The sequence below is a fragment of the Tissierella carlieri genome, assembly GCF_018917285.1.
In the GTDB taxonomy this organism is placed as follows: Bacteria; Bacillota; Clostridia; order Tissierellales; family Tissierellaceae; genus Tissierella; species Tissierella carlieri.
This window is the reverse complement of the sequence record NZ_JAHLOH010000047.1, coordinates 1-57671: the sequence shown is the minus strand read 5'-3', so window position 1 is coordinate 57671 and position 57671 is coordinate 1. Positions and strand designations below refer to the sequence as shown.

General features: G+C 31.5%; 54 protein-coding genes and 1 riboswitch (1 of these 55 running past the window's edge). Of the genes, 13 read left to right on the top strand and 41 right to left on the bottom strand.

Translation table 11 applies throughout. The features are described from left to right. Positions 1–345, bottom strand: partial view of an SDR family NAD(P)-dependent oxidoreductase gene (locus KQI38_RS16765; RefSeq protein ID WP_216561416.1) — the start only. Its footprint begins 432 nt before the window's first position; 345 of the gene's 777 nt are visible here — the first part of the coding sequence; the start codon lies at positions 343–345; its stop codon lies beyond the left edge, outside the window. Positions 346–562: 217 nt separating this feature from the next. Here KQI38_RS16765 and KQI38_RS16760 point away from each other — a divergent pair, with 217 nt between their 5' ends. From KQI38_RS16760 to KQI38_RS16740, 5 genes are all read left to right on the top strand, one after another. Next, a complete protein-coding gene (locus KQI38_RS16760) occupies positions 563–2275 on the top strand; it encodes a sigma-54 interaction domain-containing protein (RefSeq protein ID WP_216561414.1) in 1713 nt (570 codons plus the stop codon). Positions 2276–2394: 119 nt separating this feature from the next. Next, positions 2395–2619, top strand: coding sequence for a FeoA family protein (locus KQI38_RS16755; RefSeq protein WP_094898811.1), 225 nt, complete (start codon positions 2395–2397; stop codon positions 2617–2619). 51 nt (positions 2620–2670) lie between these two features. Further along, the gene (gene feoB, locus KQI38_RS16750; protein WP_216561412.1) at positions 2671–4665 is read left to right on the top strand and encodes a ferrous iron transport protein B; all 1995 of its coding nucleotides are present in this window, start codon (positions 2671–2673) and stop codon (positions 4663–4665) included. Between the two features lie 10 nt (positions 4666–4675). After that, on the top strand, positions 4676–4939 hold the full coding sequence (locus tag KQI38_RS16745) for a hypothetical protein (protein ID WP_216561410.1): 264 nt from the start codon (positions 4676–4678) through the stop codon (positions 4937–4939). A gap of 655 nt (positions 4940–5594) precedes the next feature. Then, entirely contained in the window at positions 5595–7049 is a 1455-nt protein-coding gene (locus tag KQI38_RS16740) for a nicotinate phosphoribosyltransferase (RefSeq protein WP_094898809.1), read from the top strand. 62 nt (positions 7050–7111) lie between these two features. Here KQI38_RS16740 and KQI38_RS16735 read toward each other — a convergent pair whose 3' ends face one another. From KQI38_RS16735 to KQI38_RS16710, 7 genes are all read right to left on the bottom strand, one after another. Continuing rightward, complete coding sequence (locus KQI38_RS16735; protein ID WP_094898808.1) at positions 7112–7984, bottom strand: hypothetical protein; 873 nt, start codon at positions 7982–7984, stop codon at positions 7112–7114. A 250-nt stretch (positions 7985–8234) separates the two neighbouring features. Continuing rightward, on the bottom strand, positions 8235–9440 hold the full coding sequence (locus KQI38_RS16730) for a hypothetical protein (protein WP_216561408.1): 1206 nt from the start codon (positions 9438–9440) through the stop codon (positions 8235–8237). Continuing rightward, positions 9441–10517 carry a DUF58 domain-containing protein gene (locus KQI38_RS16725; protein WP_216561405.1) on the bottom strand — a complete coding sequence of 359 codons (1077 nt, stop codon included), beginning with the start codon at positions 10515–10517 and terminating at the stop codon, positions 9441–9443. Between the two features lie 8 nt (positions 10518–10525). After that, a complete protein-coding gene (locus tag KQI38_RS16720) occupies positions 10526–11467 on the bottom strand; it encodes an AAA family ATPase (RefSeq protein WP_216561403.1) in 942 nt (313 codons plus the stop codon). Positions 11468–11782: 315 nt separating this feature from the next. Next, on the bottom strand, positions 11783–11905 hold the full coding sequence (locus KQI38_RS22450; RefSeq protein WP_276515600.1) for a hypothetical protein: 123 nt from the start codon (positions 11903–11905) through the stop codon (positions 11783–11785). A 92-nt stretch (positions 11906–11997) separates the two neighbouring features. Then, positions 11998–12453: a V-type ATP synthase subunit D gene (locus KQI38_RS16715; RefSeq protein WP_308525285.1), complete on the bottom strand. Its 456-nt coding sequence runs from the start codon at positions 12451–12453 to the stop codon at positions 11998–12000. A 50-nt stretch (positions 12454–12503) separates the two neighbouring features. Then, the gene (locus KQI38_RS16710; protein ID WP_216561402.1) at positions 12504–13067 is read right to left on the bottom strand and encodes an accessory gene regulator B family protein; all 564 of its coding nucleotides are present in this window, start codon (positions 13065–13067) and stop codon (positions 12504–12506) included. Between the two features lie 114 nt (positions 13068–13181). Here KQI38_RS16710 and KQI38_RS16705 point away from each other — a divergent pair, with 114 nt between their 5' ends. Further along, entirely contained in the window at positions 13182–13343 is a 162-nt protein-coding gene (locus KQI38_RS16705; protein ID WP_216561400.1) for a hypothetical protein, read from the top strand. 2156 nt (positions 13344–15499) lie between these two features. Here KQI38_RS16705 and KQI38_RS22875 read toward each other — a convergent pair. Both KQI38_RS22875 and KQI38_RS16695 read right to left on the bottom strand, forming a co-directional pair. Continuing rightward, positions 15500–15589, bottom strand: a complete 90-nt coding sequence (locus tag KQI38_RS22875; protein ID WP_374041668.1) for a hypothetical protein — start codon at positions 15587–15589, stop codon at positions 15500–15502. A 346-nt stretch (positions 15590–15935) separates the two neighbouring features. Beyond that, positions 15936–16169 carry an IS3 family transposase gene (locus KQI38_RS16695; protein WP_216561398.1) on the bottom strand — a complete coding sequence of 78 codons (234 nt, stop codon included), beginning with the start codon at positions 16167–16169 and terminating at the stop codon, positions 15936–15938. Positions 16170–16492: 323 nt separating this feature from the next. On the opposite strand from KQI38_RS16695, the gene KQI38_RS22440 reads away from it, so the two are divergent. Beyond that, positions 16493–16627 (top strand): hypothetical protein, encoded by a 135-nt coding sequence (locus KQI38_RS22440; protein ID WP_276515598.1) that lies wholly within the window; start codon positions 16493–16495, stop codon positions 16625–16627. A gap of 183 nt (positions 16628–16810) precedes the next feature. Here the strand turns inward: KQI38_RS22440 and KQI38_RS16690 are convergent, their stop codons facing one another. From KQI38_RS16690 to KQI38_RS16680, 3 genes are all read right to left on the bottom strand, one after another. Beyond that, positions 16811–17572 (bottom strand): hypothetical protein, encoded by a 762-nt coding sequence (locus KQI38_RS16690; protein WP_216561395.1) that lies wholly within the window; start codon positions 17570–17572, stop codon positions 16811–16813. 288 nt (positions 17573–17860) lie between these two features. Continuing rightward, complete coding sequence (locus KQI38_RS16685) at positions 17861–18205, bottom strand: hypothetical protein (protein WP_216561394.1); 345 nt, start codon at positions 18203–18205, stop codon at positions 17861–17863. Further along, positions 18154–18435: an accessory gene regulator B family protein gene (locus tag KQI38_RS16680; protein WP_308524216.1), complete on the bottom strand. Its 282-nt coding sequence runs from the start codon at positions 18433–18435 to the stop codon at positions 18154–18156. Before KQI38_RS16680 ends, KQI38_RS16685 begins: the two co-directional genes overlap by 52 nt. A gap of 115 nt (positions 18436–18550) precedes the next feature. Between KQI38_RS16680 and KQI38_RS16675 the strand changes: the two genes are divergently transcribed. Both KQI38_RS16675 and KQI38_RS16670 read left to right on the top strand, forming a co-directional pair. Then, positions 18551–19276: a LytR/AlgR family response regulator transcription factor gene (locus KQI38_RS16675; protein WP_216561390.1), complete on the top strand. Its 726-nt coding sequence runs from the start codon at positions 18551–18553 to the stop codon at positions 19274–19276. A 2-nt stretch (positions 19277–19278) separates the two neighbouring features. Next, a complete protein-coding gene (locus KQI38_RS16670) occupies positions 19279–20604 on the top strand; it encodes a sensor histidine kinase (protein WP_216561388.1) in 1326 nt (441 codons plus the stop codon). A 369-nt stretch (positions 20605–20973) separates the two neighbouring features. Here KQI38_RS16670 and KQI38_RS16665 read toward each other — a convergent pair whose 3' ends face one another. From KQI38_RS16665 to KQI38_RS16570, 20 genes are all read right to left on the bottom strand, one after another. After that, positions 20974–21585, bottom strand: coding sequence for a V-type ATP synthase subunit D (locus KQI38_RS16665; protein WP_216561386.1), 612 nt, complete (start codon positions 21583–21585; stop codon positions 20974–20976). A gap of 9 nt (positions 21586–21594) precedes the next feature. Continuing rightward, positions 21595–22971, bottom strand: coding sequence for a V-type ATP synthase subunit B (locus KQI38_RS16660; RefSeq protein WP_216561384.1), 1377 nt, complete (start codon positions 22969–22971; stop codon positions 21595–21597). Between the two features lie 11 nt (positions 22972–22982). Then, a complete protein-coding gene (locus KQI38_RS16655) occupies positions 22983–24755 on the bottom strand; it encodes a V-type ATP synthase subunit A (protein ID WP_216561383.1) in 1773 nt (590 codons plus the stop codon). Continuing rightward, on the bottom strand, positions 24748–25377 hold the full coding sequence (locus KQI38_RS16650; protein WP_216561381.1) for a V-type ATP synthase subunit E: 630 nt from the start codon (positions 25375–25377) through the stop codon (positions 24748–24750). Before KQI38_RS16650 ends, KQI38_RS16655 begins: the two co-directional genes overlap by 8 nt. 11 nt (positions 25378–25388) lie before the next feature. Next, a complete protein-coding gene (locus tag KQI38_RS16645) occupies positions 25389–25694 on the bottom strand; it encodes a V-type ATP synthase subunit F (RefSeq protein ID WP_094898799.1) in 306 nt (101 codons plus the stop codon). Position 25695: 1 nt separating this feature from the next. Continuing rightward, the gene (locus KQI38_RS16640) at positions 25696–26118 is read right to left on the bottom strand and encodes an ATP synthase subunit C (protein WP_216561379.1); all 423 of its coding nucleotides are present in this window, start codon (positions 26116–26118) and stop codon (positions 25696–25698) included. Positions 26119–26133: 15 nt separating this feature from the next. Beyond that, a complete protein-coding gene (locus KQI38_RS16635) occupies positions 26134–28071 on the bottom strand; it encodes a V-type ATP synthase subunit I (protein ID WP_216561377.1) in 1938 nt (645 codons plus the stop codon). Further along, entirely contained in the window at positions 28071–29126 is a 1056-nt protein-coding gene (locus tag KQI38_RS16630; protein ID WP_216561375.1) for a V-type ATPase subunit, read from the bottom strand. The genes KQI38_RS16635 and KQI38_RS16630 overlap by 1 nt, the downstream gene beginning before the upstream one ends. 10 nt (positions 29127–29136) lie before the next feature. Beyond that, the gene (locus KQI38_RS16625) at positions 29137–29454 is read right to left on the bottom strand and encodes a hypothetical protein (protein WP_216561373.1); all 318 of its coding nucleotides are present in this window, start codon (positions 29452–29454) and stop codon (positions 29137–29139) included. A gap of 250 nt (positions 29455–29704) precedes the next feature. Beyond that, the gene (locus KQI38_RS16620) at positions 29705–30274 is read right to left on the bottom strand and encodes an indolepyruvate oxidoreductase subunit beta (protein WP_094898794.1); all 570 of its coding nucleotides are present in this window, start codon (positions 30272–30274) and stop codon (positions 29705–29707) included. Next, the gene (gene iorA, locus KQI38_RS16615) at positions 30275–32050 is read right to left on the bottom strand and encodes an indolepyruvate ferredoxin oxidoreductase subunit alpha (RefSeq protein ID WP_216561371.1); all 1776 of its coding nucleotides are present in this window, start codon (positions 32048–32050) and stop codon (positions 30275–30277) included. Between the two features lie 87 nt (positions 32051–32137). Then, on the bottom strand, positions 32138–33046 hold the full coding sequence (locus tag KQI38_RS16610; protein WP_216561369.1) for a nucleoside hydrolase: 909 nt from the start codon (positions 33044–33046) through the stop codon (positions 32138–32140). Between the two features lie 54 nt (positions 33047–33100). Next, positions 33101–33445, bottom strand: coding sequence for a DUF1622 domain-containing protein (locus KQI38_RS16605; protein WP_094898792.1), 345 nt, complete (start codon positions 33443–33445; stop codon positions 33101–33103). A gap of 197 nt (positions 33446–33642) precedes the next feature. Next, positions 33643–34203 carry a hypothetical protein gene (locus KQI38_RS16600; protein ID WP_216561367.1) on the bottom strand — a complete coding sequence of 187 codons (561 nt, stop codon included), beginning with the start codon at positions 34201–34203 and terminating at the stop codon, positions 33643–33645. Positions 34204–34349: 146 nt separating this feature from the next. After that, positions 34350–36272, bottom strand: a complete 1923-nt coding sequence (locus tag KQI38_RS16595) for a magnesium chelatase subunit D family protein (protein ID WP_216561365.1) — start codon at positions 36270–36272, stop codon at positions 34350–34352. After that, the gene (locus tag KQI38_RS16590; protein ID WP_216561363.1) at positions 36232–37266 is read right to left on the bottom strand and encodes a magnesium chelatase ATPase subunit I; all 1035 of its coding nucleotides are present in this window, start codon (positions 37264–37266) and stop codon (positions 36232–36234) included. The genes KQI38_RS16595 and KQI38_RS16590 overlap by 41 nt, the downstream gene beginning before the upstream one ends. Before the next feature lie 14 nt (positions 37267–37280). Further along, on the bottom strand, positions 37281–40994 hold the full coding sequence (gene bchH, locus KQI38_RS16585) for a magnesium chelatase subunit H (RefSeq protein WP_216561361.1): 3714 nt from the start codon (positions 40992–40994) through the stop codon (positions 37281–37283). A gap of 22 nt (positions 40995–41016) precedes the next feature. Further along, positions 41017–41808: an ABC transporter ATP-binding protein gene (locus KQI38_RS16580; RefSeq protein ID WP_216561359.1), complete on the bottom strand. Its 792-nt coding sequence runs from the start codon at positions 41806–41808 to the stop codon at positions 41017–41019. Positions 41809–41812: 4 nt separating this feature from the next. After that, positions 41813–42811 (bottom strand): FecCD family ABC transporter permease, encoded by a 999-nt coding sequence (locus KQI38_RS16575; RefSeq protein ID WP_216561357.1) that lies wholly within the window; start codon positions 42809–42811, stop codon positions 41813–41815. Then, positions 42801–43856: an ABC transporter substrate-binding protein gene (locus KQI38_RS16570; protein WP_216561355.1), complete on the bottom strand. Its 1056-nt coding sequence runs from the start codon at positions 43854–43856 to the stop codon at positions 42801–42803. The genes KQI38_RS16575 and KQI38_RS16570 overlap by 11 nt, the downstream gene beginning before the upstream one ends. 212 nt (positions 43857–44068) lie before the next feature. Then, a riboswitch (cobalamin riboswitch) is annotated at positions 44069–44253 on the bottom strand. 174 nt (positions 44254–44427) lie between these two features. On the opposite strand from KQI38_RS16570, the gene KQI38_RS16565 reads away from it, so the two are divergent. After that, positions 44428–44748 (top strand): CGGC domain-containing protein, encoded by a 321-nt coding sequence (locus KQI38_RS16565; RefSeq protein WP_216561353.1) that lies wholly within the window; start codon positions 44428–44430, stop codon positions 44746–44748. Between the two features lie 215 nt (positions 44749–44963). Here the strand turns inward: KQI38_RS16565 and KQI38_RS16560 are convergent, their stop codons facing one another. The 3 genes from KQI38_RS16560 to KQI38_RS16550 all read right to left on the bottom strand — a co-directional run bounded on the left by KQI38_RS16560 (position 44964) and on the right by KQI38_RS16550 (position 48938). Beyond that, positions 44964–46214, bottom strand: coding sequence for a nucleotide sugar dehydrogenase (locus KQI38_RS16560; protein ID WP_216561351.1), 1251 nt, complete (start codon positions 46212–46214; stop codon positions 44964–44966). Positions 46215–46638: 424 nt separating this feature from the next. Beyond that, on the bottom strand, positions 46639–48582 hold the full coding sequence (locus KQI38_RS16555; protein ID WP_216561349.1) for a DUF5301 domain-containing protein: 1944 nt from the start codon (positions 48580–48582) through the stop codon (positions 46639–46641). After that, positions 48579–48938 carry a BlaI/MecI/CopY family transcriptional regulator gene (locus KQI38_RS16550; RefSeq protein ID WP_216561347.1) on the bottom strand — a complete coding sequence of 120 codons (360 nt, stop codon included), beginning with the start codon at positions 48936–48938 and terminating at the stop codon, positions 48579–48581. Before KQI38_RS16550 ends, KQI38_RS16555 begins: the two co-directional genes overlap by 4 nt. A gap of 210 nt (positions 48939–49148) precedes the next feature. On the opposite strand from KQI38_RS16550, the gene KQI38_RS16545 reads away from it, so the two are divergent. Both KQI38_RS16545 and KQI38_RS16540 read left to right on the top strand, forming a co-directional pair. Beyond that, complete coding sequence (locus KQI38_RS16545; protein ID WP_216561345.1) at positions 49149–49784, top strand: TetR/AcrR family transcriptional regulator; 636 nt, start codon at positions 49149–49151, stop codon at positions 49782–49784. Positions 49785–49899: 115 nt separating this feature from the next. Further along, positions 49900–50724, top strand: a complete 825-nt coding sequence (locus KQI38_RS16540; protein WP_216561343.1) for an alpha/beta fold hydrolase — start codon at positions 49900–49902, stop codon at positions 50722–50724. A 205-nt stretch (positions 50725–50929) separates the two neighbouring features. On the opposite strand, the gene KQI38_RS16535 is transcribed toward KQI38_RS16540, so the two are convergent. The 5 genes from KQI38_RS16535 to KQI38_RS16515 all read right to left on the bottom strand — a co-directional run bounded on the left by KQI38_RS16535 (position 50930) and on the right by KQI38_RS16515 (position 57055). Then, entirely contained in the window at positions 50930–52660 is a 1731-nt protein-coding gene (locus KQI38_RS16535; RefSeq protein ID WP_216561341.1) for an ABC transporter ATP-binding protein, read from the bottom strand. Then, positions 52657–54474, bottom strand: a complete 1818-nt coding sequence (locus KQI38_RS16530) for an ABC transporter ATP-binding protein (protein ID WP_216561339.1) — start codon at positions 54472–54474, stop codon at positions 52657–52659. The genes KQI38_RS16535 and KQI38_RS16530 overlap by 4 nt, the downstream gene beginning before the upstream one ends. 120 nt (positions 54475–54594) lie before the next feature. Beyond that, positions 54595–56214 carry a nickel ABC transporter substrate-binding protein gene (locus KQI38_RS16525; RefSeq protein ID WP_216561337.1) on the bottom strand — a complete coding sequence of 540 codons (1620 nt, stop codon included), beginning with the start codon at positions 56212–56214 and terminating at the stop codon, positions 54595–54597. Further along, the gene (locus KQI38_RS16520) at positions 56211–56933 is read right to left on the bottom strand and encodes an ATP-binding cassette domain-containing protein (RefSeq protein ID WP_246565897.1); all 723 of its coding nucleotides are present in this window, start codon (positions 56931–56933) and stop codon (positions 56211–56213) included. The genes KQI38_RS16525 and KQI38_RS16520 overlap by 4 nt, the downstream gene beginning before the upstream one ends. After that, positions 56918–57055 (bottom strand): hypothetical protein, encoded by a 138-nt coding sequence (locus KQI38_RS16515; protein WP_216561333.1) that lies wholly within the window; start codon positions 57053–57055, stop codon positions 56918–56920. The genes KQI38_RS16520 and KQI38_RS16515 overlap by 16 nt, the downstream gene beginning before the upstream one ends. A gap of 224 nt (positions 57056–57279) precedes the next feature. On the opposite strand from KQI38_RS16515, the gene KQI38_RS16510 reads away from it, so the two are divergent. Next, a partial coding sequence (locus KQI38_RS16510) for an IS110 family transposase (protein ID WP_216561331.1) occupies positions 57280–57671 on the top strand: 392 nt, incomplete at its 3' end.

Here is a 57671-nt window from a genome sequence, read left to right as displayed (position 1 = left end):
ATCAATGACAAAATCCCACTCTTTTTCTGTTAAGTCTACAACCGTCTTTCTAACTGTGACCCCTGCATTGTTAAATAATATGTCAATTCTACCCAGTTCTTTTTCTACAAATTCAATAGTGCTTTTGCAGTCTTCATTATTAGTCACATCGCATTTCTTGAAAATAGCAAAATTGCCCCCATTAGTAATTTCCTCAACTGCCATATCTCCTTTTTCTTGATTAATATCAAGTAGTACAACTTTTGCTCCATATTCAGCTAATAATTTACCCGTCCCTAATCCAATACCAGAAGCTCCACCAGAAACAATCGCTACTTTGCCCTCTAAGTTTAATGGATTTTTCATAATTATCCCCTTTCTAATTGATTTTGGATATATTCTAATATTCTTTGTTGCATAAATTGTGCCAAGATATTAAGTAGGAAGTATATTATACTGGATTCTCATTTTTTCAGACTTCTCATAATTTTATAATTACTTTATCAAGGTAATATGATATAATTAGTTTGTCTTGATTGACAAATACGGCAATTTATTTGCCAAACATGGCAGGTGATTTAATTTGATTAACTTAAAGAATTTAAAACCTAACTTAGGAAATATAGTATCCACAATGGCTAATTTAACTAATATGGAATATGCTATATTTAATACTAATGCCGAATTAGTAAGCAGCACAAAAGTTTATTTACAAAGAAAAGGTAGAAATGTTCATTCTGCTTCAATAGAAGAAGTTTTAAATCAAGGGAACGTAATTGTCAACAAACCGGGATCAATGATGTCCTGTCTAGGATGCAGATTTGTCAATAATTGTCCTTCAACTATAGAAATTCTATCTTGTATAAAGTTAGATGGAGAGCCTATAGGAGTAATAAGCCTCACTTCCTTCTCTCAAGAAGGACATAATATGATTGAAGAAAACATTCGTGATTATATGGATATATTAGAATATATATCTAATTTAATATCAATGTTTGCCTTTAACGAAAGTTCAAAAAAAGATACTCAAATTTTACATAAGGTAATTGATGAAATCGTCAAAGAAATAGAATATAACTATCTTATAATAGATAACAGAGGCCTATTGATTTATTGGGATAAAGGCATTCAAGATTTATTTTCCTATTGTGACCTTTATACTCAAACTATAGCTCTTATGTTTCCCAAAGATATTACTAATTGGATATTTACTGGAGTTAGACAGGGCAAAAAACATTGTGTTATGGAAGGCTTTCAAGGAATTTTACATTCAACTCCTTTGAAGATTGAAGGTGAAATAGTAGCTTATATTTTAAAATTAGAAAGAGATAAAAATAATTCTAAGATTTCTATGCATGAAAATTATCTCGACTCTATCCTTTCTAAGGATTATGAAATGAAAAATATAAAAGAAAAGATAAAGAAAATTGCCAATTCATCTTCTTCAGTTTTAATAACTGGTGACACTGGCACAGGGAAAGAAATAGTAGCAAAAGCTATCCACTATACAAGCAATAGATCTAATAATCCCTTTATTCCAATAAACTGTGCCAATATACCAGAATCCCTCTTTGAATCTGAACTCTTTGGTTATGAAGAAGGGGCTTTTACTGGTGCTAAGAAAGGCGGTAAATTAGGTATATTTGAAATGGCCAATGGGGGAACCATATTTTTAGATGAGATTGGTGAACTTCCTTTACATTTGCAAGCAAAGTTACTTAGAGTCCTTCAAGAAAATTCTATACAAAGATTAGGTAGTATTATGCCCATTCCGGTAGATGTCAGAGTAATAGCCGCTACCAATCAAGATTTAGAATCTATGATGGATGAAAATACCTTTAGAGCTGATTTATTCTATAGATTAAATGTAATACCAATTCATTTACCTTCATTAAAGGAACGATTAGCAGACATAGACATACTTATAGACCATTTTATAGATAAATATAATGGAAGGCTAATGAAAAATATCAATAATATTTCCAAAGAAGCTATAGATATTATGAGATTATATCAATGGCCTGGAAATGTAAGAGAACTAGAAAATGCCATAGAATATGCAATGAATATAGAGGACACAGAAACCATTCAACTCAGTAATCTCCCCAATAAAATAATAAAGTCGGTAAATAAAAAAATTGATTTAAAAGAATCAATAGCACTAGAAGAAGCAAATTTAATTACAAATACTTTAGATAAGTATGGTTGGGATTTAAAGGGAAAGGAAAAAGCATCAAAGGAATTAGGCATTAGTGTTAGAACTCTATACAGAAAGTTAAAAGAATTAGAGCTTTAAAACTTACTTCCCATAATAAAGTTATTGCATTTATCAAGAAAATACATTATACTATTAATGTTGATGTTGATAATGATTATCATTATAATTTATTTTACATAATTGGAAGGATGATATTTATGGGTACTTTATCTTTAGTTTCTTTAAAGCCTAATGAATGCGGAAGAGTTAAAGAAATTTCAGGATGCTGCAAAGCCAAAAAAAGGTTATATGAACTTGGTCTTCATAAAAACGCATGTGTTAGGGTTATTAAAAATGATTTTGGCCCTCTTATTATCAATTTATCTGGTAACAAATTGGCTCTAGGCCGTGGATTAGCTTGTCATGTTATAGTCGAGCGTTAATTTTTTATCGTTTATTGATAATGATTATCATTATTTAAAGGGGGAATTTTTTTGAATACTATTGCTCTTGTAGGTAATCCAAATAGTGGAAAAACTACACTTTTTAATGCTCTAACTGGTTCCAATCAACATGTTGGTAACTGGCCTGGAGTTACTGTTGAAAAGAAAGAAGGAAAATTTAAATATAAAGGCAATCAATATAATGTTGTTGATTTACCCGGCACTTATAGTCTTGGGGCTTATTCAGAAGATGAAGTTGTTGCTCGTGATTATATACTTAAGGGAAATCCAGATGTTGTAATCAATGTAGTTGATGCCACTAATATCGAAAGAAATCTATATTTAACAACACAATTGATTGAAATGGGTACTAAAGTTGTTATAGCTCTTAATATGATGGACGAGGCTAAACAGAAAAATATTGAAATAGACTTGAAGAAACTATCACAAGAATTAGGAGTTCCAGTGATTCCCACCGTTGCCTCTAAGAACAAAGGTCTAGATACCTTAATTGAAGAATCTATTCAATATATTAATGAAAATGAAGATTCTAGATTGACATTTAGCTATGGTGAGGATATTGATAAAGAAATTGAGGACATAAGATCTATACTTGAAAGTTCAAGCTTAGAATATCCTACTAAGTGGATAGCTGTAAAACTTTTAGAAGGAGATCAAGAGATTTACAGGCTTATAGAGAATAAGGCTCCAGATCCAATTAAAGAAAGACTCATTTCTTTAGGAGAAAAGGCCACAGAGTATGAGTTAGAAATTGTAGATAAAAGATATGATTTTATTGGTAAAATCGTAAATAAATCTGTAAAAAAACCTTCTGGGATAATAGAGACTAGGACTGATAAAATAGATAAAATCATTACCCACAAATATTTAGGGCTTCCTATATTTGCTTTGATTATGTTTGTAATATTCCAGTTGACATTTGTCATTGGTGGTGATATCTTTGGTGGCTATGTAGCAACTATTATAGAAACTATTGGAGAATATGCAGTCAACCTATTAGCTATGATAGGCACTCCCGAGTGGTTACAATCCTTCTTTTCTGAAGGTATCTTTGGCGGAGTAGGTGCTGTCTTTGAATTTATACCTCTTATTACCGTATTATATTTCTTTATAGGTATATTAGAGGATACAGGTTATATGGCAAGAGCTGCCTATGTAATGGATGGCTTAATGAGATCACTTGGACTTCATGGTAAAACCTTTATTTCCATGATAGTAGGTTTTGGTTGTAATGTTCCTGGAGTCATGTCTACTAGAACTTTGGATAACAAAAAGGATAGGATGATTGCTCTACTCATTAACCCATTTATGTCTTGTGGAGCAAGGTTGCCCATTTATTTAGTATTTATTGCTGCATTCTTTCCTGAACATGGAGGAATTGTACTATTTTCTCTTTATGCTTTAGGTATAGTAGTGGCATTATTAGTAGGTAAGTTATTTTCAAAAACATTATTTAAAGGTGAATCTTCTCACTTTATTATGGAACTACCTCCTTATAGATTACCTATATTTAAATATGTTATAAGAGACATGTGGGATAAAGTATGGGATTTCTTGCATAGAGCTGGAACTATCATATTTGTAGTAGTTTCTCTTCTTTGGGTTCTATCGGTTTTACCTTTTGGAGTAGAGCCTTATAGCCAAGAAAGTATATTAGGTAAAATAGGTACTATTTTAGCACCAATATTTATACCTGCAGGATTTGGTACTTGGCAAGCTACGGTTAGTTTATTTGCTGGTATAGCAGCAAAGGAAGCTGTAGTAGCTATCTTAGGTATGGTTTATGCTGGTGTATCTGAGGGTTCTCAGTTAGTAGGTGCTTTACAAAATGTATTTACACCTCTTACTGCTATTTCATTTATGGTTATGACTCTTTTATACACTCCTTGTGCAGCAGTAATAGGTACTGTAAAACAGGAAACTAAATCTAATAAATGGGCTATATTTATGGCGATTTATCCTTTTGTTATAGGTTGGATAGCTGCTGTTATTATTTATCAGGTTGGTAGGTTATTAGGTTTTTAGGAGGAACTTTATGCTTAAAAATGTTTTGAAGGAAATATCTAGTTCTAAAGTGTTTTCTATTCCTCTAATTGCAAAAAATTTAAATATAACAGAAGCTTTAGTTGAGGAGACAGTGAAAGAATTATCTAGAATGGAATATATTATTGAAGATATGGGATCCCCTACCTGCGAAACAAAATGCAGCGGTTGTTCAATGAAATCTTTCTGTAATATAGTCCCAATAAAGACCATTAGTATAACAGATAAGGGGAAAAAGATATTAGAAAATATGTAGCTATTTAACTTCAATGAAATTATATAAATTTCATTGAAGTTTTTTATCTTTTATGTTTAAAATCAAATATCTGGGTATAATATTAATACATATATCACTAAAATATTTTATCAAATCACTTGACTAAAGTGCTGAAGTGGTATATAATTAAAATAAATAAAGCTTTAGTTACTTCCAGCCTAACTATTTAGAAGTTTGTTAGTAACAGCAGTAACGATTTAGTATTTGATTAGTATAGTATTAATGGTAAAAATTTGAGGATAATCGAATAAGTAATCCTTTAGTAAATGCAGAAAAAATATTCTGTATATTATCCAACCTTCAAAGATTGGAAGTGTAGAAGCGTAAAGAAGCTCCTACAAGAAAAACATTTAAATCTCATAAAGATTTTAGTAGTAGAAGTATAGTAAATGTTGTGGTAAGTTTTTTAACCCCTCATTAGTCCAAAGTTAAGGAGTGTATCAAAAGATTGAATTTAGCAATTGAACCAAATTGTTTAGGTTGGAGTAGCTGCAAAAAGCTTTATTTTAAATGATGGGTAGTTTCTAAAAATAAAAGAAATTACCCATCTATTATTTTTTGTTAATTTCCTTTATTGAATTTTTTCTGTTATAGGACTATAATTAGGGTAATATATACAAAAAGGAGACTACAAATGATAAGTTTGGATTGGAAAGAGAGAAAAAATCTTACTATGTTGGCAGATTTCTATGAATTCACTATGGCCAATGGATATCTAGAAAATGGTATGGAAAATCAGATTGCATATTTTGATATGTTCTTTAGAACTATACCAGATGATGGTGGATTTGCTATTATGGCTGGCGTTGAGCAACTAATAGAATATCTAAGAAATCTTAAATTTGATGAAGAAGATATTGCCTATTTTGAATCTAAAAAAATCTTCTCCGAAAATTTTATAAGCTATTTAAAAAATTTTAAGTTTGAATGCGATGTATGGGCTATTCCTGAAGGAACACCTATATTTCCTCAAGAACCTATAGTAGTTGTCAGAGGTCCAGTAGTGCAAGCTCAACTAATAGAAACTATGGTTCTCCTAACTATAAACCATCAGAGTTTAATTGCTACAAAGGCTAATAGAATAGTTAGGGCTGCTGATGGTAGAACTGTTATGGAATTTGGTTCTAGACGTGCTCAAGGTTATGAAGGGGCAATTTTAGGTGCTAGGGCTGCATATATTGGGGGCTGTATTGGAACTGCTAATACCATAGTAGATAGGGATTTTGATATCCCTGCATTAGGAACCATGGCTCATAGCTGGGTACAAATGTTTCCTACAGAATTAGATGCATTTAGGGCATATGCTAAGATTTATCCAAATAACTGTACTCTTCTAGTAGATACTTACAACACTTTAAAAGAAGGTATCCCTAATGCAATAAAGGTATTCAATGAAGAAATTTTACCATTGGGATTTAGACCAAAAGGCATTAGAATTGATAGTGGTGATATTGCTTATTTATCTAAAGAAGCTCGTAAAATGCTTGATGAAGCAGGATTTTCTGACTGCAATATTGTAGCATCTAGCTCTTTAGACGAGTATGTTATAAGAGATTTATTGATCCAAGGTGCAAAAATTGATTCCTTTGGAGTTGGTGAAAGACTTATAACAGCAAAATCTCAGCCAGTCTTTGGTGGTGTCTATAAACTAACCACAATAGAAAAAGACGGGAAGCTTATACCTAAGATAAAAGTTAGTGAAAATGTAGGTAAAATAACTACTCCAGGATTTAAACAAGTTTACAGATTGTTTGATAAGGCTACAAATAAAGCTATCGCTGATGTAATTACTTTACACAATGAAATCATCGATGAGACTAAACCTTATGAAATCTTCCATCCTCTATATACATGGAAGAGAAAAACATTGGAGAATTTTTATGTTAAGAAACTCTTAGTACAGATATTTGAAAATGGTCATTGCATTTATGAAAATCCAAATATTCATGATATAAGAACATATTGTAAAGAACAATTAGATTTGATGTGGGATGAAGTTAAAAGATTTGAAAGACCTCATAGATATTTTGTAGACTTATCTCAATCATTATGGGATATTAAAGATGAGTTACTAAAAAAACATAGGTAATGAAACATTAAGAGGGGACTCTTCTGCTGCAAATTTTGCCGCAATAGGATCTCCCTCTTATCTTATTCCTTACTATGCTTATCAGCAAGTAATGCATATAATGTTATCCATTTATTAGGCCTGCCAATTTTCCCAATCTTGAAATACGGTTTTGATAATGATTTATCGAGAAGATACCTGCCCTCATCATCCCTTTTACTTTCTAAGATTTTTCTAGCCTTTATATAACCTGCTCTATTTCCAGCTCCAAGAATTGCAAGTGCATATAGACTACTTTGTAATCCAATTTTTATAGGATCAAGGGGATAAAAAGTTCCTGCCATTTCGTTGACAACAAATCTTGTATTATCATCATGACGATATACTACATTACGATCTATAAAATAATCAACTAATTGACTATTCTGTGGTAAAATAACATCAATTTTTTTCAGCTCTGCTGCAAGTAAAAGATAGGACGCTGTAATTCGTATACAGCTTTTATGAGGTAGCTTAGGATCATTTATTTTTTTACTTTTACTTATACATCCAAAACCTCCATCAGATTTTTGCACAGAAAATGCTTTTGGAATTTCCTCTTTAACCATGGGATTATCATAATAGCCAAGGGCTACTAGATTGCGAAGGAGAAACCCTTCCCCGCATAGCATTTTAAAGCCTGTATTAGCTATAATACGCTCAACGTATTCATCAATTTTAACATCATATCTTGTTAACCCAAATTCTGCAAGTGCTGAAAAGGCATTATAGTCCTCCCATTTTTTATCAAGCTCAAACTTCATCATGATATTTGCAACAGCATCGGAGTTCATAAGTTTATCATATGCTGTTTTTACACATATATCATCCTTAGGCATATCCAATAACTCAACCATGGTACGATATTTTATTTCAGGTGTATCATCTTCGAGAAGCCAGCTAATAACATCATTCATTATAAATCCTCCTTGACATATAAAACATGTATATAATGATTATAATCTATAATACTTGACAACAGTATGTCATCTTTACTGAAACTAATTATAGTTATCTCAGGCTTAAATAAATACAGGACCAGAGTTATTAATTCATTTTATAGTATCGCAGATTCTTTGAAATAAAAAGTATCATTTTTGGTGCAACTTTCGCTTTCTTACATATAAGCTAGCTAAAACGGCCACCGCAAATGATACTTATTCCTTGTTATAGATTCTTATATAAGCTTTCCATTTCTTCTACAATATTTTTATCTGCATCTTTATTACCATAGCGACTGTCTATATATATCTTTCTAATTCCTTCAATTTTATCTTCAAATATCTCCTCAGCCTTTTCATTTATATCTAGAGAAGTGTCAGATTTCAATATTTGAATCTTCTTCTTATCTAGCTTTTCCAGATATCTTCTATAGTAATACCTTATTTGCTCATTTAATTCCCTTGGATACTTTTCTCTAGAAAATCTTTTTTTCTTTTTCCTAGGTTCTTTTATATATTCTCTTTCCTCTGTATATTCTAGGCCTTTGTAGCTTCTCTCTCCTACTTTGATGATCAGTTTATAAATTATATAGATTGTAGTTATAATCAGCAGGATGCCTATTACTTTTTGAACTAATGTATTACCCCATCTAACTGCATTCTTTTTTAAAGTCCGAGATGATTCATTAGTAGACTCTCCTAATAATTGTTCTAATACATCATTCCCATTCTCCATCATTTTTCCTTTTATATATTCCATGACTTTATTTAATATAGTTACCATAATGGTGATAGGATAATATAATATCTTCATTATTATCTCAATTAAAAATAAATATATTCCCTTAATTATAAGGAATATGGCGTTCCTTAACTTATCTAATGTAACTATGAAAGATGTAACAGATATCATCACTATATACCTTAAATTTACTTGATTTATTTTTTGCATATCCATACCAGTTGATATATGTCTAATTGACCTTACCAGTATAATTGTAGTCATCAAATATATTATAGCAAAAGGTATACTAATATTAATAAAATTGTAATATCCTTCATTTATCGTTAATATCAAAATACACGTTACTCCATATACTATATAAGTCTTTTTTAATTTATCTACATATTCACTATAACTGCCCTTCATAAATGATTTTGTTATGTAGGTATGAATAAGAAAAGCTGCTATAACTACAAAATAGATAGACTCCATATTATTATAGAATATCAACGGTGCTAATAAAAGCAAAGCAATAATTTGATATGTCTTTGACCGTCTATAAGTATAGGCAAATATAGTAGATACTGTAATTGACCAAATAAAGATTATAAATATTTCACTAATAGAGGCAAAGGGAAAAAATATTGTCAGTAAAGAGTATATAAACGACACTACGGACATTATTTCAAGCAAAATTATTCCTGTCATCTAATCACCCCTAAACCTAATTATATTCTTATTTAAATCTTCTAAATACCTATCATCCACAGATATGACCACTGTTTTATTTACAGTTTTCCCTAAGAAATTTATAGGCTCTATATAGGATTCTAGTATCTTTGGTGTAATAACTGCAACTGTAGTGTAATTTCCTTGTCTTCTGCTAATATTCTTTAAGGTCTCTTCAAAGGTAAATGATACTGTATAACTCATACTCCCTAGTATTTCAAGAAAATGATAAAGATGGTTAGCACCCAATCCTGGATGATAGAAATGACCTTTTATATAGTTAGAGCCAGCATTACATGCATTAGATGCCAATCCATAAGGAATCCTTAACTTTTCAAATTCTTCCATTACTGCCCTTGTAATAGATATGGCTTTCTCTATTCTATCATCATCTATTCCACGCCAATAGGGCTTCGCACTCTCAATATTTAAAACTATGAGAACACTGTTATCCGTAGTAAAATCAAAATTCTTAACCATCAGATTATTATACTTTGCAGATGATGGCCAGTGAATAAGTTTTTGTGGTTCATTTCCAGTATATTCTCTTATGCCAATGGTCATAAGAGGATCATCTATTATCCATCTCTTTACTGAAATATCGCCATTTAGAGATCCTATTGGAGAAATGCTTTCATTAATATCTATTTTTTTAGGAAATATTATTAGCTCTCTTTTTATTTCTATATCCTCATAGGATTTATTAAATCCAACAAAATCTCCTAACTCTAAATTCACATCCTTTATTCTATATAATCCTCTCTTTTCTCCAGATATCTTATAGGTTCTTTTCACCCTTTGATAAGGCATGATAAATAATGTGTATATATTTCCATCTATATTAAAGCCTTTTGGGAATTTTTCTTCTACACTAAGAAAGGAAATTGTTAGAGGTTTTTTATTTTCAATTATGGAAACAATTTCAATTTCTTCTCCTATTTCAAAAGTATTTTTCCCTACTTCCATTTTATACGTTAAATTCCTAAAACCATAGTATAAGGTTGCCTTATTAATTAAATAGGTAACACCAATTAGACCTATTAGAAACCAAATCATGGCTATACCTATATATTTTCTAAGGGAACTTCTACTGTTTCAACTATTCCCTTAACTAGTTCTAATGAATCTTCTATACTATTTATACCACGAGCAATTATCCTATGGTTTAATACACATGGAGCCATTGTCTTTATGTCTTCAGGTACTATATAGTCTCTTCCATTGATAGCAGCATAAGCTCTCGAAGCTTTAAATAAGGCTATCGAGCCTCTTGGGCTTACTCCTAGCTCAATCTCTTTCTTGTTTCTAGTTTCATTAACTATGTTTACTAGATAATCCATAACTTCATCTTGAATAGATACTTTAGATATCTCTGATAATATGTGATTTAATTCTTCATGATTAATTATTGGATCTATATTATCTAGGGGATCCCCTATGTTTTTCCTTATTATGATTTTTTCTTCTTCTTTTGTAGGATAACCTAATTTAATACGCATAAAAAATCTATCTAGTTGTGCCTCAGGAAGCGGAAATGTTCCAAAGGATTCTACAGGGTTTTGAGTAGCCAGCACCATAAATGGCATATGTAACTTTCGAGTCTCCCCATCAGCTGTAATTTGCTTTTCCTCCATAGCTTCTAGAAGAGATGATTGAGTCCTAGGTGTTGCTCTATTTATTTCATCTGTAAGGACTATATTGGAGAATAAAGGTCCTTCTCTAAACTCAAAATCTCCAGTTTTTTGATTGTAAAAATTAATTCCTGTGATGTCTGATGGCAACAAATCTGGTGTAAATTGGATTCTTTTAAAGGGTAAATCTAATGTCTTTGAGAATGCCTTTATCATCATAGTCTTTCCCATGCCTGGTATATCCTCTAAAAGAACATGTCCCCCTGAAAGAAATGATACTATAATCAGCTCTATCTCTTTTTCTTTGCCGATTATCACTTTTGATACATTATCTACTATTTTCTCTTTAAAATCAGTAAATCTTTGTAAGTTCATAAGCCTTCCCCCTTTTTTCTGAAAATTGTTTTTATACTATATATTTAGATTATACCTTATATTATAAAGATAAAACAAGGAAGAAAAAAGAACTCTTATGAGTTCTGATGTGCCCCCTATAAGTTAGACTTTGTAGCGTAGTAGTTTTGTGAACTGCTACGCTATTTTTTGTGCAGCCGAAAGCGCTAAATCCTGATAGGAAACCTCTGTAGTTAGATGCAACTCTACCACATGAAGCTTAAATTCGAAAGAGTAAGTTTGATTTTTTCGTTTTCTCATTAAGCCATCAGAACCAAATTCATTGTATGCAGAAACCTATTTTTGTAAGTCCCTCGTAGAAGAGATATTATATTTTTCAGATAGAAAAGCGAATCCGCCCTTTACAGCTAAATATTCTTGCACAACTTTCATCTTAAATTCATAACTATATTTTGACATTTAAAAACCGACCTCCCATCAGTTAGATTCCTAGATCTAACTTTTGGGGGTCGGTTCAGAACTTTCTATCCTTCTGGTAGTTTTATATTATCCTACTTACCCTTAACCCTCTTAAGTCTAAAGAAGTCTTCTCTTTCCTTTTCTTCCAATACTTCTTCAATATACTTAATCGTAGTAGTATATTTAGGGATTTGGATTTTATCTAGAGCGTTAGCTCTTTTTTGAGTCTTTTTTATTTCCATTGCTAATTTATATACCGAATTTTCTATTTCTGCTAAATCGTAAATAAGTTTTCTTATATCTGAAAAGTTTAATACTGCTTTGTCAAAAGCTGGATTTGTTCTGAAAAATCCATATTCCGTTGTAAGCTTAGTATCTTCCCTCTTTATCATGGGAACTTCTACTCCCATTACAGATTTAAATAATATATGGAAATCTTGTTCCTTCTCAATGGAGCCTGCTATCTCCTCTACAGATTCAGTACCCATGGTTATATTAGCTAATTTTAGAGCCTCATAGGCCTCTTTAAATTCAGTATCTATTTTCACTAGCTTTATCTATCAGAGACATCATTTCTCTTATGAGAACCGTTCTCTTTCTATCTAGTTTTAATGCTTAATGCCACTACCATTAAAGAACTGCTAATGGCAAAGAAGTAATTAATCTCATTTAATAAACCTAGTGCTATTAATGCATGGCATGTTGTTACTAAGGCTAATATAATATTTAACCATTTGTCTTCTTTTATATTGCTTTTATTTATAATCTCTTCATTTGCTATTCCATTTTTATGTACCATAGGTTTAGCAATATAGATTCTTATAGTAGAATAAATAATAAATAATATCCCTATAACTTCTTTCAGATTCTGGCTCAACAATTTTTCTAGTATTACTATTATTATGAAATTCAAACTAGTAATAAACAAACATCCTAGGTATGTCTTACTATGATATCCACTTATATTTCTCCTAAATAAAATCAATACACTTAAATAGATAATAACAGATACAGTTTGTCCCATAATCATTCCAATTAAAATTATAACTAAAGATGTTAGAATGCTAGTTTCTATTATTTTAATTCCATAAGAGATTACTTCAATCTCATCTTTATCTATTGTAGACTGAAAAATACAACTTCTAACAAATTGACTTACCACTTTAAATTCTAACCCTTTTCCTTTATAATGATTATAACAGATAAAATTTGAAATAGCTTGAATTTGAAATAAGTGGTCTTTTTTGAACTGAATGGTTATTTAGGGGGGATACCTATGTTCAGAATTGCCATTTGTGAGGATAATAGAGATTTTTCATTGGAGTTAGAATCAATTATTCAAAGAAAATTTTTTCACTATAATATAAAATGCCATATAGGCTGCTTTTACTCAGAAGAAGATATTCTTGATAATATGTTAAATTATGAGGGGAAATAGGGCATTATCTTTTTCGATGTAAAACTATCTAAATTAAATGAAATAGAAATCACACGTAAAATTAGAAAGTTAGACAATGATATCATTTTTATATTCATTACATGTTTTAATAAAAAGATATGTAAAGATTTATACTTGATAATATTTCATTTAATTAGAATAAGCCATTTCCAGAAAAAAATAGATTCCGTCCTTGATTCATTGATCAAAGGGATTAAATATTTAGCTGAAAAATACTTACTTCCTATAGATGATAACAATATTTATCTAACGTCCATCATATTATGCTTTTTAAGTATCGGGCAGACATGTGGTTATATGCATTATAAATACTACCTATATCTCAAACTATCATATTTTAGAAGATATTCCATATATTTTATCAGAAGAGAATTTTTTAAGATATATAAAGGAATTACGGTATTATATCCATATTAGCTTAGTTTAGAATTACTTCCTAAATTGAATTTCAATTTTACTGTTTTTAGCAATATTCTTATATAATATCAAGCTTTTTCAACGTATTATAACAATTATAATATATTAATCGTATCTGAATTATTGGTCCTTTTATTTGTATTAGAATTTTAGTTAATTCTACGGAAAACTCACATTTAGAATATTATTACTTCTTTTTAGTCCTGATTATTAAGTTTTTATCTACAAGGCCTTGTATTTGTAATGAAAAGATATAGACGACAAATCAAAAATATACTATCAATTAATAAGATTACCCAAAATCTAAACAGTACTTTTATTCCTATTATTTAAATAAATTAATTAATTATTTTTAATACTATAGGCAAAAAAGAAGGAGAAAATTTATCTATGTAGAATATATAATATAGGTAACAAGAATTTTATAATTAGAAATGAAGACGGGCAAGTAAACGAAAATTTGATAGATGAGGAGGTTAAAGAAAGTTAAAGAAGATTAAAAGAAATGATATAAATTATATGATTGAAAGATATGAGTAGAAGGTTGAATATAATAATATTTAGAAATTTAATTATAGGAGGGAGATTATTGTTAGGAAGAATAGGAATAGTTGAATATATAATAATATTAATTTCATTATGTATACTTATAGGGTTTGGCCTTTATCGTCTTATAATATTTAAAAAAAATAAAAATAAATAGAGAATGAAATGATTCCTGCTAAGTAGACAGTAGAAAAAATAAGGCTATGTAAATAATTTTGTGTATTATCATTCTTTGGCTAATAACTGGTTAAAAGATACAAATCGATAAAATATAGAGTTAAGTTGACTTTTTATTTATTAAATATCCTTTATACTATATTATTTCTAATGCTTTATAATAATATAGTTAATCTTATTCAATAGCACGATAAGGAGATGCTGGAGAAGCAACCTGAGTAGCTATTGGATTTGCCACAAGAACGGATAGTTATTGATTGTCCGTCTTCTTTTATCCGTTCCTAATAAAATCAATGTGATAAACCTTAGGAGTCCAGAAATCTAGCGTTCATTCTATACTACTTTACCTAATATTTTTTCAAAATAATACCTTCAACTAACTTACTACTAAATCACAGTTAGTATATGCTCTGTTCTATTTATTATTAACCTTCTCTGTTTCTAAGTATAGAATTTTTAAGGTAATTTTATCATTTAGAAATATTAATCTTGTTTTGATTACTTTTCTAAATTGACTGTGCAAGCTTTCTATTATATTTCATGTACAAGTTATCTTTCTGATATAGTATAGAAATGCCAAGATTATCCTATTTATCTTCCCAATCATTAATTACATTAGAATATTTATTTTCCACCTCTCCCCTATATTCTACAAGTTTTAATATGCTTTTCAATTTCATTTAAAGCTCGTCATACCTTATTCAAGTTAGCTACAGATTACTTCCTATCCTTGTATGAGATATATTTCATACTTACTCCCGTTTGGTAAATTATAAATCTTTTTATCTTAACAAATGGGTATGCTATGTCTATTGCTTCTTTGGGCCTATTAAATATTTGTACATAGAATACCAATACATCTTAAGCGCTTTTATCTTTTAAGTCATTTAATACTAATAGTAAAAATTTGCTATTTTCATTTGATCTAATCTATATCCCAAGAACTTATTTTTCTTTATCTATGCTTACATCCGATATCCCATAAGCCGCCTTTACTACAATTTGTTTATCTCCACATACCTTGTATCTATGAAAACAAATAAGTGGATACTCTGAATAGGTCTGTTCTGCCATTCTGTAACAATCGGGATAATCCTATTTGTTATATTAGATATAGCCTTAGTTGATATATCATCATATATCTTTTTATCTATTCAGATATATCCCTAGTAGCCATTCCTACAACATACCAAGTAGTGACAATAGCGTTGATATTTCTTTGATGTTTTGATACTCTTTTGAATTCGAATTCACCATTTCTACTTCTAATTCTTCCTTAGAAATTTTCAACATTAAATTACTCTACCTTATAATTTAATTGATTATTTGTCTCTTCCAATTATTAACCAAGAAGAATATGTATTGATTACACAATTTTTTTACAAACTCAAGTCTTATGTAGCAAATCATATCTTATGGTTGACGATATTTCTATATAGCTATAATTTTCAAGTATTCTCTGTATTCCAAAAGTATCATACAGTTCAGTAGTTTTTGATATCTATGACTATTGTAATAATCTATATAATTGATGGTTACTTGTTCTAGTTCGTCATGTGAGTTAAATTTCTTAAGGCAATACAGTTCAGATTTCAATATCCTCCAGAATTCTTCATTCGGATCATTATCTACACATTTTGATATCCTAAACATGTTTTGTATCATTCTTACATCATCCAGTTTCTTTTTAAATGCTTTTGGTGTGCGTTGAAATCCCCTATCACTATGGAAACATGGGCTGATGATATAACATATATTCCTACTAAAGAAGGCTCTCTATATCTTATGGCTTATATGTATGTATATACTAGTAAAGTTGTAGGCTAATGAATAAAAACATGAGAGAGTCATTAGTTATATATACCTTAGGATCAGCTCTATGGAATGAGTCAACTAATGCAGGTCTTATTATACATACAGATAGATTGTCTTAATTTATTAGTAAAAAATATCAGGCTAAGATTGGAAAACGTGGTATCATCTCCAGTATGAGCAATACTAGTAATCTTCATGATAATGCCATTATAGAACCCTTCAATAAATCATTAGAGACAGAAATGATGGACGATAACAAAGTTCTTACTATACGAGAAGAAGGTAAAAGGCTATATTTGAATATATAGAATTATTTTTTAATAGAAGGAGAAGGCATTCTAATCTTGGATATTTATCTCATTGAGAATATGAAAAACTGAACTTGATTAGGTAGACTATTTATCAAGTCTACCTAATCAAGTTCAGTCTAAAGCTTTTATTACTTTAACCATCTTTCACAACAGGATCATATCAGAATATTCTATTTGTTTTTAAATTCCATCATCTGTAAATACTATACTGGCAGTTCCAGGATATAATTCTACTCCTATTTCAGGATATGCATTGGCACCCCCTAATGTAGATCTTTTAAAATGAGCTTGAAAATCATGTGCATAAACTTCTTCTCCCCACGGTTCTGTTCTATAATATCCTCTACTAAACACTGTTTTTGCATATGACCATAAAACATCATGTGATTCTCCGCTAGTTCTAATATTTCTGACATTGTAAACTCTAGCGACCTCCCATGACCATGTAGCTTGTAATGTTATGGAAAACAGCCTAAGTCCTAAATATGAGTATACGGTATGAGTGAATGATTGTGTTTTTGAACCACTTAAACTAGCGGACTCCAGCTCTTCTATTTTGAATTCTTTTTTAATTAAATTATTTGATTTAATTTCTGCATAAACATGTGGAAATTCTTCTTTTATCTTACTTTCTAAGATATTGTCATTCCAAACTATCCTAGCACCATTTTTTTGCTGTAGTATTACTTCTCTCAAATTGTTTTCAGCAATCTTATATAATTCTTCATCGGATAATTTTCTAGTTTCTTTAATTGATATAGTTTTAATATTCTTTGTGTTAAAATTGTTTTGATCATCAATTTCTAAAACTGAATAAGCTGGCTCATGCATTAATCTATCTAATAATGTTAATTCCTTTTCCTCATACTCTGTCGCAACTCCAATAGTTGGTATTAAAATTAATATTGCTGATAGTATACTTAACATTTTTATTCTTTTCAAGAATAAAACCTCCTTTAATTATACAATTTGATTAACAAACAGATAAAATACTTTTTCAAATACCTAATCTTGATAAAAAGTAAAGCTTTATATTTATATTATGTGTTTATCTTAGAAAGATATTAACCAAGAAGTATAGTTGATATATTGATCACTTTAAAGGAACGTCTTCGGTGCCTTAGTCTCATAATACAAAATGTAGAAACCGTACTTGATGATTACTCTTCAATTTTCTTTGCTATCTTACTTATTTCCTCCTCTATCCCCCTAGTTAAAACCTTCTTCACTTCACCTCTCTTCCTCCTCTCTAGTTTTATTATTAATACTTAATACCATTACCATTAAAAAACTGCTAATGGCAAAGAAGTAATTAATTTCATTTAATAAACCTAATACTGTTAGTATATGACATATTGTTGCTAAAGCTAAAATAATACTTAACCACTTGTGCCTTTTTATATTACCCTCATTTATAATCTCATCCTTTACAATTCTATTTTTATGTACTGTAGGTTTAGCAATATATGTTTTTATTATAGAATAAATATCATCTCTATAATTTCTTTTAAATCCTGCTACAATCATTTTTCTAGAAATATTATTATGAAATTTAAATTTGTGATAAGTAAGCATTCCAAGTATGTCTTACTATGATATCCACTTATATTTCTCCTAAATAAAATCAATACACTTAAATAGATAATGGCAGATACAGTTTGTCCCATAATCATTCCAATTAAAATTATAACTAAAGATGTTAGAATGCTAGTTTCTATTATTTTAATTCCATAAGAGATTACTTCAATCTCATCTTTATCCATTGTAGACTGCAAAATACAACTTCTAATAAATTGACCTGCCACTTTCAATCCTAACCTCTTTCCTTTATAATAATTATAACAGATAAAATTTGGAATAGTTTGAATTTGGAGTAAGTGGTCTTTTTTTGGACTGAACGATTATTTAGGGGGGATACCTATGTTCAGAATTGCCATTTGTGAGGATAATAGAGATTTTTCATTGGAGTTAGAATCAATTATTCAAAGAAAATTTTTTCACTATAATATAAAATGCCATATAGGCTGCTTTTACTCAGGAGAAGATATTCTTGATAATATGTTAAATTATAAGGAGAAATATGATATCATTTTCTTCGATATAGAGTTACCAGGGTTAAGTGGAATAGAAACAGCACGAAAAATTAGGAAACTAGATGAAAGTATCATATTTATATTCATCACATATTTAAATGAAAAAGTATATGAAGCTTTAGACTTAACAATATTTCATTTTATTAGAAAAAGTCATTTCCATAAAGAAGTAGATTTAATCCTTGATTCATTGATTAAAAAGTTGGAATATTTAACCCAAAAATACTCATTTCCTATAGGAGATAATAATATTTATCTCAAGCTCTATGATATCATATATTTTGAAGTGTTAGACAGACGTGTGATTATACATACTACAGATAATACTCATATTTCGAATTATCGTTCTTTAAAGGATATGCCTTATAATCTAACAGAAAAAAATTTTTATGAAATATATAGGGGAATTATGATTAATCTTAACCATATAAAAGATCTTATAGATGATAAGATCATACTTTCTAATGATGATACTCTATATATTGCAAGAAGAAGATTCAATGATTTTAAAAAGGAATTCTATAGATACATTTCATCTAAAAGAGAGGGGTAATCATGAAAAATCTTGATATTACACTAAGCTTTTTGTTTTCTATAATGGATGGAATACTTTTTATAAGCATATTGTCTAAATTTAGAAATTACAAGAAGAATTATAAACTTATTGATACTATTGTAATTGTTATAGTATCTATTGTTGCATCTTTGTTGACTCAATTTGAAATAACTCCATATATTAAAATAATTGTCATAGCTATATTACTATTATCTTTAACAACTCTCTTATATGATCTTAAATCTTATCAACTAATATTAATCATTGTAATGTATTATTTTATACTCATTATATCTGAACTATTAGTTACTTTATTAGCCTCAAGGATTTTAGATAAATCTGTAGAAAACTTACAATTAAAATATACTTACTTCTTTTTAGCAATAATTAGTAAATTCTTATATATACTAATCTCTACACTAATTAATAGAAAATTTTTAAACACAAAGATTATTCTTCCAAAGATTTTAAACTACATAATTATATCAATATTATTTTTATCTACGGTTTCAATGCTCTTAATATTTTATGCTAGTTTGGATTTATCTTCAAAAAGTATTATATTCATCTTATTTATTATATGTCTATTGACATTATTCATTAGCCTAGGCTCTTTGACAATGTATTTCAATGCAAATGATTTTTATATCAATTTACAGAAAGAGACTAATAAAAGAATTTATAATAAATCATATGAAAAGTTTATAGCTAATGCTGAATTAAGAAATGATACTTTATCTAAGATATGGCATGATATGGGAAATCATGTTAAAGTCTTGGAAGAAATGAATAAGATGGAAAATGATACTCATATTGAATATATTAATTCAATAAAAGATAAACTTAAGTCAATTCCTAATACAATAAATACCGGAAATAAATTAATAGATATAGTATTAAATGATAAATATGCAGAAGGTATTATGCAGGGTATAGATTTTGATATAAAGGCAATAGCTCCTCCTAAAGTAAGTATCGATGATATGGACTTAAGCTCTATATTGTTTAATACCATAGACAATGCAATAGAGGCTTGTCTAAATTGTAATGAAAAAAATAGATATATCTATATAGAGCTATATCCTGATGAAAATTTCTTATGTTATAAGATTAAAAATAGTTATAATCCGGCTAAAGATAATTCCACTAAAAAAATATACTTTAATAAAAAGCAGTATATCTCCTCTGGATATGGCCTTAGTATAATAAAAGATATTGTAGATAAATATGATGGTTATATAGATATAAAGAAAGATGATAAGGAATACTCAGTTACTATTATTCTTCATTTGAATAACCACTCAGTCCAAGAAACGACCACTTAATCTAAATTTCAACTATTTTTAGTTTGATTTATTATAATAATTATAAATAAAGAATGATATTTGAATATAAGTAATAAGGTAAAGCTAATTTAAACTCTTAGGCTTCTAGAGAGTATACAAAATATAATCCTCAGGGGTGATTACAATAAAAGAAGCAATTATACACTCACTAATAGTTATTATAGGTTATATACTTCTTTCTTTAATATTCAAAAAGAGCTTTTATGAAATTGACTGGTTTTCAATAGTAGTCTTTACATTGGCATATAATAGTGTATATTTATTTAAATGGCTTATAAAGAAACTAAAAAAGTAAAGTGCTCATATGAGCACTTTCAGAAGGCTGTTAAACCTTTTATTTATAATTCTTTATTTCCCTTTAACCCTCTTAAGTCTAAAGAAGTCCTCCCTTTCCTTTTCTTCTAATACTTCTTCAATATACTTAATAGTTGTAGTATATTTAGGGATTTGGATTTTATCTAGAGCGTTAGCTCTTTTTTGAGTCTTTTTTATTTCCATTGCTAATTTATATACTGAATTTTCTATTTCTGCTAAATCGTAAATAAGTTTTCTTATATCTGAAAAGTTTAATACTGCTTTGTCAAAAGCTGGATTTGTTCTGAAAAATCCATATTCCGTTGTAAGCTTAGTATCTTCCCTCTTTATCATGGGAACTTCTACTCCCATTACAGATTTAAATAATATATTAAATTCTCCTTCTTTCTCAATGGAACCTGCTATCTCCTCTACAGATTCAGTACCCATGGTTATATTAGCTAATTTTAGAGCCTCATAGGCCTCTTTAAATTCAGTATCTATTCTTTCTTGTAATTCACTTGCTTTATCTATTAGAGACATCATTTCTCTTATGAGAACTGTTCTCTTTCTATCTAATAGCTCATAGCCTTTTTTTGCAAACTGGAGGGAATTCTTGGATTTTATCAAGTTTGCCTTTGTAGGCGTCAATTTATATACTGCCATTTAATCACCTTATTTCATATACCTTTCTATTAAGGCTGGTTTCAATCTATCTAATTCTTCTTGAGGTAATAAGGAAAGAGTTTTCCAAGATAGCTCCAATGTATTCTCTATATCTCTGTTTTCCACGTAGCTTTGGGTAACAAAGTTTTCTTCAAAGGCTTCTCCAAATTTCATGTATTTCTTATCCTTATCAGATAAATCGTCTTCTCCAACTATTTGTGCCAATGCTCTAACTTCTTGAACCTTGGAGTAGGCAGAGAACAATTGATTAGATACATCTGGATGATCTTCCCTTGTATATCCTTCACCTATACCATCCTTCATAAGTCTTGATAGTGAAGGAAGTACATTTATAGGAGGATAGATATTTTTTTGATGTAATTCCCTTGACAATACAATCTGTCCCTCTGTTATATATCCAGTTAAATCTGGTATAGGGTGAGTTATATCATCATTTGGCATTGTGAGTATTGGTATTAGTGTTACAGAGCCTTCTCTATCCTTTAACATACCTGCCCTTTCATAAAGAGATGCTAAGTCAGAATAAAGGTATCCTGGATAGCCCCTTCTACTAGGTACTTCTTCTCTCAAAGATGAAACTTCTCTAAGTGCTTCACCGTAACTAGTTATATCTGTCATTATAACTAATACGTGTTGATTTTCTTCGAATGCCAGATATTCTGCTGCTGTAAGAGCAGCTCTTGGTGCTATTATTCTTTCCATTATAGGGTCATCTGCATAGTTAATATACATAACTACCTTATTCTGAACTCCTGCTTTTTTAAAGGCTTCTTTAAAGAAAAATGCCTCATCATGTTTTACACCTATTGCTGCAAAGACTATGGAGAAATTATCTCTTTCCTCTCCCTTTACCTTAATCTTTGCCTGCCTAACTATTTGAGCAGCTAGTTCATTATGAGGTAAACCTGAGCCTGAAAATATAGGTAACTTTTGTCCTCTGATTAAGGTTATAAGCCCATCTATAGACGATATCCCTGTTTGAATATAGTCCCTTGGATATTCTCTGGAAACTGGGTTTATAGGTCTACCATTTACATTATAGAACTTATCAGCATATATATCTCCACCATTATCTATAGGCATACCTACACCATTGAAAGTTCTTCCTAGTATATCCTTAGATAATGGAATTTCAAAGGGTCTTCCTTCAAAGCTTACCTTAGTATTCTCCACTGAATGACCTAAGGTAGAACCAAAAACCTGCACTACTACTTTGTCTCCATCTATTTTAATAACTCTGCCTAGTTTCTTTTCGCCTAAATTGTTTTCTACCTGTACTATTTCTCCATATCCAACTGCATGAACCTTTGATAGCTCTATAAGAGCTCCTTCAACTTTATCTAATACTAAATATTCCTTTTTCACTTCATCACCTACTATTTAGAATAGTCTAATTCTAATTTATTATAAAAATCGTTTATCATATTTTTAAGCTCTTCTATTTTATCTATATCTTCGTTGGGTATAGAATATTTCATCTTTATGATCTCACCATAAAGTTCTCCGTTTCTAACCTGAGAAATTGGGATATCTTTCTTTATGGCTTGTAGACCTCTTTCATATAGTAAATCTATAGTCTTTAACATTTCTAGCTGCTTTCTTAAAGGTACATAAGTATCTTCTTTATGGAAAGCATTTTGTTGTAAAAATCCTATTTTAATTACCCTAGCAATCTCTAGAATCAATCTTTGATCATCTGGTAAAACATCTTCTCCAACTAAAAGAACTATTTCAAGAAGCCTGCTTTCCTCAAATAAAAGTCTTAGCATCTTTCCACGAAGCTCTCCTACTTCTTCATTTAGTTCCATTTCATAGTAGGTCTTTAACATTTCCATATATCCACTATAACTATTTAACCAATTAATAGCTGGATAATGTCTTGAATACGCTAATTCTCTATCTAATCCTAAGAATACATTGACAAATCTCTTAGTATTTTCCGTAACTGGCTCAGAGAAATCTCCTCCTGCCGGAGAAACTGCTCCTATTATAGTTACAGAACCTTCTTTTCCAGATAGAGTGCTTACATATCCTGCCCTTTCGTAGAATTGAGCAAGTCTTGAAGGTAGATATGCTGGATATCCTTCCTCAGCAGGCATTTCTTCCAACCTTCCTGATATCTCTCTCAGGGCTTCTGCCCAACGAGAAGTAGAGTCTGCCATTATAGCCACATGGTATCCCATATCTCTAAAATACTCTGCCATGGTAATTCCTGTATATATGCTGGCTTCCCTTGCAGCTACAGGCATATTAGATGTATTAGCTATAAGAACAGTTCTTTCCATTATAGGTTTGCCTGTCTTAGGATCTATAAGTTCTGGAAAATCCTCTAGTACCTCTGTCATTTCGTTTCCTCTTTCACCACAGCCAATATAAACGATAATATCTGCATCTGACCATTTTGCCAATTGGTGCTGAGTCATAGTCTTTCCCGTACCAAAGCCACCAGGTATTGCTGCTGTTCCGCCCTTAGCTATAGGAAAAAATATATCTAATACTCTTTGTCCTGTAACCAATAGCTTATCTATAGGCAATCTCTCTTTAGCAGGTCTCGAAATTCTAACGGGCCATTCTTGATACATTTTAAGGAAATGTCTATTTCCTCTATTATCTTCTATTTCAACCAACTTTTCTTCAATATTGTATCTTCCATTTTTGACTACCTTAAGGACTTTACCCTCTAATCCTACAGGAACTAAAAGCTTGTGAGTAATCAAAGAAGTTTCTTGTACAGTTCCAAATATTTCTCCTTCTCTCAGATAGTCCCCAAGATTTACATTTAAGTTTACTTCCCAAAGTTTTTCTTCATCTATTGATATAAGTCCTATACCTTCTGGGATAAAGCTGCCAAAGTCATCTCTTATTTTCTTAAGTGGTCTTTGAATACCATCAAACATATTACCAAGCATACCTGGTCCTAGCTTTAGAGAAAGTGGCTTACCAGTTGATACTATTACTTCTCCTCTTTTTAGGCCCTCTGTTTCTTCATATACCTGCACTGTACCACTATCACCATCTATGGATATGATTTCACCGATTAGCTTCTTTTCTCCTACTAATACCATTTCTCTCATCTTAAATCCAGTCATGTTCTCTCCAAGTATTACTGGACCATTTATCATAGCTATTTTTCCTGTTAAATTATCCATTTAAACCACCTGTCTTTTCTAGAGATGAATATAATCTCTTACCTATTAGGTATCTATTTTCTTCAATAATAGTCTTAAAGCTATTGTCTAGATTATAACTCATATCTTTATCTGACAATATAAATCCTCCAATTATATCTGACACAACAATATTAAAGGATATGTCTTTATTATTCTCTTTACCTAACTTGAGAATCGAATCTTCTAGATTTACTTTATCTTTTTCCTTCAATCCAATTATTATCTCTTTTTCATCTATTTCTCTAATTAAATCTTCAATTTTGCTAAGAACATAATCATTATAATCATGAGATAATACAAATTCTCTGGCTCTATCTTCTAAAGAAGAAATCAAATCCCTTAAAATCTCTTCCCTTTTTTCAAGAATTTTTCCTCTGTTTTCTTGAGTAGCCTTAGAAAGTATCTCATTTTTTTGAGTTTCTGCTAGGATTCTTCTTCTGTTTATTATTTCTTCCTTTCTCTTTGTCAGTTCTATTTTTTTCTCTTCTAATATGGATCTGTTTTTCTCTTCTAATTCTTCTAATGCTTTTTTACATTTTTCCTCTTCTTCTTTAAATACTACCTTATAGAAAATATCTAGTTTATCATCAAGAGTAATCATCGAATCACCACCTAAATTTTTATACCTATGGATTCTTTTATATATCTCATTATAAAGTTTTTATCCCTTAGGCCAGTTCTATCTGGAATAGTAGCTATAAGCTGGGAGTTTCCACTTCTCTTAAGCTCTAATACCTTTTCCTTCATCTCTTCAAATATTTTTTCTGTTATGATGATAATCCCAATATTAGGATCTTCAACGGCCTTAGAAAAATAGAATTCAACTTCTTCCTTTGTCTCTGCTAAAATCCCTTCTATTCCTGCCAACCTTAGGCCTATGATTGTATCCTTATTATGGCTGATTAAAAAGGATTTCATATTATAACCTTCCTAGGATTAGAATAGATACTATAAGACCATAGATGGCAATACCTTCTGCAAGACCTACGAATATTAAAGTCTTACCTAATATGCTTGAGTCTTCAGAAACAGCTCCAAGAGCTGAAGAACCTACTACGGCAACTGCATATCCAGCACCTACAGTTGCTAAACCTGTTGACAATGCTGCTGCAAGAAATCCAAGTCCTGATGGTGCTGCTGGACCAGTAGTTTCAGCATTGATTGCTCCTGGTACTAAAGTAATTATAGCTGCAACAAGTATTGGTAAAAACACATATAGATTTGTTCTCAAAATCTTTTTAAGAGTTTTTCTATTACCTTCTACATTCTTGTAAATCATAAAAATTCCAGTTCCTATAGTTAATAAAACCATTAAAGTTGTTGATACTAATATAAATTGCATTTCAATTCCTCCTAATTATTTAATATTTACAGGTTTAAATTCCCTGCCTTCACCCTTGTAATATCTGCTGAATAGCTCATAATATTGAAGTCTTAGACCTTGAATAAATACTATAAGTCCCTCCATACCTATGATTACAATGTTACCTATAATCAGTACTATGATATTACCTGCCGTAGTTCCTATCATATGACCTATGGTCTCAAAGGCTATAAATAAGCCAACATGAGTTAAAGCAAAGGCTCCTACCCTAATGAAAGATACTGTACCACTTAGCATACTGAGTAAAGTCTCTATAATAGAAAATACAGATTCTATATAGTATCCAGTAATATCTTCACCGTGAAGAGGACGTTTACCCTTTATTAAGTGAGTCAATGGTTGTTTAAATACCATGACAGCTATACATAGTATAATAATTACTACACCTACCTCCATAGAGAGTATAGGTTTCTTTAAAAGATTTCCACCTATTAAAATAAGCAAGCATAAATAAAATAAAAATCCTGCTAAGCCTTCTTTTCCAAATAATCCATCTTCCATGTCTTTTCTTTTGACACTATTTATCATTCCATAGATATAGGATATAAGTATAAGTGCTATACCTATAAATATAGCTGATACTAAAACGGTATTAATATTTTCAAAGGGCTTAATTAAAAGTGCTGGCAAAATAGTTTCTATGCCAAATACTGCCCCGTATAAAGTTCCAAATACCATGGAACTAAGTCCTAGACGCCCTAATAATCCACCAAACATTTTGTTTTTACGACCTAGGAGCATTCCTCCTAAAAGTAATATAAATCCTTGCCCCAAATCACCAAACATAGCTCCAAATAAAAACATATAGGAAAGAGACAAAAATGGAGTAGGGTCTAGTTCGTTATAAGATGGCATTCCATACATCTTAACTAAAGATTCAAAGGGTTTAAAAAGCCAGATATTTCTAAGTTTAGTAGGAGGCGTAAGGTCTGTTTCATCCTTAAACATCACTAGCATATCCTTATATCCTTTTAGGATTTCTCCAAGCTTTTCTTTATCCTTCTTAGACACCCATCCTGAAAGATAGAAGAACTTATTAGATCTAGCTAATTCTTCTTTAATATCTTCTATTTTTTCCTTTGTTTTTAATTGATTCACTGCTGATATAATTGCATCTTGATGAATTTCTCTTAAATTAGATAATTTTCTTTCTAAGGCATCTATATCTTTTTGTAATTTTTCTTTCTTAGCCTTTAGGTACTTAACCATCTCTATTGGAGTTCCCTTGTACTCCTCTGGAACTTGGATTTCTTTGAAATTCAAGGATCTTAGAATTCTATTCATTTCTTCTCTTATGTTTGAAGGATATATAGTTAAATAAACTTCTCCTTCCTTTCCAGTTCCAGTATGAAGGATAATCGCTAGGATATTCTCATAGTTTTTCTTAAGCTTTATTCTATCTTCTTTAGATAAGATTCCAAATCTAAAATCAAAATGTGAAAGCCCCCTTAGATTCTCTATGGGAATATTGATATCTCTAATATTAGAAAAACTTTTATAGAAATCTTCAATTTCTCCTAGTTCTTCTTGAGCTTTCTCTAACTCTTCACTAGGTATCTTTACTTCTTCATATATACTGCTCAATTCATCAGATGCCTTGAGTATATCTATATCCACCTTTAGATTAGATTCCATATAATTAGATTTCATATTTAAAATTGATTCTAATTCTTCCCCTTTTTTAAGAAGTTCTTCATAGTTTTTATCCTTTGAAAAGGATGTAATATAGTTTAAATCTATAACTTTCTCTAGATTTTCATCCTTTACATTAAAAACGAAACTATTATCTTCTATTTGTGATAATGCAGATACTAAATCTACTTTACCTGATAGAATTATATCTTTTAACACATTATCTACATCTGAAATATTCCCGATGACATTCATCATGGTCATCTTTTCAACAGACATTACTCATCACTTCCTTCGACTTTCCTTACTAAGTAATTTTTTGTTTCTTGTAAAGTTAATCCATATTTTTTAGCTTCCAACATAGAAATAATATCTCTTATTTCATACTCTAAAAGATGAATATAAGCAATGGATAAAGTTATATCTAATTTTGCTTTTTTAAAGGCATTTAAAAATCTATAATACAAATATCTTTGAATTCTTCTTTCCATGTATAAATCTACATCTTTTTCAGTATCAAATAAGAAATCATACTCTGTCTCTAATACTATTTCTTTTAATTCTTCCTCTGTTGAGTAACACATTTTTTTTAATTTCTTATAATTAAATTCATATCCATGGGGTAATGTAAAGTTTATTAACTCCTCTGGAAGTAAGTTATAGAATTTAATACCTCTATAAATCCACTCAATATTTAATAAATCTTCGTTTATTCCAAGGATTTTTTCGAATATTATTCTATCTTCCTTCTTTAGATTCTTAGATTCAGATTTTAAAGAATTAAAATATAGTCTATCTAAATTCATCTCCATATAAAATATAATCTTTGCATGTTCTTCTTCTTTGTAAGTGTTTAAGGCATCATAGTAAATAGTTCCCTTCAAGTTTTCGATAAACTCTTCTATACTATGAGAAGATTTCAATTTTTTTAGATTAAAACTATAATATTTTTCCTTTAGTAAGCTTAAGCCTTCTATTTTATTAAGGTCCTCTTTTCTCTCTAATGCTCTTAGATATAGTTTTAGGTCTTCAATCTCATACCTTAACATTAAAGCTCTGAATAGTTTTCTATAGCCGTCAGTAAAATATCTTATTATTTTTTCAAATTGGTTTATTAAGTGACGCTCTAGCTCTATTTCCACTTGTTGAATATTATCTAATTCCTCTATTTTACTTAATTCTTCCTTATAGATAGTATTCTCTTTCAGATAGGCAATTTGTTCTTTTACGTTTTTCTTTTCTATCAGATTTATATAATCTTTTCTATCTAATGATTTTGATCGTAAAACCCTTATTTTAGTGTTTATAGCTGCAAATCTTCTTTCATTGCTCATGATTCTACCTCTATTCTTTGCCTCTAAATAAACTATTCCATAGGCCCTCTATTAATTTATCCTTACTTCCCTTATATACCTTATCTATTCTTTCTAAGGTTTCAACATCCTGAGATTTCAACCTTTCGATTTCTAATTCTCCATTTCTTATGATTTCATTGTAAGTTTTTTCCCCTTCTAATCTACCTTCTTCCACATATTTTTTTTCTAATTCCTGAAGAGTTTCTTTTAATTCCTTTTCCTTATCCCCTATAATCTCTTCAGTCTTTAGCTTCATCCTTACAGTTTCCTTATCAATGTTTATTATCTTGTTGATAATTTCATCCATAACTCATCACTCCTTGACTAAACTATTATACTCCTCCTATATCTTATGTAAACTCAAATAATGTCTCCTATGACCCATAGGAGTGAAAATAAATAATATATTGACTATCAATAATAAATTTCTCTTTATTTATCTTTGATTCTCTATCTTATTCTTCGTTTTTCTCATATTTAAATATTTGTTACAAATATTTAATAAATTTTATTCCATAAAAATAGTGGATACACCTATATAGGTGTATCCACTATTTTTATGAATTTATTCCTCTTTCAAATGCTTTAATATTTACTTCATGTACTCTTTCTGGAAGAAACTTCTTGATTTTACTCTTCCAATCTATATTTTCTAAGCCTAATGCTTTAACTATAAGACCTAACATTACAATATTTTGAGATCTTGGCTCACCAAGTTCCTCAGCTATACTTCTTGCATTTATAGATATCACATTATTTATTTTAGATTTTAGTTCTTCCATTATCCCTTCAGGATATTTTTCAAATCCCGCTAATACTGGTAATGGCCACATTTCTTCTTCGTTAACTATTAATGTTCCATCTTTCTTTAATTGAGGTACGTATCTTGCTGCTTCTAGTTTTTCGAAGGATACTAGTACATCTGCTTCTCCTAGATTTATAGTTGGTGAATATACCTTATCTCCAAATCTAATTTGAGTAGTAACGCTACCACCTCTTTGAGCCATACCATGGATTTCTGACATTTTTACATCATAGCCTTCTTCTAAGAGTCCTTCTGATAATATTTTAGATACTAAAATAGTACCTTGCCCTCCTACACCTACTAAAAGTAAAGATTTAGTCAATTAAATCACCTCTTCCCCAAAAGATTCTATAGCCTTAAATGGACATACTTGTAGACATACTGTACAGCCATTACACATTGCAGTATCCATACTAACTACATTATCCTTCATAGATATAGCTGGACAGCCTATTCTTAAACAGGTCTTACATTTTCTACATTTTTCTTGATTTACTTGACAATATAAATTTGCTCTTCTTTTTTGTACATCTTTAATAAGTGCGCAAGGTTGCTTTGTAATGATTACAAATGGCTCTGTAGCTTCCAATGCATCCTTTACTGCATTTGTATTTGCATCCATATTATATGGATCTATAACTCTTATATTTTCTTCCTTTACTCCTATTGCTTTTACTAAGCCTTCTATATCGATCATTGGTGATTCTACGCCAGATATATTCTTTCCTGTACCTGGATTTTCCTGATGTCCTGTCATGGCAGTGATTCTATTATCAAGAATTACAACAACCATATTACTCTTATTATATACTGCATTAACTAACCCTGTCATTCCAGAATGGAAGAATGTAGAATCTCCTACAAAACCAAATACTTTCTTTCCTCTATCTGCCATTTGGTTAACCTTATCAAAACCAATACCTGCAGTGATTCCAGCACCCATACATATTACTGTATCTCCCATACCCAGTGGCGGCATAGCTCCTAAGGTATAGCAGCCTATATCGGATGTAACCACTACCTTATTTTTATGTTTAGATAATGCATAGAATATACCTCTATGTGGACATCCTGCACATAGTGCTGGTGGTCTTGAGGATACTTCCAAATCTAATTTATGTTCAACTTCTACTTTTTCACCTAACATTACTTCCCTTATAATTTGTGGGTTTATTTCTCCACATACTGAGAATATTTCTTTTCCAATACATTCTATTCCCATAGCCTTAATAAATTGTTCCATATAAGGTTCATTTTCTTCTATTACATATAGTTTGTCCACACCATCACTAAACTCTTTAAATAATTTATCTGGTAGTGGCCAACTAAATCCTACCTTTAAGTAAGAAACCGTATCTCCAAATACTTCCTTTGCATGAAGATATGATGCACCGGATGTTATAATACCTATTTTTCTATCGTTCCATTCGATTTTATTTAATGGACTATTATTTGAGTATTCCCTAAGCTTTGGAATTCTATCTGCTTCCATTTCTATATGTTTTGCCTTGGAATTTGCTGGTACCATTATGTATTTCTTAGGGTCCTTCACATACTCCTTTATCCCTACTGGGACTCTTTCTCCTAATTCTACTACACCCTTACTATGACAAACCCTAGTAGTTACTTTAAATAACACTGGAGTATCATAAGTTTCGGATATTTCAAAAGCATGTTTTATAAAATCTTTACATTCTTGACTATCTGATGGTTCTACCATAGCTACTTTTGCATGAGGTGCAAATAGTCTATTGTCTTGTTCATTCTGTGAACTATGCATACCTGGCTCATCAGCAGTGATTACTATAAGTCCTCCATTTACTCCTTCATATGCAATGGTAAATAATGGGTCTGCTGCCACGTTTAACCCTACATGTTTCATTGCAACTAAGGATCTAGCTCCTGCTATGGATGCCCCTGCTCCAACCTCTAAAGCAACCTTTTCATTGGTGGACCATTCTGAATATATTTCTTCGTACTGTGAGATGTTTTCAAGAATTTCAGTGCTTGGTGTACCTGGATACGCTGCTGCCACTAAACATCCTGCTTCATAAGCTCCTCTTGCAATAGCTTCATTACCTGTTAAAAGCTTTTTCATGGAATCCCTCCTATCAAATATAGTACAATAATATTATATCAAATATATTATTAATTGTATTAAGTTTTTTGATTTTAGGGTCAATTTTTAACAATTCAACCCTTTTAACCAATTTTTAAACTTATCAACATCTATATCTATTGCTATATCTATATTCTTTTCTTCATCAGAAATATTCCTATAATCCAATAACAACATGCCTAAGCTTTGTTTATTGTTTATTTCTATTGATACACCGAATTTTTTCTTTTTCGCTAGTTCCGGCAGAACCATGACTGCAAGAGCTACTGCATCATGGATTTCAATAGCCTTTTCTCCACATAGACATTCTCTATTATGTATAGCCATAAGAAATTCAGCAATTAATTGACTATGGGGATTGTTAAATGATTTAAAGTAATCTATATCTTCTAATTGCAAATACGCTTTTTTAGTTACATCCAATCCTACCATAGTAAGTGGTATTCCAGATTTAAACACTATATCTACTGCATGAGGATCTATATACATATTAAATTCGGCTGATGGTGTGATATTACCTGCCCTAGTTGTTCCACCCATAAAAGTTATAGACTTAATCAATGGTTTTATATCTGGATATCTTATTAGTGTTTTTGCAATATTGGTCATGGGAGCTAAAGCAAGAATCTCTAGGTTGCCGTCATACTTTTTAGCTTCTTCATATATAAAATCCGTTACATCTATTTTATAAAATTCTCTATTAGATTCTTGTAATACTACCTCTCCTATACCAGTTTTTTTATTTGATAAATTCCGCTCTCTAATTAAAGGATGTTCTGATCCAATTATAACTGGTAACTCCCATCCTATTGTATGTAATAAATTTAATGCATTTTTGCTAGTATTTTCTAAACTAGCATTTCCAGCTACAGTTGTTATTCCAACTACTTCTGTATCCTGTACTTTATGAGCAGCTATCAATGCTATTGAGTCATCTAATCCTGGATCGCAATCTATAATAATTGGTCTAATCATAATATCCCCCCAGCTGTTAATGTTTCTCTCTAGATAATATAAAATTTTATAATTTTATTTCTCTGCATGTTCTATAGTCTTTGCTCCACTCTTTAACTCCCAATGTAATACAAATGTCAGTACTACTCTAAGTATTGCTACCGCCGCAAGTATAATAAATTCATCTATTGTTCTTATTACTACTGTCTTTATAATTTCCGCTGCTAGCTTAAACTCTAAACTAAGTGCCATCGCCTTGGCAAAATCAATAGCTACATCATCATCTCTAAAATCAAATCCATTTTTAATAAATTGAAAAATTCCTCTTAATGCTGCTATTGTGATGATGAACACCCCAATGGACTCTAAGGAACCAGTAATATAAGGAATTATCTTTTCCAAAAAATGCTCAATTATCACTTAACTCTCTCCTCTTTTGTAAAATATTGCCAGGGGGACGGTTCTGTTGGCAAGATTTTTACTTTCCTGCACATTATATTTTAACATAAAACAATGAATTGTGTTAGTATATAATTTATGCTAAATTTTATACTGAAAATACCTTTAGTCTGAAATCTAACACAAACTAAAGGTATTTGTCATTTATCTATATATGTTTATTTTCCTAGAACTGCTTCTTTTATTGTTATACTATATTGTTCCTTAAAATAATCTTCGAGAATACTTACTTCTTCTTTTGTTTTTTCAGCAGCACTATCCCATCTACCAGAACTTTTCATTTTCTCAGTATTATCATTATGATCCCCATCTTCTACTTTATCCAATTCATTTTTTTCTAAATCATAATAATAATAAAATGCTGTTCCCATTGCTGAAACATAATAATATTTCTCTACATTATTGGCTGAATAATCAAATTTATAATAATCTACTGTTTCATTTCCTTCTAAATCTGTTTTTATAAATTCAACATAACCATCGTCACCTTTTTTAATTGATATTTTTAATCCTGATTCCTCAAAAGGTCCATTCTCCACATCTGTATATACTAAAATACCATCTTTTTCTTCAAACTTTGATTTTTCTTGATTATTATTCTCATCTTGAATATTATTTGCTGGTAAGTTCTCTTCTCCCTTTTTATCTTTCCCTGTACATCCTACAACCATTCCCATTGTTAACATAAGTACTAATAATAATGATACTATCTTTTTCATATGACTTCTCTCCTTTTGTTATTAATTTATCTGATGGCTTACAATTCCACGCTTTCACTTCTATAAGTGAAAAATGAGAATTGCATAGCCCCTAGATAACACGACTTAGCGTTCAGTTGAAGTTAAAACTCCCTCTGAACTGAGTCTTAGTTTATATTAAGCAAGCTTTTTACACTTGTCTCAACATCATTCTTTGATAATTGACTGATTTTTATATATTCGCCATTCATCTTCTTAGCCAGTTCTTTTGCAAATCCATATTCAATATAATTTTTTTCGGTATCAATTACCATGGTTTTAATTCCCTCATTTCTTATCTTTTCCCCTAAGATAAATGCATCTTCTAAAGGATTTTCTGTTTTAAATGGAACATTTGCCTTTCCATCAGAAACTATAATAAGGTATTGCAAGGAATCTGGATTTTTTATTTTATCTGCCTTAAGAATTTGATAGGAGGTGTAAAGCCCTGCTGCTAAGGGGGTTTTTCCTCCTGTAGGTAGTTTCCTAAGACATTTCTCAGCTAAGTCTACACTTCTAGTAATATTTAATAATATTTCAGCCCTATCTTTTCTAAAAGCAATAATTCCAATACTATCTCTCTTTTGATAGGCATCTTTCAATAATGAAAGTACTGCTCCTTTCACAGCTCCCATTCGCCTTCTTGCACCCATTGAACCACTTGCATCTACTGCAAATAGAATTGTAGCTCCCGTATGTTTTTCTCTAACCTTCTCTCTTATATCTTGAGGTTTTATGCATACAGTTAGTTCCATTTTATTTCTATTTTTTTGATTAAAGGCAGCTATCCTAAAGGTAGCATCAAAAGCTATATCATTAGCCTTTCCTTTAGGAAGCTTGTATCTTACATATCTTCCCTTATGGCTATCTGTCTTTACCTTACTTCTTTTTCCCGATCCTTTGTTACTGTTTTTTTTGCCAAATTCCATATTTATGGAAATATCTTGAGCAATCGGTATTATATCCTCTATACTTTCTTTTAATATCTCTTCTTTAGTCCCTGTATTTATAGTTTCTTCAAGTGACCCTTTGTTTGGATCATAGTCATCTCTATATTCCTCATAATCTTCTTTTCTAGCATTGTTGTTTTCCATCATATTTTCATCTAAAAATTCTTCCATTTCTTCAACTGTTATAGGCTCTTTTATTCTATGTGGCAATACATAAGATGCTGCATCCCTGATATCTTCTTGAGTTACATAATATCTTTGATTAAATGCTGCAATAGCCTTAGCAGTTTCAATTAATATTATCTCTGCTCTATTACCTGAGCAATTTCCTTGTCTAGATAAATCTACAGCAAAGTTGTAGTCTTCATCTTTTACTTTAATATCTTTAATTATTGTTCTTCCTCTATATATTAAGCTTTGTACTGCTCTATTTTCTTTCTCCCATTTCAAATAAAATTCCGATGGATTTCTTTCATAATCAAGAAACCTTTTAATGATTTCTATTCTGTTATCTATATCTGTCTCTCCTTTAGCTTCCACATATAAACCAAACTTGTCCAATAATTGAGGTCTTAAAATACCCTCTTCTGGATTCATAGAGCCTACTAATATGAAATCTGATGGGTGGCTATAGGATATACCCTCCCTTTCTACTATATTAGTACCAGTTGATAGTACCTCTAAAAGTATGTTTACAATATGTTCACTTAATAAATTTATTTCATCCACATATAGAATTTGTTTATGAGCCTTATATAAGATTCCTTCTTCAAATTTCTTTTCCCCGTCTCTTATGGCTTTTTTTATATCAATACTTCCTACAAGTCTATCTTCAGTAACATTTAACGGCAATTCCACTACCTCAACATAATCAACTACAGCTGAGAGCCCTCTTATCAATGTAGATTTAGCAGTTCCCTTTTCACCACTTATAAGAACTCCTCCTATATAGGGATTAATCAGATTTAGTATTAAAGCCATTTTTATCCTTTCCTGTCCCAGTACAGCTGAAAAAGGGAAACAATTATCAAACATAGTTAAATCACAAACCTTTCTATATTTACAATATTGCTTTTTCGATAAGATTATTGATCTGTTCAAAATCAATAACCCCTTCTTCAAAGGGTTGTCTTCTCATTCTATGTGGAAGGGACAGTTTTGCTGCTACAAAAAGGTCCTCTTTATCTACCTTTATTTGTCCTCTATAAGCAGCATGGGTTACGGCTGTTTTTATAAGCGTTATATCTGCCCTATGTCCATCTACACTTATTTTTATGGCTATTTCTGCCGCTAGCCTTAAATATTCCTCTGAATATACTACTTTATCCAGTAGCTCTTTAGCATTTTCTATCTGTTCTGCTAATTTTTTCTGCTCTTCTTCATATTCTTTTACGAACTTTTCAGGATTATTTTCAAAGCTAAGTCTTCGTTTAATCACTTCAACTCTCGAGTTCGTATCTCTTTCACCATATACATCTACAACTAGCCCAAATCTATCTATTAACTGAGGACGCAAATCCCCTTCCTCTGGATTCATAGTTCCTATTAACACAAACCTTGATGGGTGAGTATAAGATATTCCTTCTCTCTCAATTGAATTAACTCCCATAGCAGCAGCATCTAAAAGTACATCCACCACATGGTCATCTAGGAGATTTACTTCATCTACATATAAAATATTCCTATTAGCCTCTGCTAAAATTCCAGATTCAAACTTCTTTTCTCCTTCTTTTATTGCATGCTCTATATCTAATGTTCCAACTACCCTATCCTCAGTTGCACCAACAGGTAAGTTAATTACACGCATCCTTTCGTTTTTTATTTTTCCGTTTTCTTTCTTATAAGTATCTTTACATGTTTCACACCAATTTCTATTATCTCTGGGGTCACAGGAAAAAATACAGTCTGCTATTTGCTCTCTAATAGGAAGGATATCTACCAAGGCTCTTACTGCAGTAGACTTTGCTGTACCCTTTTCTCCTCTTATTAGAACCCCATTTAGGCGAGGGTTTATGATATTTAATATTAATGCTTTTTTCATATCTTCCTGACCTACTATGGCGGTAAAAGGATATATTAATCTATGACTTTCCATATTTTCACACCTCCTTATAAGTTTTCTTCTATATTGCCTTCAAGTTCCAAATATAACTCTTTAATCTTATCTATCTTTTCTTTATCAGCATCCCAATAGCCCCTGTTATAATACTCAGTCATCTGCTCCAATATATCCATGTATGCATAAGGATTATTTTCAACAAGCCTTTGTCTAAGTTCTTCATCCTCTACATAGGAGTTATACACATCATCATATATCCATTCTTCTACACTATTTGTGGTGGCTGCAAGACCCATGATATTTTCAAATCTATCTGCAATTTTTTGAACTCCGTGATATTTATGCTCTAACATTCCATCAATCCATTTAGGATTCAATACTCTTGTTCTTATACCTCTTGCTATAGACTTTTCTATACTTTCACTAAGAATCCTATCTCCAGTTGTATCTGTTATATACATTTTTGCCTTTTTACCTTTTACCATCTCCACAGACTTGGATAATCCGCCGAAGTACTCATAATAATGGTCTAAATCTGTAATTTCATACTCATGATTGCTTCTTATCTGAGATATAATTTCTACAGCTTTTAAATTTTCCTCATAGAGTCCCTCTACTTTTTTTCCGCGGACTTTTCCATTATATACATGCTGGAGATTATCTATATATACCTTGCCTAGCTGTTCTTCCTCTTCCCAATTTTTAGTTTCAATTATTCCGGTTATTCCTGTACCATAACTGCCCTCTTTAGGTCCAAATATCCTAGAGATAGCTAATTGCTCTGCCTCTTTTTCGTCGTATCCTTCATCAATAAGTTTTTTATATAATCTTTTTGAATTTCTCTTAAAATAATTCTCTTTATCATCCTCATCTAGATTCCAAAGTCTTTCAAAGATTTCATTAAGACTTGTTATTAGGTTTGGAAACATATCTCTGAAGAATCCACATATATTTATTGTTACATCTATTCTAGGTCTTCCTAATTCTTTAACTGGGATAATATCGTATTTTGGATCCCATTCACTTCCATTTTGTGCAATCTTAACACCTAAGTAAGATAAAATCTGAGAAAATGTCTCTCCTTGAGTTCTCGATGTCTCCAACCCCCACAGAACCACAGCAGTAGATAGAGGATAAGAATCTTCTTCCTTTTTATAAGCCTCAAGAGTGTTCAAGCAGATTTTTTCTCCCCTCATATAAGCAGTTTTAGTAGGAATAAGTCTTGGATCAAATTGATACAAATTATATCCTGTAGGTAATATTTCTGGATGTCTATAGATATCTCCCGCCAGTTTTGCAGAATTATATCTTCCCTCTAATACTCGTAGTAGTCCCTCTATTTCATGGTTTTCTTGGGACGATTTAATGATTCCTTGTCCATATTCTAAAGACTTTACAAGTTCATCTTTATTCACTTTATCTACATACTCAGGGTTCTTTAGTTCTCCATTCTCAAAATAATAATCAATAATCTTATCTGCTTCTTCATCAAGTCCTTTTATAACCTCATATTGATCATTATCTAAAAGAAAATCTAGGTCATATCCTTTAGCCTTTGCAATTAATGCTCTTATACTAAAAATCCCATTTCTATTGTATCTTAACAGTCCCTTTGCATATTCCTTTGCTTCTCTATGATTATATCCCTTACCGAATACATGAAGTCCCTTTGGTATTAGACTTTTTTTCATCCTATATAATTCAGATTCCATCTCATCAATATCCTTTGGCATATTGAGTTTTTCTCCTAACTCCAATATGTCTGATAATATATCTTTACTGGTTTGAGGAGCCAATAACAAAGATTGACGATAATTATCTATCATTGACATTAACTTTGAATAATCTCCATAAAGCTCTCCTTGAATGAATACAGGGGGCTGGTATCCTATTAAATTTGCATGGGACCTCCTTTTAGCAATAGTTGATTCAGATGGATTGCCTGAGTAGTATAAGTACGTATGGGGAATATCTGCTAAAAGTCTATCGGGATAACAATTGCCACTCATGCCGCATTCCTTGCCCTTTAAAAATTCCAAGGTTCCATGAGTTCCCACATGGATAATTGCATCTGCTTTAAATTCATCCTTGATCCATTTATAGAATGCTAAGTATTGATGATGAGGAGGCAAGGTTTTATCATGATACGCCCTCTCAATCTCTTCATGTATGCCTCGAGTTGGCTGTAATCCTAAAAATATATTCCCTTCAACTATTCCCGGAATCAAGAATTCATTATTATCACTGCTCATTATAGTTCCCGGTACTGGTCCCCATTCTTTTATTATTTCTTCATAATCAGGATTTTCCTTTAACTCTTCCTTATATTCTTTGTCCTTATACTTTATTACGTTTTCCCAATCATCACTATATTTTCCTGAGTTTACTACACCTCCGGCAGTAAATATATCCATAAGTTCTTCTTTTATAAGAGGATTTAAGTTATATCCACTGGCTTTGAGATTTTTTAATATATTTTCAACGGAAGTAAAAGTATCTAAAAACGCTCCTCCAAATAGATTGCTTTCTCCCGGAGGATAGTTATAACATATGATAGCTATTTTTTTATCCTTGTTCTCCTTCTTTCTAAGAAGAATATAGGATTTAATTCTTGAAATCAGCTTATCTACTCTTTCATCTATGATTACAAGTTCATCAGTCATAATATCAAATTCCATATCATATTTTGGCTCTGCCATAGCTCCAACAGGATATGTTTCAATGCATCCATCTAATTCAGGCAACATAACAGAAATCAGTACCTCTGATGTACTACAGCCCTGTATAGAATCTTCCCATTCCTTCACAGTTCTCCTTGACATAAAATAAGGATGAAAGTATGGAGCATCCACTTCCTTCAATAGATCTATACCTGCCTGTGAATCTCCTCCCATTGGTCCTGCTCCAAGTCTAAATGACATGAAATTTAACATAAGATCAACAGACCTTTTAGTAGATTTTAATATTATCTCTCTAAGTTTTTCTTCATTTTTTGCAAATGCCCCTGAAACTGCAACGGGCAAAACATTTGCAAACTCTTCAATCCTACTCTTAATTTGTCCAATACAAGAAGATGTATCTGTAGGATATGTGTGCCCATAAAAGAGCATAGCTACTATAGGCTTCTTATCATCAAAGGGAAAATCTTTTTCATAATCTTCATAGTTTTTATAGAATCTCATGTTTTCTGGATTACATATGCCAGCTTCTTCTACTTCTCTTGGTTCAAGTGGTTTCGGCAAGTCTTTTATATTTCCATAGTCTCTCATCATAAGATAAAGCATATTCAGAATATTGGATTTGTCTGCCACCTTAAAATATTTCATTATATTGGAATAATTTCTCATATCTCTCATCTTGCCTGGCATTATCTTCCCAAGCATTTCTGCTGTATTTCTCATCTTTTCAATTGCAGCCATATCCATCTTTTTATTCTGACTCTTCATACTATCCATGGTGAAACTGCCAAGACGCATATATTCCCTTGCTGAGCTTCCATAAGGGATTATATTTCCATTACATTCTTCAAGTCCAATATATACATTTTTAACTACTGATGAAGGGCTTCCCATTAAGTCTACAAATACTAGATGACTATTTTTAATATCTTCTATCATTTGTTTTGCTCTTTTATCATCTAATTCTTCTTTTCCATAATAGATACTTAAATCCAAGATTTCAGGATAATTTTTGTTTATCTCCTTTCCTGCCTCAATTAAGTTTTTAATTCCCGGAGTTGACACAGTTATAAATGTAATTTTCACCTCAATAACCTCCTAATATATTCTAAACAACTTTCTTCGCATAAAATATTGGCTTCATTGTATCCGTATCCATCGTGATTTCAGCTTTAACTTTAAAAACTTCTTCAAGCACTTCAGATTCTAATATGGTCCAAGGATCACCTTGACTGTATATTTTTTGATTGTTGATTACAATAAGTTTATCTGAATATCTAGCTGCATGATTTATATCATGTAATACCATAACTATGGTTATTCCCTCTTCTTTGTTTAGTCTAGATACGAGATCCATTATTTCTAATTGATGACATATATCAAGATAAGTTGTAGGTTCATCTAGTAGTAAGATTTCTGGCTTTTGTGCAATGGACATTGCTATCCAAACTCTTTGTTTTTCCCCACCTGAAAGGGTGTCTATTCTTCTATTTTGAAGATCTGTTACTCCTGTTTTTTCCATAGCCCATTCAACTATTTTATCATCCTCATCATCTATGCCTTTCCACCAATCTTTATGGGCATACCGACCATATTGTACTAATTTTCTTACTGTTATATCGCTTATGGTATTATTGTTTTGATTCAATATAGCCATCTTCTTAGCTACATTTTTATTTTTCATCTCGAATATATTGTTCCCATGTAAAAGAACCTTCCCCTGTCTAGGCTTTATACTTCTGCTCATAGTACGAATCAAGGTAGTTTTTCCACATCCATTTGGTCCAATAATAGAATAAACCTTCCCTTTTTCTATCCTTAAATCTATTCCTTTTAAAACATCTTTATTTTTATAGCTTATGCTTAAATCTTCAATCGCTAATATAATATTCTCATTCATCTATTTACTCCCTTCTCAGCAAGAATAAAAAGAATGGTGCTCCTAATACTGCCATCACAATACCTACTGGTATCTCTGTAGGACTTAGAAAGGTTCTTGCAAAGGTATCACTAAACATTAAAAGCACAGAACCCAATAAAGCTGTCGCAGGAAACATATAGTTATAATCGTTTCCCATTATTAGCCTTATGCTGTGAGGAACTATAAGACCTACAAAGCCTAAAAGCCCTACCACGCTTACCGCACTTGCTGCGAGAAAAGCTGCCAAAGCTGTAAATCCAAGTCTCGTAGCTTCTACATTTAACCCAAGCCCCCTTGCAACATCATCGCCTAGTATTAAAATATTAAGTTTTTCTGCAAATATATTTACTAAAATGACTCCTATTATGGTATAAGGTAAGATTGTCTGTACCTCTGGCCAGCTTCTTGAAGAAAGGCTGCCATTCATGAAAGTAAGAGCCCCATGGACACGATCACTATAAAAGACCAATATGCCCGAAATACCAGCTCCAAACAAAGCAGATACAGCTACTCCTGCTAATATTATCCTTGTTGTCTGTATTCCACCTTTCCAAGATAAAATATATATTATAAATGCCGCAGCCATGGCTCCTACAAAAGCAGCAATTGGTACTAGTCCTATGTGCTGGGGTAAAATAACTAATACAGCAATTCCAAAGAGCCCTGCACCACTGCTTATACCAATAATACTTGGATCGGCTAAGGGATTTTTCATTACTCCTTGCAAAATAGCACCTGACAGAGCAAGATTTGCACCAACTAAAGCTGCTAGTATCATCCTTGGTAATCTGATATTCCAAATTACCATTCTTTCTGAACTTCCATCGTCCGTCATAATAACCTCAAATATACGCCTTGCCCCTACCTCAAGAGTCCCTTTAGTATTTCCCAATATAAAAGCTACAAAAAAAAGTATTACTAGAATAGCAATAATAGCTACTTTATAACCTGTATTGTCTTTAAGGGAAATATCATTTTTCATCCTGTTTATTCACCTCTCCATATACTTCTGGATATATACTTCTAGCCATATATTCTATAGCTTGATGATAATAAGGTCCTGCATTATATAAAAAATATTCTTGTGGAAGATGAATAACACGACCCTCTTGAATAGCTTTTACTCCATTCCATACTGGATTTGTTGCAAATTCTTCTTCTATAGCTTTTACAGCCTCCTCATTGCTGGAAATCATACTTGTAACCAAAATATAATCTGGATTCTTGTCTACTATATACTCTATATCTAATGGAGTAGTTTCTGATCCTATAGTATCAGGTGGTAAATCAGAAGCAATATTTTTAAGTCTCAGTATTTTAGATATATCCCCAGCTATACTGTTATCAAGCTTAACAGCAAGGGTTTTAGATGTTATGTATAATATGACTACAGATTTATTCTCCTCCGGTAATTTAGATATGATTTCCTCTTTATGCTTTTCCAGCTCTTTTATCTTTGTTTCAGCTAACTCTTCCCTTTCAAGTATTTTTCCAAAAGCTTTATAAGTTGATACCACATCATCATATCCTCTTATATGAGTAGTAATTACATTGAAACCCATTTCTCTCAATTTCTTTGCTTGTGTTGACTGAGTTCCAACTTGGGCTATAATCAAATCTGGTTTATGAGGTATTACAGATTCCATATCTATAGAATATACTGGTCCTATTGTTGGAAGGCTTCGTATTTCTTCTTCGTATTCAGGTATAAGTTTTACATTATCTGATACATCAGATGTACATACAGATTTTCCACCTAAATCATACCAGATATTTAAAGGGGTACCAGATAAAACAGCTACCTTTTCTGGTTTATTTTCTAAAATAGTTTCTTTTTTAAGAAAGTCTTTTACTTTTAAAGGATACATATCTCCTTCTACAGTTATTGATAACTCACTATTCTCTACCTTCTCTACATTTTTCGTATTGCTTAATCCTCCCACACTGGTAGTTTTAGTGCAGCCTGAAACACTGGATATCATTATAGCTAAAATCATTATCCACAATACTCTTTTATAATCCTTCACACTTTTCATCCTTTCCTTTTTTATAAATAAAAAACTTCAACCCTCATAGCTCCCTACGATTGTTGAAGTTTCTAAGCCTGTTAAATAAAAATCCTGTATGTGATAAATCTTGAAGTAAGTTCTATCAAAAAACCTCCTGAAAATAATCAGAAGGATAGCGAAATAAAACAATTTAACATAATATACTAGCTTTCTCCATCCACCGTAGAGTTACTTTTGCTAATAAATAGGAAGGTATTCTGACTTAAGCCTCATCATCTTTTCTGTCTTCCCAGTTTCCCAGTGACATTTAGAAAAGACTCTTCTTTTACAGCGGCGGGACCGTGCAAGATTTTCACTTTGCTTCCCTATTACTTATAGAATTCTAATTCTATAAACCTATTTATTCCATATTCAATTTTCATCACCAATTATACTATATAAATAATTATTAAACAAGTATAAGCAAATGTATTTGTTATTATTTTGCTAATAAATATCCCCTATTACTTTTTTCTTCATTGACATTATATAATCTTTATAGTAATATGACAGGAACAAATTATTAGATAAAACAGTTAGGAGAGTAAATATGAAAATCGCAATTGGAATATGTGAAAAAATAAATGGTAAGTGTTCTACTATGGGATGTTTTCGAACATACAATAACAAGGAAAAACATTTTTCTCAATACAAGAATATAGAAACTGAACTTATATCTCTATTCTCATGCAATATATGTTCTATGGATTCTAAAGAAAATATAATTACTATTGCAGAGAGACTGAAAGATTCTGGAGTAGATAGAGTACATCTAGGGGCTTGTGCTGTTAAATGCAAGGCTGATAGAAAAGATGAAATTAAAGAAATCTTTGAATCTATGGATATAGAGGTAGTAGAAGGTACTCATTAAGGTAAAATAAAATGTACATAATTTGATTAAGATAATATTTATGGGATTGCCAAATAAGGATATAGAGTTGTTTAATAAATTGACTTTTAAGGCTTGAGAAAATATATAAGACACAAGTGGAGCATAATTGCTCTCTTGTGTCTTATATTCATTATACTAAAACTACTTCCCTTAATATTTCTATTTATCCTATTAATTTCACTATTTCATTATATTTATATATCCAATTTCCCCAATACATGAACTTTTATTTCTTTCTGATCCAAATGCTGTAAGTATATTTGCCCTGTACAATCAAAGATTTCCAATACTCCATATTTTTTTAATTCTTCAGCAGTGATTTCTTTAAATATATCATGTCCTACTAAGAAAACTACTAATTCAGCACCTGATATTGCTTTAGTAAAATCATTTTCTTGATTTTCTAATTTATCTCTTGAAATAGGATCATAAGCTGAATAATTGATATTTAATGATTCCAATTCTTTTATAATATCTAATATAGGACTAAATCTTGTTTCCTTCACATTACCTGCATAGGTTGTCCCTAATAATAAAACTTTACTTAGATTATTCTTGTCCATTATCTTTTTTATGTCGTTGGCTACTTTAATTGGCATATAATCATTTCTTGCTCTAGACTCTTTGATAATTTTAGCTTCATTGGGAGCCAATTGTGCTAAAAACCATGGAACAACTGGAATACAATATCCTCCAACACCAGGTCCTGGTCTATGAATATTAACCCTTGGATGCATATTTGCTAACTCAATGACTTTCCATGGATCAGCTTTGGCTTCTTCACAAATTGTTAGGACCTCATTGGCAAATGCTATATTAATATCTCGAAAAGTATTTTCCACTACCTTGACCATTTCTGCTGTCAAAGCATCAGTTTCTTTTATTTCACTTTTGACAAAAGACTCATATACTTTCTTCGCAAGTTCTGCAGCCTTCAGAGTAACTCCTCCTACTACTCTATCATTGTAGACCAATTCATTTAATGTGTTTCCAGGCTTTACTCTTTCTGGCATATGTGCAAGATAAAAGTCATCAATACCACTTAGACCGTTAGTTTCTAACATAGATTTAATAGCGGTTTCTGTTGTTCCTGGTGCAATTGTAGATTCAACAATTACCAAATCTCCTTTTTTTAATACCTTTACCAGCTCTGCGCAAACTGCTTTTATATGATCTAAACAAATTTCATTGTCCACTACTAAAGTAGGTACTGCTATAATGAATACATCCGACTCACTTATTTTATTCTCCAATGTCAGATTTTCATTATTCAGAACCTTACTTAACATATTATTTAATTCAATATCTTCCGTCTCTATTTCACAATTAGCAATTTTTGATAAGTATTGTTCATTGATATCAATACCTCTTACCTTGTTTCCTGCATTGGCTAACAAAACTGCTGTGGGAAGTCCAACATATCCTAATCCTATTACTGAAATCATTTTTTTATCTCCTTTCAATGGAATTATCACAAGAACAAAGTCTGTAAATAAATCGATAAATCCATTCTGATTTTTCCATAGATACTACTATAAATCTCCGTAGCATCTATGGTTTAAATCTTTTATTTAAATATAACTTTACTATCATTGTATATTTAGTCTATTTGACTCGTCAATAATATATTTTTCGACATCGTTTTGCAACATTCGACAATATTGTCATTATGCACTCATACAGTAGGACAACTCTTCTATGTGAAATTATTCTTATCATATTAAAACTAACACTAGTCAAGCTTTTTATTTTCCTTATGAATCAGGTTCTTAATCTCTCTATCTCTCTTTTACTTTTATAGAATTAGCAAATATTTAATTTACCAAGTAGAGTCCTTTCATTATAAATACGATCGATAAAAATAGTATTTTATTTTATATTAAGCTGTGAAAACCATTCCTCTGGAGATAAGGCTTCATCTATTACATTGTTTCTATCTCCTAGTAATTCTTTGCATAGAATCATCATGATTTGTCCTCTTAAACCATCTATATTACCTGCCTCAAACTGAGAAATCATATATTGAAGAGCTTCTTCCTCACCATTTTTTATAATTTCTTCGTATTCATTCTGATGCATATCAATATAAATCCATGGATTAGATGCATCTTTAGGTGATGACATTATAATACTTAAATTTTCCTCTATCATATCTACTATTTCCTGAGAAACCTTATCATCTGACTCTTCTATTTTACCGGATATCAGTTCATTCGTATTATTTATATCGTTATAGTCCTCTCCTGTCAATTCATTGATAAATTCATAGGGCTTCTCTACATAATATTTATTTCCATCCTCATATATATAATAAATCTCTCCTATTACCTCTATCCTTTTGTAATTTTCTACATATGGGGCATCATTTACACTTAGCCTTTTTGTTCTCCTTCCATTGTTAATTAAAGCCAAAATATCCAGCTCATAAGAAATATCATCTTTTGCTAAATTGTCCATAACTTTCTGAGATAATAAATCAAATTGTTCCATAGTAGAAGAATCCTTCCATACATCCTTGTTCATATTGTAATTTGCCCAATCTCTAGTTCGCTGAATCAATTCATCATTTTCTCCATCATCTAAAACAAAGTTTACATATTCAACATTACCAACTAATGCAAATATTAAAATAGCATTTTGGTCAAAAACATTCTGATTATCCGCTCCGGAAAAATACTCCCTTACGGTCCTTGAAGTATCATAAGTTATTTCTATTACATAGGGTTCTTCCTTAGTAAAAAGCTCTACCTTTGATCTAGTTAACGCCTGTGATATAGGAAGTCTATCTACTATATTAACTACTTTTACATTATCCCCTACATATTCAGTTGTGTTTTTATATATTTCATAAACGGAGAAATCTATTTTTTTAGGGGATAGAGTTTTAGGATTAGACAGCAATACAATTCCCGTTGTAATGACAACAAATATACCGATAAACACAATCCAAAACCTAGGGCGCTTATAGTTTAATACATTCTTTATTCGTCCCTTAGTATTTCCTCCACCAAAGCTAATAGGCGAAATCAAGCCATTTTGTTTTATTGATATGGAAAGTAAAGAATTAGAATAACTTTCTCTGATATCTTCCCTTGATTGTTTCATTACACTTTCATCACAGGACATCTCCATATCCTTCACCATTAAAATAAAAGATATCCAAATTATAGGGTTAAACCAGTGTATTGCCAGTGCTATAAATGCAATAGGTTTAATAAGGTAATCTCGTCTTTTAATATGCATCTGCTCATGTTTAAGTATATAATCAAAATCATTCATATCTAACCCAACAGGTATGTAAATTTGGGGTCGAATAAATCCAAGTACAAAAGGTGTACTAATTAAATCTGTTTCATAAACATTATCTTGAATCAATATAGCAGTAGCTAGTCTATGTTTTAATTTAAAATAAGAAAACAATCCATAGGAAAGTAAAATTATCATACCTAAAACCCATATCCTAGAGCCTATCCTTAAAGCTAATTCCATGGGATTAACACTTGTTCCAGAGTCAGGGGCCTTGATTGGTTTTTCAATTGCAGTATTTATCATATTGTCAATTGTCTCAACATTATTGCTTACGTTAGGGGCCTGAGTATAAATTACCTCCTTTGAAATATCACTAGAATACATTAGACTTAAACTACTTTCAAAGGAGAAAGGACAAATCAATCTAAATAATACTATACTCCAAAGTATATACGAGAATATCTTTGGCGCTTTTTTTAGCAATAATCGTACTATCATAACTCCTAAGGCAACACAACTTGCAGTTAGACTCATATTTATTATAGCAATAAAACGATCTATCATTTTGTTGCCTCCTCTATCATTTTCCTGATTTTCTGTGCTTCTTCTTCTGATAATTTTCTATCCTTCAAAAATGTTGCAATAAAAGCTGGGAGTGAACCATCAAAAGATTTTTCTAAAAGGGCTTCAGTCTCATATTTTTGCACCTGTTCCCGTCCAATTAATGATATAACAACAGCATTTTCATTTTGCAATATCCCTCTCTCTGAGAGCTTTCGTATCATATTATATGTGGTTGGCTTCTTCCATCCTAATCTGGAAAGGCATATTTTTGAAAGCTCAGTGGAGTTTATTGCCCCAAGTTCCCAGATGATATCCATAAATTTATATTCTGCATCAAAAAGTTTAAATTTTTCCATTTTTATTCCTCCTTTTGGTTTGATGCAACAAACCTTTATGCCTATAGTTTATCCCGACAAACCTATTCTGTCAAGAATAATTTTCTACTAGAGACTGCGAGCGGAACAGACTACAATGAATAGATTTTTAAATTACTCTATTGACAGGCTAATAATTATTAGCCTAATTATATATTTATTGAATATCTGATATCATTAAGAGGTGTAACGATGGAAGAGAAAAACACAAAACAAGTAATCTTTGAAAATGCATTAAATTTATTTGCTATTCATGGCTATGAAGGTGTTTCTGTTGCACAAATTGCAGATTCGGTCAATATTAAAGCTCCATCACTTTATAAACACTATAAAAGCAAACAGGAAATTTTTGATACAATCTTATGTGAAGTATCAAACAAAATGAGTGAAGCAAGAAACAAGCTGACCATTCCTGCTGATTCCGAAATGGTAGATAAATATGAAAATATTGATCTCAATCTTCTAGGAAAGATGTGTTATGATTTGCTGTCATTTTATCTAAATGATGAAGTAGTTTCAAAATTTAGGAAAATGCTGACTATTGAACGATACCATAATACAGAGGCTGAGAAGCTGTTTCAGAAGATATTTATAGATGATGTATTAGAACTAGAAACTAATCTGTTTCGAGAATTGATTCAAAGAGGACATTTTATCGATAGTGACCCTTATATAATGGCCTTGAATTTTTATTCACCACTTTTCCTATTACTCTATAAATTTGATAACAGTGACTATAAACCTGAAAGTCTACAGTATTTAACCAACCAATTAGTTTATTCTTTTTCAGAAAGATATATAAAAAAGGAGAAGAAAACTGATGACTAAATTTTTTTCCATTTGGAGGTATAAGAAAGTGCAAATATGTATTTTTCTTATTATAATTATGGCTTTTTCTATTATTATCCAGTATCGTAGCGATATAAAAACTGCTTATAAACGTTTGGAAGATTACAATATAAAAACAATTGAAACTGAATTTGGTATGATGACTTATGTTGATGAGGGTACAGGTGAAGCTGTTCTCATATCACATGGCATCTTTGGAGGATACGACCAAGGCTTTGTTAGTTTAAACCAAATAACCGGAATAAATTATAGAAAAATATCCATTTCCAGATTTGGTTATCCCGGTTCAGAATTGCCTAGAAATCCAACACCTGAAAATCAAGCGAAAGTATTTAATAAATTGCTTGATGAATTGGGTATTGAACAAGCTTATATTCTTGCAACATCCGCTGGTGGTGGTGCTGGACTTCGGTTTGCTCTGAATTGTCCTGAAAGAGTAAAGGGATTAATTCTTTTGTCATCCGGTGTGCCGGATAAACAAAGAAGCACGAAGGAAATTAAAGAGTTAGGAATGATGGGACCACCAGAATTTTTAGTCAATGATTTTCCTATGTGGTTTTCTATGAAATACTTTGGTTTTATATTTGACTCTATGATGGGTTCTAAAGTAAATAGCAGTACGTTATTTGAAACTATGCTCCCCGTGAGTCCTCGCAGACAAGGTATCATCATGGATACAAATATTACAAATATTGATATGACACTTCATTATGATGAATATCCAATTGAAAAGCTCAAATCCCCTGTCTTGGTTATACATGCTAAGGATGACCCAATGGCAAAATATGAAAATATAGAAAAATTACTCGCTCGCATCGAAGCTGAAACTGCTATTTTTGAAACAGGTGGACATACCATTGATGGAAATGATGGTGAGGTTAATAAAGCAATAGAAAAATTTATAGATAAAACAAAATAATATAAGTTATCGAACATATTATGGAAAATCTAATTTTAGTTAAACTCCTGCATTATGGTCTATATCCTTTTGTCAAGTGATGATTATAATCATACATAAAAATATACCCCTCTAGAGTTATTTATTCTCTAGAGGGGTATATATATTGGACTACTATTCTTATGGTAAAATCTAAATCTCTTTTAGATAGAAAATCTTTAATATGTTATAACTCCCAACCACTTGATTCTGCCTGTATTGTCCATAGTTTTTTATAAAGACCATTCCTGTCCATAAGTTCATCATGTGTTCCTTCTTCTGCAATTTTCCCTGTTTCCATAACAATGATATTATCTGCATCCTTAATGGTTTTAAGACGATGGGCAATTACTATGACTGTTCTTCCTGCTATCAGTTCGTTGATTGCTCTTTGTACTTCAACCTCATTTTCTGGATCGAGGGAAGCTGTTGCTTCATCAAGTAAAACAACAGGAGCATCCTTTAGCATAGCACGGGCAATAGAAATACGTTGCTTTTCACCACCTGAAAGAGTGCAGCCTCCTTCTCCAACCATAGTGTCAAATCCCTTTGGAAGCTTCATAATAAAGTCATAGCAGCAAGCTTTCTTAGCTGCCTCTATCATTTCCTCATCTGTAGCATTCTCTTTTCCGAAACGAATATTATTGCCTATTGTATCTTGAAACAGATAGACATCTTGAAAGACCATTGAAATTTTTTTCATTAACTTTTCGGGGTCAAGGGTTGATTCATCAATGCCTCCAAACATAACTCTACCTTGGCTAGGATCATAAAATCTGGCACAAAGTTTCAATATTGTACTTTTACCACTTCCTGATGGTCCTACAAGAGCTGTCAATGTTCCTTGCTTCATCTTTAAGGAAACATTATGCAAAACATCTTTGTCTCCATAACCAAAGGAAACATTTTCAAACACGATATCAGTACTACCATTAGGTGCTTTATCTCCACCCATTTCCTGCTCCTTCATTAAATTTAAGATACGCTCTCCTGCCCTTTCATCATAACGAAGCTCCGCATATTTCATCAATGCAGATGTAAGAGGATCATATACCCTAGAACCTATAACTAAGAACATTACGAAGGTTAATACGTCTAAAGACCCTCCTATTAATAAATAGGTACCCGTTAAAATCATTAAAGTTAGACCTGCACGAATAAGGGTAATAGAAGTAAGAATAATAGGTCCTGATAAAGCTTCAAATCGAATACATTCTTTCATTAATTTTCTAAAAGAATTCTCAAGACGAGCAAATTTTTCACCTACAAGATTATAAGCCTTCATAACACGGATACCTAACAAATACTCCTGCAAGCGATTACCTGCATCTAACTTTGATTTCATTTGTCTATCTGCCATACGTTTTTGAAGTTTTGAACAACCCCATAGTAAAAGTATTGTAATAGGCAGAGCTATAAACATGGCAACGGACATACGCCAGTCAATCCATAAGAGAGAAATAAAAGCAATAAAAGGCATAACTAACGCACCAAATAATTGAGGAACAATATGAGATACTCCTGTTTCAATCAAAGTGAAATCACCCATCATCATATTAGCTAAATCTCCCGGATCACGACTTGTAATATAACCTAATGGAAGTTTACGAAGATGTTCTGCAAGATTAGCCCTACCTTCTGCAGAAAGTGCATAAGCATCACGATAGCTATGACGATATGCAGGCTTTTCAGCAATGAACATCACTATCATGTAAGCAAATAATATACCAATAATCTTCCAAAGTCTAGCCATATCAAGTCCTGTACCAGAACCATCAAAAGCGTTAAATATAATCTTTATCACTTCAATAGAAAACATAAAGGGAACTACATTGACTAAATTAGCCAAGATGGTAAATCCTATGGGCTTTATAAGTTTTTTTGGTTGTCCTACTGTAATATTTTGAAAAATTTTCATGCCTTTGCACCTCCTACCTTCAATGTCCAATCATAAGCACTAGTATAAGCTTCCCACATTCTCTGATACAGACCTTCTTCAGCTACTAAATTATCGTGAGTGCCAATTTGTTCAATCATACCATCCCTTAATACAATGATTTGGTTAGCAGTCTTTATAGAAGACAACCTATGAGCAATAACTATAACAGTCTTATCTTTAATAAGTTCTTTTAATGCAATCTGCATCTTATATTCATTTTCAGGATCAGCAAAGGCTGTTGCTTCGTCAAGAACAAGAATAGGTGAATTTTTGAGAATAGCACGAGCAACAGAAACCCGCTGTTCTTCTCCTCCCGAAAGGAATACCCCACCTTCACCTATAAGTGTGTTATAACCATCTGGCAGATTCTCAATGAACTGGTGACATTGTGCCGCTCTTGCTGCTGCATATACTTCCTCATCTGTAGCATTTGGTCTACCTACCTTAATATTTTCAAACAAAGTATCATAAAAAAGAAATGTATCTTGGAATACAAAAGATACTGTATTCATAAGTTCTTCTGTAGGTATATCTTTTATATTTACTCCCCCGATTTTTATTTCACCAGTTTTAATATCCCAAAAACGAGGAATCAAATTTGCAACAGTAGACTTTCCCGAGCCTGATGGTCCTACTAATGCAGTAATTTCTCCAGCTCTAGCAGTAAAATTAATATCTGCTAAAGCTTCGACTCTTGTAGCCTCCGCCTTATTCTCATATGCAAAAGATACATTCTCAAAGGAAATATTATAGCCGAAAGGATGCTTTGGCTCCGAAGTCTCTCTAACTGGTTCTTCAGCATATATAGCATCAATGCGTGAAACACCTTCAAAAATCTCCCTTGTACCTGATGCAAGCATAGTCAATTTATATAAGGGAGATGATACACTAGGAGCCATTATAATAAAGAACAGATATACAAGGGCAAAGGAAATATTATTTGGATCACCACTCATAATCAACAAACCAACAGGTAAAATAAAAGTTAAAAAGGAATTAAGCACTACAGTAAAAACCGCCATACCATTTTCAAATTTATCACAATAAGCAACTGCCCAATCTCTATAAGTAATTAGGTCATTATGAAATTTCTTGAAAGAGAAAACAGTTTGTCCGAATATTTTAACCACTGGTATTCCTCGTACATATTGTATTGCTGAAGAATGAATACGCTCCTGTGCATCAAAATAGGCCTTCATTGTATTCTGTGCCTTCTTACCGAACATCATTGAAGCCTGCATAGCTATACTAATAGCAAAAGCAATTATACAAGTAAGTGACATCCAGCCATTTAGACTAAAAAATATAGCAAACATAACGATAACTGTGGCTGCCACATTTACAAGATCTGGAATCGTGTGAGCGACAAATAGCTCAATTCGTTCTACATCCTGCTCTAAATTCTTTTTTATAGCACCTGTTGCAGTACTATTTAAATATCCAAGGGATAATTTTCCAATATGTCTTGCAAGTCCCATACGCATCCCATATAAAATACGGAAAGCCGCCACATGAGAGCAAATAATTGCAGCATATAAAAGAAGAAGACCTGCAATTAATCCTGCAAATGCAATCCATCCCCATCTTGTCATCATGGTACCATCTACGAGAGAGATATTTCCTCCACTTCTCAGCAATTCTCCTAAAATCTGATAAACAGATATAAAGGGCACCAGCATACATGCTGCACTAAATGCTGCCAAAATACCTGATATTATTAATAATAATTTCTTCTCACCAGCTATTTCAAACAGACGGGAAAGCCCTTGCTTTTTCTTAACTTCTTGCTTCATAGCTAATACTCCTTTCTGAAATAGAAATTGGTTAGTCTAAGCTAACCACCCTCTATTATAATCATTATTACTTTTCTGTTCTACTCCGTAAAGCTGATTTAGCTCCAATCAGACGAAAACTTATTTTGCATTCACTTGTCTAATATCAAAGAACTTTGGAGTACCTGTGAAATTATAGTCTTCAATTCTATCAGTATTGAAAACAATCATATCCTTAACATAGGTAAGAGGAATATTTAGCACTTCATCATTGCTATATTTAATAAGGTAATTAAAAATTTCTCCAACTCTATTTTTATCATCTACAGTAGAAAATTCCCTTATGGCTGCTATAAATTTCTCACCGTCAGAAAGAGATGCTATTGCAGGTACATGAGGTGAGGAATCCAACATTGGCGTAAAGAAATTATGAGGTGCGGAATACGGCTGTTCTGTACACCAAATAGTCAAATCGTAATTACCCGAAACTCCTTCTTTCCACCAAGTATACATATCTTGTCCTATAGTTTCCAGCTGAATCCCAACCTCTGCAAGCTGACTTTTGATTAGTGTAGCGATGGATTTATTCAACACCTCACCAGAATCATAGGTAAAGACAAGCTTCAATGGAATTCCATCTTTTTCACGTATACCTGTTGCGGTATTAAGTTTCCAACCAGCCTTGTCTAAAAGTCCATCAGCTTTAGTTTTATCATATTTTCTTATTACATCAAGCTCTACATCAGTATAAGGTATACCTGAATCAAATAGTTTATCTGCTACCTCCTCATAACCATAAGTCAATCCTTTTGAAATAGTTTCCTTATCTATGGCATAAGCTATAGCCTCGCGAACATTTATATCTGCAAGATTTTTACTTCCTGCATTTACGGCAAGATTTCTCGTTTCAGAATTCACATTTGATATTTTACCCTCAATATGGTTCATAGAAATTGCCTGCTGATATTCATCATAAGAAATTAATACATTTCCATATAACATATCAATTTCTCCATTTTGTAGTGCTTGAAGTCTAGAAGCTGATTCATGTATATATTTAGCCATGACTTCATCATAATATGGTTGTTCTCCCCAATAATCTTCATTTCTTGTGAAACGAGTATATTCTCCACTCTTGTTTTCCTTATATATATAGGGGCCTGTGCCCACAACTCCTTTCATATTCTGAAAGTTACCTCCTTCAATGACATTAGGAGAAACCATGACTAGAACTTCTGGATAGCAAAGGTCATTTAAGTATGCAAAATATGGATTATCATAATGTAATGTTAAAGTGTAGTTATCTATAACCTCTGCATTTTTTAAATTAGCAACTGCCTTCAATGCACGATGATTTGGATTTAAGTGGAAATATTCTAAGTTCTTTTTCACTGCTTCAGCATTAAAATCTACACCGTCATGGAATTTCACTCCTTGTTTCAGATGAAGAGTAAGTTCAGTACCATCTTCATTGAATTCCCAGCTTTCTGCGAGAAGTGGTTTTATTTCACCTTTATCATAGGTCACAAGTCCTTCATATACTAACTTAGTAGCACAATCATTCTGTGGATCCATATTTAATGGGTATAAAGTTGTCAGCTCCGCACCGGTAGCAAAAGTTAGTGTCTTTTTCTGTATCTCTTGCTCTTCTTTTACAGTTTTTACACTTGGCTGAGAAGAACAGCCAGCTAAAACTCCACACATAATAATTATACATATTCCTATAGACAATAATCTAAACCACCATCTATTTTTCTTCATATTTTAATTCTCCCTTCAATATGTTTTATCCCTTCACGAATTATCTTTCCATTTTTAATCTCTAGAATTCTATCTGAAATCCTATAAGCACTATTCATATCATGGGTGACAAATAGACAAGCGCAGTTAAATTCTTGGTGATATTTTTCCAGCACAGTCATAACTTCATCAGCAGAAATCAAATCTAGACCACTTATAACCTCATCAAGAATTAGATAATCAGGCTGAATAGACAAAGCTCGTAATAAAGATAGTCTTCTTTGCTCCCCTCCTGATAATTGTCTTGTTGGAACTTTAAGCAACCTTCGGTCCATACTAGTCAACTCCATTAAAGTATATATGCGATTTTTACGCTCTTTACTGCTTAAATTGGTCAAATTAACTAATGCTTCTTCTATATTTCGATAAACTGACAACATAGGGTTGAGGGTGCCAGATGTATCTTGAAATACAGCCTGAATCTTTCTTCTGTTTTTTCTCCATACCTTATAGCTCCAATTAATAGTTTCTTCACCATCTACTAATATACGACCTGAAGTAGGCTTTTCTAAACCGATCAACAGACGAGCAAGAGTACTCTTGCCTGAACCACTTTCCCCTATAAGTGCAACATACTCACTTTTCTTTATATGTATATTTAGATCACTTAAGGCAGCAAAACTAGACTCTTTTTCATTCTTATATGATTTATATAAGTTTTGGATTAGTATTCCATCCATTCCCATTTCCTCCTATCTAGCTTTATATTGGCAGCGGAAAATTTCTTTGTCCATTCTTGCTTAGGTAACAGCAGGAGTTTCTCCATAGGACCTTGTATGATATAGTCAACGACTAAAATCATACTCTCCTTTCTTTTTTATTATAATTATCCGCTATAATTAAACTAGACACTGTGGACTTTTAATTTGACCTTATAGCTTGACTATTTGAAGGAGTGTATTGCCACTGTCTTATTTAAATCATTTATAGTTGGATAAGTTTTAAACTTTTATCTCCCGCAAGGCTATGAGAATAAGACTAGGTGGATCAAAACAGTTGTCAATTTATCTCTAAGGATGTGGTTTTATGATTTATGTTGGCATTGATATTGCCAAACAAAAACACTTTGCCGCTGCTATGACTGCTGATGGTGAAATTTTAATTCAACCTTTTGGGTTTACTAATGATTCGGAAGGTTTCTCTTTGTTAGTGTTCAAGCTCAAGACCTTTAGTCAGGAAAATCTTCTAATTGGACTTGAATCAACTTCTCATTATGGAGAAAACCTTATTTGTTATCTTTACAATATGGGTTATCATATTGCTGTTATCAACCCTATCCAGACTGCTACCTTAAGAAAGTCAAATATTCGTAAAACTAAGACTGATAAGGTTGATACTATCTTAATCATTAAATCAATGATTTTAAACAACCATAGGATTTTTACTCAGGATGATATTGATTCAATTCGCTTAAAAAG

Coding starts and splice junctions, on each gene's coding strand:
- KQI38_RS16755 (WP_094898811.1), top strand. CDS start 2,395: ATGGGTACTTTATCTTTAGTTTCTTTAAAGCCTAATGAATGCGGAAGA.
- KQI38_RS16745 (WP_216561410.1), top strand. CDS start 4,676: ATGCTTAAAAATGTTTTGAAGGAAATATCTAGTTCTAAAGTGTTTTCT.
- KQI38_RS16740 (WP_094898809.1), top strand. CDS start 5,595: ATGATAAGTTTGGATTGGAAAGAGAGAAAAAATCTTACTATGTTGGCA.
- KQI38_RS16735 (WP_094898808.1), bottom strand. CDS start 7,984: ATGAATGATGTTATTAGCTGGCTTCTCGAAGATGATACACCTGAAATA.
- KQI38_RS16730 (WP_216561408.1), bottom strand. CDS start 9,440: ATGACAGGAATAATTTTGCTTGAAATAATGTCCGTAGTGTCGTTTATA.
- KQI38_RS16725 (WP_216561405.1), bottom strand. CDS start 10,517: ATGATTTGGTTTCTAATAGGTCTAATTGGTGTTACCTATTTAATTAAT.
- KQI38_RS16720 (WP_216561403.1), bottom strand. CDS start 11,467: ATGAACTTACAAAGATTTACTGATTTTAAAGAGAAAATAGTAGATAAT.
- KQI38_RS22450 (WP_276515600.1), bottom strand. CDS start 11,905: ATGTCAAAATATAGTTATGAATTTAAGATGAAAGTTGTGCAAGAATAT.
- KQI38_RS16705 (WP_216561400.1), top strand. CDS start 13,182: ATGTTCAGAATTGCCATTTGTGAGGATAATAGAGATTTTTCATTGGAG.
- KQI38_RS16695 (WP_216561398.1), bottom strand. CDS start 16,169: ATGATACAAAACATGTTTAGGATATCAAAATGTGTAGATAATGATCCG.
- KQI38_RS22440 (WP_276515598.1), top strand. CDS start 16,493: ATGAGCAATACTAGTAATCTTCATGATAATGCCATTATAGAACCCTTC.
- KQI38_RS16685 (WP_216561394.1), bottom strand. CDS start 18,205: ATGCTTACTTATCACAAATTTAAATTTCATAATAATATTTCTAGAAAA.
- KQI38_RS16675 (WP_216561390.1), top strand. CDS start 18,551: ATGTTCAGAATTGCCATTTGTGAGGATAATAGAGATTTTTCATTGGAG.
- KQI38_RS16670 (WP_216561388.1), top strand. CDS start 19,279: ATGAAAAATCTTGATATTACACTAAGCTTTTTGTTTTCTATAATGGAT.
- KQI38_RS16665 (WP_216561386.1), bottom strand. CDS start 21,585: ATGGCAGTATATAAATTGACGCCTACAAAGGCAAACTTGATAAAATCC.
- KQI38_RS16655 (WP_216561383.1), bottom strand. CDS start 24,755: ATGGATAATTTAACAGGAAAAATAGCTATGATAAATGGTCCAGTAATA.
- KQI38_RS16650 (WP_216561381.1), bottom strand. CDS start 25,377: ATGATTACTCTTGATGATAAACTAGATATTTTCTATAAGGTAGTATTT.
- KQI38_RS16645 (WP_094898799.1), bottom strand. CDS start 25,694: ATGAAATCCTTTTTAATCAGCCATAATAAGGATACAATCATAGGCCTA.
- KQI38_RS16640 (WP_216561379.1), bottom strand. CDS start 26,118: ATGCAATTTATATTAGTATCAACAACTTTAATGGTTTTATTAACTATA.
- KQI38_RS16635 (WP_216561377.1), bottom strand. CDS start 28,071: ATGTCTGTTGAAAAGATGACCATGATGAATGTCATCGGGAATATTTCA.
- KQI38_RS16630 (WP_216561375.1), bottom strand. CDS start 29,126: ATGAGCAATGAAAGAAGATTTGCAGCTATAAACACTAAAATAAGGGTT.
- KQI38_RS16625 (WP_216561373.1), bottom strand. CDS start 29,454: ATGGATGAAATTATCAACAAGATAATAAACATTGATAAGGAAACTGTA.
- iorA (WP_216561371.1), bottom strand. CDS start 32,050: ATGAAAAAGCTTTTAACAGGTAATGAAGCTATTGCAAGAGGAGCTTAT.
- KQI38_RS16610 (WP_216561369.1), bottom strand. CDS start 33,046: ATGATTAGACCAATTATTATAGATTGCGATCCAGGATTAGATGACTCA.
- KQI38_RS16600 (WP_216561367.1), bottom strand. CDS start 34,203: ATGAAAAAGATAGTATCATTATTATTAGTACTTATGTTAACAATGGGA.
- KQI38_RS16590 (WP_216561363.1), bottom strand. CDS start 37,266: ATGGAAAGTCATAGATTAATATATCCTTTTACCGCCATAGTAGGTCAG.
- KQI38_RS16580 (WP_216561359.1), bottom strand. CDS start 41,808: ATGAATGAGAATATTATATTAGCGATTGAAGATTTAAGCATAAGCTAT.
- KQI38_RS16575 (WP_216561357.1), bottom strand. CDS start 42,811: ATGAAAAATGATATTTCCCTTAAAGACAATACAGGTTATAAAGTAGCT.
- KQI38_RS16565 (WP_216561353.1), top strand. CDS start 44,428: ATGAAAATCGCAATTGGAATATGTGAAAAAATAAATGGTAAGTGTTCT.
- KQI38_RS16560 (WP_216561351.1), bottom strand. CDS start 46,214: ATGATTTCAGTAATAGGATTAGGATATGTTGGACTTCCCACAGCAGTT.
- KQI38_RS16555 (WP_216561349.1), bottom strand. CDS start 48,582: ATGATAGATCGTTTTATTGCTATAATAAATATGAGTCTAACTGCAAGT.
- KQI38_RS16550 (WP_216561347.1), bottom strand. CDS start 48,938: ATGGAAAAATTTAAACTTTTTGATGCAGAATATAAATTTATGGATATC.
- KQI38_RS16545 (WP_216561345.1), top strand. CDS start 49,149: ATGGAAGAGAAAAACACAAAACAAGTAATCTTTGAAAATGCATTAAAT.
- KQI38_RS16535 (WP_216561341.1), bottom strand. CDS start 52,660: ATGAAAATTTTTCAAAATATTACAGTAGGACAACCAAAAAAACTTATA.
- KQI38_RS16530 (WP_216561339.1), bottom strand. CDS start 54,474: ATGAAGCAAGAAGTTAAGAAAAAGCAAGGGCTTTCCCGTCTGTTTGAA.
- KQI38_RS16525 (WP_216561337.1), bottom strand. CDS start 56,214: ATGAAGAAAAATAGATGGTGGTTTAGATTATTGTCTATAGGAATATGT.
- KQI38_RS16520 (WP_246565897.1), bottom strand. CDS start 56,933: ATGGATGGAATACTAATCCAAAACTTATATAAATCATATAAGAATGAA.
- KQI38_RS16515 (WP_216561333.1), bottom strand. CDS start 57,055: ATGATTTTAGTCGTTGACTATATCATACAAGGTCCTATGGAGAAACTC.